Source organism: Nitrosospira multiformis (assembly GCF_900110185.1).
In the GTDB taxonomy this organism is placed as follows: Bacteria; Pseudomonadota; Gammaproteobacteria; order Burkholderiales; family Nitrosomonadaceae; genus Nitrosospira; species Nitrosospira multiformis_A.
The window spans coordinates 343,056-400,726 of record NZ_FOCT01000001.1; the positions used below are offsets into that span (position 1 = coordinate 343,056).

Here is a 57,671-nt window from a genome sequence, read left to right on the forward strand (position 1 = left end):
TCCAGAGGCGACTTAGTACATATTCAACTGCTCCGGACTCATTATTTGAGCGTATCGCGAGAGCGGCTCACCCGCACTTCTACATTGTGAGGCGCCCTGTCATCGGCAAGGCTGAGGGTCAGTTCGCGCTGCTCGGTACCGTCGGCGATAACCACCTCCTTATCCGGATCGATGGCTACCTGATTAACAATGATCGGATAGACGGTTTCTCCATAGCGGTATTTCACAGTAAAACTGGCCCAGTCTTCCGGGAGGCAGGGATTGAAATGAAGTTTCGCCCCTTCCCTTGTAAGACCCAGCATTGTTTCCAGCATCAGGCGGTACAACCAGCCGGCAGAACCCGTGTACCACGACCATCCACCCCGACCCGTATGGGGAAGCACCGCATAAACATCGGCTGAGACGACATAGGGCTCGGTCTTGTAGACCGATACAGCCTCCGGGGACCGCCCGTGATTTACAGGATTGATCATGGAAAGCAGTTCCCATGCCCGCCTATGATCGCGCAGGACTGCAAAGGCCATTGTTGCCCATATCGCCGCATGCGTATATTGCCCCCCGTTCTCCCGTACGCCCGGCACATAACCCTTGATATAACCCGGATCGAGGTCGGAGTGATCGAAAGGAGGATCGAGAAGCTGAATCAGGCGAGCATCCCGCCGGACCAGTTGTTCATCTACCGCTTGCATCGCCTTCCGCTGCCGCTCGGAGGAGCCCCCGCGGGATAAAACCGACCAGCTTTGCGCGATCGAGTCGATGCGGCATTCGGTATTGCTGGAAGAACCCAGTGGAGAACCATCGTCGAAATAGGCGCGGAGATACCACCTTCCATCCCAGCCATGCTGTTCGATATTCTTGCCCAGCTTGTCTGCTTCCTTCTTGCATCGTTCGGCAAAGGCCGCATCACCGTGCCCGGCAGCGAGACCGGAAAATTGAATGAGAATGTCATACAGGAAAAATCCGAGCCAGATACTTTCGCCCCGGCCATGGAAACCGACGAGATTCATCCCATCGTTCCAGTCCCCTGTACCCATCAAAGGAAGCCCATGTTCCCCAAACCGCAACCCATGCATGATGGCGCGAACGCAGTGGTCATACAGGCTGGATATCTGCGTGGAATGAGCAGGCAAATCATAGTATGATTCCTCGTCTGGAGCGACAGGGCGGCCTTCAAGAAAGGACACTGTCTCGTTCAGTACTCCGGTATCCCCGGTCGCAACAACATAGTGACAAGCGACCAGCGGCAGCCAGAGGTAATCATCCGAGCAGCGGCTTCTGATCCCGCGTCCTACCGGAGGATGCCACCAGTGCTGAACATCCCCTTCGATAAACTGGCGGGCTGCAGCTCGCAACAAGTGTTCGCGTACCAGAGCGGGTTCGACGTGAACCAGAGCCATCACATCCTGCAATTGATCGCGGAATCCAAAAGCACCCCCGGATTGGTAGTATCCGCTGCGCCCCCAGAGACGGCAGGCAATTACCTGATACAGCAGCCAGCCATTGACCATCACGTTGACGGATGGATCGGGGGTTTCCACTTGCACACCCCCGAGCGTCCGATCCCAGTAGCCGCGCACCTTTTCAAGTTCAGCATGTGCAACTTGTAGTCCGCGCATCCTCTGGACGGTTTCCAGCGCATCTTCACGGTGAAGTCCCGCACCCAGGCGAAAAACAACCTCGCGCGTCGCGCCCGCGGGCAAATCAAAAGGAACACGGATAGCGCCACAGGGGTCCAGTCCTGCTCCTACCCGGCCCGAAAGATCCTGAGCAATCATACCTGCGGGATTTCGCATTCTTCCATTGCGACCGATGAATTCCGTCCGGTCACCCGTCACACTTTGCGTTCTGTCATCGACATCGAAAAACGCTACCCGGCTTGAAAACTCGTTATTGTAGGGATTGCGCGCAAGCAGCACCCCGCTTGCGGGATCGATCTCCGTGACCACATGCATTCGCGTCTTCTCGGGAAGATCCCCCAGCACCCACTCCACGTATCCTGTTGCGGAAAGTCTCCGGAGCCTTCCGGAATCATTGCGAATCCGCAATACAACGAACTTGACCGGAACGTTGCGAGCAACATAAATCCAGAGTTCGGAAAAAACACCCTTTCCTGCATGTTCGAATACGCTGTAGCCGAATCCGTGGCGGCTAACGTAGGAAGCGGCTCCAGGACTCGGAAGGGGAGCAGGCGACCAGAAATCCCCGCTTTCTTCGTCCCGTAGATAGTAGGCCTCTCCGCTGGAATCGCAGACCGGGTCGTTATGCCACGGAGTCAGCCGGTATTCATGGGCATTCTCACACCAGGTATAAACGTTTCCGCTTTCGGAGATAACCGTACCGAATTGCGAATTCGCCACAATATTTGACCAGGGAACCGGTGTTCTCCGACCCTGCCCAACAGTAATGACGTATTCACGCGCGTCGGAAGCAAAACCACCAAAACCGTTATCAAACAATAGATTCCGTTCCGGTAATACCCCAGTTTCTTCGGAGTTGGAGCGCCGCACGGGTTTCAGGGGGTGTGGCGGCAGCGGAAGATCGGCCGGAAGGCGGCTCGTCAACTGTTCGACCAGTTTCCCATTCGTGTCGAGAATAATCACGCGCGCCACCGCCTGCATCAGGATCCGGTCTTCCGGAGCAATCTGCTCCCCACGCCGGATGAAAATACCGCCCGGCCGATCAAGCACATGGGCTTCCGCGCTGCCGGCCAGAAGCCCCATGATGTGATCATGCAGTTGCTGGCGGTAACTTGAGTGATCCTCGTTCCAGATGACCAGATCGACTGCCACCCCTTTCACGCGCCAGTAAGCATGAGCCTGCACCAGCTGGCGTACCAAGTCGATATTGGCCATATCGTTGATCTGCAGCAACACAATAGGCAGGTCGCCGGAAATAGCATAACCCCATAAACCCGATTGGCCCTGCCGGTTCTTGCTCAGCAGCGCCTCGTCGGCGCGCAGATAAGGACTTGCATACAGGATGGAGCCCGCCATTCGCCCAAACAGCTGTGCATCGGTTTCAGTTGCATTGAGTTGGCGCAGGACAACGAGGCTATGAGTCCAGGCGAGATCGAAAACACGATTTTTCAGATGCTGGTCCTGGTATTTTTCTACCAGATGCATGACGGCATGACGTGAATCTCCCGCACCCGTGACAATATCCACGATTGCCGACTCCCCCGGCTCGAGCATCATCCGCTTGCGTATGGCAACGATGGGGTCGAGCACCGAACCCGAACTGCCGGACAGTGGTCCCGCTTCCACCATCGCCATCGGCGCAGATACATCGTTTCCCCGTCCGATGAATGCCATGCGATTGGTCTCATAAGAAGCCGCTTCAGGAGTGATCCCATCCACTGTCATCAAATGGAACATCCATGGTACCGGGTCGCTTTGGGAGCGAGGACGCCTGCTGCATAAAATGGCGTGGCGGTCCGTCAATATTTCCGTTTGCACGAAGAGATTGCCGAAGGCTGGCGCCTGAGCATCGGCAATCGTGGGCGCCAGCACGACCTCGGCATAAGACGTGATCTCGATTTCCCGCCGCGTCCATGCGCGATTGGTGACGCGAATCCGCCGGAGTTCGATATCATCCTCGGGCGATACGGTAATCTCGGTATGGGTATCGAAATCCAGATCCCGCCGGCGGAACTCGACCCTTCCTTCAGAAAAAACCACTCCGTAACGCTTTGGCTCTTTCAGCACGGGTTGATAGGTATTCGACCAGAACTCACCGCTTGCAACGTCGCGCAAATAACAAAAATTCCCCCAGTAGTCACAGGTTCCATCTTCCCGCCAGCGCGTAATGGCCAGATCCTTCCAGCGGCTGCTTCCCGCTCCGCTGTTGGTCACCATGACATGATACCGGCCATTGGAGAGAAGCTGCACCTCCGGAATGGGCGTGTTGGCGGTTGAAAGCAGCCGGATCGGCATTTCCGGAAGTTCCTTGATAACCCGCACATCCGGGAGCTCGGCGATGGGAGAACGTATGATAGTGGCTTTGGGAATTCTCTCCTGCAGCAGGAGCATGGTTGCCTGGAATATGGGCTCGGAATCGAACCGCCGCTGCATGGGCCGGTCAAGCAGCAGGTATGCAAGCGAAAGAAAACTCATTCCCTGATGGTGAGCCATGAATGAGCGCACGATCGCGGACGTCTCGCCCCGGCGCAGTCGCGAAGGCGTGTAATCCAGCGCTTCGTAAAAGCCGAATTTTCCCATCATGCCCAGGGCGGTCAGCTCCTCCAGATTACGGCAAGCAGCTTCCGGTGCAACTATCAATGCCAGAGCGGATGCATAAGGTGCAATGACCAGGTCTTCTCCCAGGCCGCGTTTGAGGCCCAGGCCAGGCACCCCGAATGCCCGATACTGATAATTGAACTGAACGTCTACAGCGTTGTAACCGGATTCCGAAATACCCCAAGGCACGCCCCGCTCCCGTCCATAGGCAATCTGTCTGTTGACAGCCGCCTTGCAGGTCTGGTCAAGAAGCGTGTTCTCAAAGGTGGGCATTACCAGCAACGGCATGAGGTATTCGAACATCGAGCCGCTCCAGGAGAGCAGAGCAGTCTCCCCATCATGAGCTGTAAGCATTCGTCCCAGCGCAAACCAGCTTTCCTGCGGCAACTGGCCCTGTGCAATCGCGACAAAATTGGTAAACCGCACCTCCGAGGCCAGCAGGTCATAGTAGCTGGCGTCCCGTCGCTGCTCACCCACGTTGTACCCGATCGCAAGCTGCCGCTGCGCGGGGTTGAACAGGAAGCCGTACTCCATTTTCGCCATTTCTCCCGCCTGAAAGACCAGGCGTTCGAGAACAGCCAGATGCTCACCCGCTGCCTCGCCACCCTGGTTTGCAAGTTGTCGCAAAGAGGGGATCTCCGCGGGCGTATCTCGGTCCTCCAGTGCGGCAGACGGTATGAGGTTGGCAAGTTCAGTTAGGGCGAGCTCACATTGCCGATTTAATGCCCTCGCCCACTCAAGCGCTTCTTGTCCGGTTGAAGCACGTCGTGCTTTCTCGATCTCTTGCACGATTTCCCTGGAAAGTGCAACCAGTCGATCGAGTTCGGCATGCAGGCTGAAAGGTGCGTGCGGAGAGTTCTCCCTTACGAGCGTCAGCGCCTTCCCGAATTGTGATAAAGGAGCGCTGGCAGCCTCGGAACCAGGAGTTTTCTCGAGAATCTGCAGAGTATCGGCAAGTGCCGGAAATAACTCTTCGTGGACGACCGGCATATCCGCTATTGCCATTAACGCGACACGCAATGTCAATAGATGGCCTGCAAGATTACCGCTGTCCACGCTCGATACGTACCGCGTCAAGGGAGTTTTTGTCTGCGTGTCGTACCAATTGTAAAAATGGCCGGCATGCCGTTCCAGGGTTTCCATCGATTCGAGAGTATTTCTGGTCCTCTCGATGAGTTGCAACGGGCCAATATAACCGAAGTCATAGGCAGTCACATTTGCAAGCAGCGCCAATCCCATGTTGGTTGGCGATGTTCTGTGTGCGACAGTCGGTACGGGGTGCTCCTGAAAATTATCAGGCGGGAGCCAGTTATTCTCAGGACCCACGAAAGTCTCGAAGAAATACCACGTACGGCGCGAAGTCTGACGTAAAAAGTGGATTTGTCCCTTGCTTAACTCGGTGCTGCGCAGCGGAAGAGGCTGACTTATCCACCAGGCAATAAATGGCGCTACCGCCCACAAAAGCAGTATGGGCAAGGCCGGAATCAGCGCCACGGGAGCAACTACTATCATTCCCGCGCCTGCTGCTACCGCGGTCGCTGGCGCTATCCACATCGACCTGAAGGAAGTACCGAGGCCGCCCCATCTATTCGTCGAATCACATTCGCGTTCGGCAAGATGGGAAGGAGTCCATTCAAGAAGCCGGCGGTGCGTGAGGAGGAGTCGCACATGAGTGCGCAGTATCGCGTCGAGGCTGAAATAAGCCTCGTACGGGAGACAGACCAGCCCGAACAGGTTTTGTGCGAAATGCCGCCCACCAGTGCGTAGCGTAGTGACGATGTGAGAGCGCAGAGGCGCGTCGGTCTGTCTTTTCAGCAGATCGGAGGTCATGGTAATGGCGCTCGGAATAATGACCGTGCTGATTACAACCAGTGTCCAGAACCACGCGTTGTCGAGCACCAGCCAACCCACCAGCAGAAGCAGCAGCAGGGCTACAGGCACAAGACTGCGCCGGAGGTTATCCATCAGCTTCCATCTCGACAGGATGGATAACGGGTTTGGCTGATTACTTCCGTCGGGACCGGGAACCCGGGTGAGCAACCAGCTCGCCAATTGCCAGTCGCCCCGTATCCAGCGGTGGCGACGGCTTACATCCGCGCTGTAACGGGATGGAAATTGCTCATACAACTGTACATCGCTCAACAGGCCGGCGCGAGCGTAGCAGCCTTCCAGGAGATCATGGCTTAAAATCCTGTTGTCGGGAAAACGTCGGCAGACCGATTGCTCGAACGCATCCACGTCGTAGATCCCTTTTCCGATAAAGGAGCCTTCGTGGAATAAATCCTGGTATACGTCCGAAACGACCCGGGTATAGGGATCGATGCCTGCTTCACCGCCAAATAGCCATGCATACCGGGATCGGTTGGTGCTCGATAATGTCACCGCCACCCGGGGCTGCAGAATGCCATAGCCTTCCGTTACCACAGCGTTCCTACTGGTCCTCTTGAGGCGTGGCCGATTCAGGGGGTGGGCCATCGCTCCGACAAACTGATGGACGATCTCCCGCGGCAATTGGGTATCGGTATCGAGGGTGATGACGTACTTGATACTGACAAGCAAATCCGTATTACCCACTACCGCGGAAAATGCCTCCCGCCCCTCGCCACGCAGAAGCGCATTCAAGTCCGCCAGTTTTCCGCGCTTGCGCTCATGACCCATCCACACCCCTTCTTGCGGGTTCCAGCGGCGAGGGCGATGGAACAAAAAAAACCGCGTTTCCTGTTTCTGCGCTGGCGCTTCCGGAGCGCCATTCATGCCACCGATCGTGTTACCTGCAATATGGCCCGCATACTTTCGATTGAGCTCCTCGATCCCCGTGCGGGCGGTTCTCAATAAGGAATCATCTTCGGGAAGCGTTTCCTGATTCGCATCCATGAAGTCGGTGAGCAAGCCGAAATAGACATTCTCGTCCTGATTTGCCAAAAACCGGACTTCAAGCGCCTCCACCAAGGCTGCCACTTCCGATTCCCGCGACAGCATGGTTGGAACCACGACCAGCGTTTGAAATGTGGAGGGAATGCCGCTGGAGAAATCCATGCGCGGCAGCAGATGAGGTTTCACCAGAAAAGGACTTGCCCAGTTGACCAGGGCGACAGCCAACTGACTCATCGCAAACAGCGCGAGCATGCCAACAAGACCTAACAGCCATCCCCTTGCACCATCCTCGAGCGCTTCGACCAGCAGGGCACTCGTCAGACCCAGCGTGACTAATGCGATGCTACTGAGATACCAGAAAAGCGGGTATTTGCGGGTGGTACGCCAGAATTGCTCATGCAGCGACCAGCGGGCCTTTATCGCTTTCTCAAGATCAGCGAGACCATCGCCCGTCAGGTAAAATCCGACATGCTCCTTAACGTTCTCCTCGGCAGTACTTGTCGTTGGCTTACGCGCCAGGCGAAGCGCTGCTCGGGCCACATCCACTTCCGACAGAGGGCTTGCCTTGGCCAACCGCTCCACCACATGCCGGTAGTGGTCGCGGCTGGCGAAATCCATCTCCGCATAGGTTCCACTTGGGTCTTCCCGGAGAGTCTGTTCCACAACGCTGGTGGTTTCGACGAATTCGCGCCAGTCTATGGCGCCTAGACTCCGCAAACTGTTGATACTGTTTGAGATGGAAACCTGATCGGCAGCTTGTTGCTGATTTCCCAGTTGCACCAGTTGGTCGATCGTCTGGTTTGATTCGGCCAGTCGCTGCTCGATCCAGGTCAATGGGAGCACCAGGGCCGGTCCCTGGCCCTGCAATCGGCGTACCAGTTCGGAAATGAACGGGGTTGTCATGGGGGGATTCGATCGCGCCATATCTGCAATGACGAGAACGAGACTTTTCGGATCTTTTGCCGCCACCTGGATGATTTCATCGGCCCAGGTATCGGCGAGGTTGCGGTCTGCTCGGCCCGCTGCCACGTGCACGCCGACACGGCGGAGATTTTCGATCAGCGATAGCCGCAGCATGATCGGTATCGCCCATAGTTCGCCCAGTTGCAGATTGACGACCGACTGGTACGCGCTTACGAAGCGCCTGAGGCTCTCTGTATCCACCCTGCCGTCCCCGTGCGATATAGCTTGCAATGCTATATCGTATACACGGGGGAGATTGGCGGATGTGCCCTTGGCAAGGAGGGGTAATTCGCGGCTATAGCTTTTGGGAAGGTGACGCTTGGCAAGGCGGATCTGTTCCTCGATGAGGTAAAAGTTGTCGTAGAGCCACTCCCCTGCCGGAGTAAGCAGCTTATCCGCCATGACTGCCTCGGTCAGCACACGGCAGATATTGAATAACGTTGCCTCATTCTCATCCAGCCTGGCCAGTAACTGATCAGTGCCGCGCGCTGACGATAACTCGTGTGAAGCCGCCAGTATGCCACCGTAAAGCTCCATCTGATCCGCGCCGAACAGTTCGGACCGCAGGGGAAGTTCTTCACTCAGTGGAATACGTGGCTTTCCAATATTGCGAAGCCGTGCGGTAACCGACTTCAAAAGCTCAGAAACAGGGGTGCCTTTGGCGTTCAATTCGGATATTCTCCAGGCTGTGTCCGGTCAGCAGCGAAATTAAAATCGCCCCCCTTCGAATAGAAAGGCTGCGCCACATGACATTCTGCTCCCGTCCTTTCTTTGGATACCGGAAGTTCATGCCCCAGACCTTCTGGAGTTGACAGCTCTTTCCGGAACCCGCACGGTTAAAAGAAAAGCGAAAGAGCGATTCTGGAAGTATTGTTTGGCACCTTCTTTATAGGGTGTCTTCACTAGGGCCTGTTATCTGGCTGGGGCGGTCCCGCATGAAATTTTTACCGGGATTTCAGGGAACATCGTTACAATTTTCCAGTCCCACGTCCTCTTGTCTTGCAATTCTCTCCGGATATCGGGTCGATGTATAAAGAAACCGGCTTGAACGATGCAAACGTCTTTTCGACGCAGATCACAGCCGTCTTTGCAGGCATTTTTCAGGCAGGAAAATGATAAACGGATAGCTCATCCGTAGTATGTACGCTAGCGCACAATACGGCAGCCGGTAAGATGGAATACTGCAAAACCTCGCCGCGCACATCGGGGTCTCCTGGAAAGAAATGCTATCATAGATCTGGACGGGTACCTTGCAGCCAGGAAACCTGTGAAATCCTTTTAATACATTTGCATTTCTTTCAGCATGCCCAGGCCACACCCGACTTCATGAGACCTTCTCTCTTCTACTAGCGGATGCAAAATCCCCCCCCACAGTTCAACCAAAACCACCTTCTAGCCGCTCTGCCCCCGGCAGAACTTGAACGTCTGAAATCCCATCTGGAACTGGTTCATATGCCGCTTGGCGACGTGCTGTGCGAATCAGGAGGACGCCTTTCCTACGTCTATTTTCCTACGTCGGCCATCATTTCCCTGCACTATATTCTGGAAAATGGTTCATCGTCAGAAGTTGCTGGCGTAGGGAATGAGGGTATGCTGGGCATTTCGTTGTTCATGGGCGGCGAGAACACGCCTACCTGGGCAACGGTTCAGACGGCTGGCTACTGTTACCGTCTGAAGGGTCCTCTCCTGCTGCAGGAGTTCAATCAGGGAGGCCCGCTGCAGCGCGTATTGCTGCGCTATACCCAGGCGCTCATAACACAGATCTCCCAGACCGCCGTATGCAATCGACATCACACGATCGAGCAGCAATTGTGCCGCTGGTTGTTGCTGACGCTCGATCGACTGAACTCCCAGGAACTGGTCATGACTCAGGAGCTCATCGCCAGTATGCTGGGCGTGCGCCGGGAGGGCATTACCGAGGCCGCCGGGAAGTTGCAGCAAGCCGAAATCATTCGCTACCGTCGAGGACATATTACCGTCCTCAACCGGGCGGGGCTGCAGGGACACGTCTGCGAGTGCTATGACGTCGTCAAGAAGGAGTTTGAGCGCCTGTTTCGCGACGTACGGAAGTCCTAACCGTCGGCCTTTTCGTCTCCCTTCGCCTCTGAGTTCTGCCTCCCCCATCGCATTTATCGCCACTTATCTCATTATTTCCGGGCGATGGTTAATCCGCACTCGATTACAAGCACTCGTTGCAGCCCTCTCAGTGTGCGCTGACGTACCGAACCGTTGTATGGGCAGAAGTATCATGACCATTTTCTTCTGCTTCGGGTCAGAAACCCGCCTTGACCATGAGAGTGCGTACCAAGCAAATATTATCCGTCTCCGGCGTTGCATTGCTGCTGCTTGTCATAGCATTCGTCCTATGGTTCGATTGGAATATGCTGAAACCATATATCGAACGGCAGGTTACGGAGAAGACGGGCCGTGAATTTACAATTCGCGGCGATCTCGATGTAAACCTTTCGCTCAATCCCCTCATCAGCGTTGAGGGACTTTCGCTTGCCAATGCCGAGTGGGGGACCGAACAACCCATGGTTGCCGTGGATAAGGTTGCTGTGCGGATCAGTCTATGGGACCTCCTGTCTGGGGACATCGTGCTGCCCGAGCTATCCATCACGCGGCCCCGGGTACTCCTGGAAAAAAGCATGGATGGAAAGCGAAATTGGGACCTGAAAAAAGAAGAAAAAAAGAAGATGGAACTGCCTCAAATTGGCCAATTCACCTTGGATCAGGGAAAAGTCCTCTTCCGTGATCCGAAGACCAAGACAGATATAACAGCCGATGTATTCACGGATCCAGCGGTGGAATCCAGAGAATTGCCCCTTCATGTGGCAGCGGAAGGTAAATTTACCGACCTGAAATTCACAGCGCGAGCGCAAGGCGGCAAGATAATGTCGCTTGCGGATAAGGCTGTTCCCTATCCGATCAAAGCAAGTGCCGAGGTCGGAACAACGCGCGCCAGTGCGGACGGAACTATCAAAGGGCTCGCCGAGATGGCGGAAGTGGACTTGAAGCTGGATTTACACGGAGAGGATTTATCTGCACTCTACCCTGTAACCGGCATCGTTATTTTTCCCTCCCCACCGTACCATATTTCCGGAAGGGTGTTGCACCACGATACCGAGTGGTCCATGAAGGGATTTTCTGGAAATGTAGGCAACAGCGATCTTGGCGGCGATATCGTATTCGACACGGGAGGCGAACGGCCGCTCCTTCGCGGCGACGTGGTATCCAAAGTACTCGACCTGAGCGATTTGCAAGGTTTTATTGGGGCTCGACGCGGCCCGCAACCGCAGGACACCCCAGCGGAAAAACAGAAAAAGAAAGCTTCGGCAAAGGCCCAGAAAGGTCGAATTCTGCCGGATAAGGAGTTTGGAGTAGAAGGTCTTCAGGCGATGGATGCCGACGTAAAATTCAGGGGTGAATCAATCCGCAACAAGGAGTTGCCGGTGGAGCATCTCGTAAGCCATCTGAAAGTAGACAATGGGCTTCTGACCCTCGACCCCGTCAACTTTGCAGTGGCGGGTGGAAATATCATTTCGCATATCACAATCAACACGCGCCCGGAGGTGCCCAAGGGAGAAATCAGGGTTGCCGTCAAGCGTCTGCAATTACCGAAGCTCTTTCCCAAGATGGAAATCACAAAGAGTAGCGCGGGCCTGATCGGCGGGGCAATGGACATTAAAAGCCACGGCAAGTCTGTTGGTGGATTGCTGGCGTCGGCTAACGGCGACTTTGGACTGATCATGTCCGGCGGCCAGATCAGCAATATGTTGCTTGAGGTGATTGGACTTGATGCGGGCGAGATCATCAAGTTCCTCTTTGCCGGGGACAAAAACGTCCCCGTCCGGTGCGGGGTAATCGACTTTGACATCAAGAAAGGCCTCATGAGGAGCGAAGCTTTCGTCATCGACACGACCGATACCAAAATTGTCGGCGAAGGCCAGATAAGCTTGGTGGAAGAAACCATCAAAATGAAAGTGTCACCCCAGCCCAAAGATGTCAGTATCCTGACCCTTCGCACCCCTGTTCATATAGGGGGCACCTTCAAGGATCCCACAGTTCTCCCCGACAAGATGCTAGCCATACGTGCAGGAGCGGCCGTCGTACTGGGAGTTCTTGCGACACCTTTAGCAGCACTCATCCCGACCATTGAAACCGGACTGGCCGAGGATGCCAATTGTAGGGCGTTGATCGCTTCAGTGGAAACGGCAGTGAAGCGCGCAGCGGGGACCAAAGAGAAGAAAGGCGAGGATCGCCCCAAGGCGTCCAGATCGAAGTAATACGAAGGAATATTCTGAGAGATGACTGCCTCCCCTGCTTACCTTACTCGCTCTTCGCTCAGGGAGTCTTTCGGGTTTTAGTGGGAAGCGAACGGAGTAAAAATCACAACTGTAGAAAATGACTATTTTCTGCAGAATGACAAGTATGGTAAGAAAAGCGTCAATAGCCTGGCTTGTCTGCTATTCATCCGCTAATTACCCGAAAAGAACTGCAAGTCGGAGAACAATTGTGTGGGCCAAAGCACCTAGGTGCGGACTTAAACCAAATTAGTGAGAAAGCCATGACCAATGATACTGAGAAATACGAGGAAAAAGGCAGTGACATTCCAAAGCAGCATCAACCACGCCAGCCCGGGCTGGAAACGGAGATGACACCTCAACCCGACTCGACAATGGAGGAATACCACGGAAGCGGCAAACTGGAGTCAAAAGTTGCGATCATTACCGGGGGCGATAGTGGCATTGGACGATCTATCGCCATTGCTTTCGCAAAGGAAGGGGCGGATATTACAATCGTATATCTCGACGAGCATGAAGATGCTCAACGCACTAAAGAAGAAGTCGAGAAATGTGGAAGAAAATGCATTTTAATAGCGGGCGACGTGGGAGACGAAAAATTCTGCGCCGAGGTAGTGGAAAAAACGATTTCCACATTTCATCATGTCGAAATACTTGTGAATAACTCGGCCGAGCAGCATGTTCAGGAAAGTATTCTCGATATCGATAGCGCGCAGCTTGAAAAAACCTTCCGCACGAACATATTTTCAATGTTCCATATGGTAAAAGCGGTGCTCCCGCATCTGAAAAAAGGAGGGCGCATCATCAACACCACCTCTGTCACCGCCTACAAGGGAAGTCCCCACTTGGTTGATTACTCCGCAACCAAAGGCGCAATTGTTGGGTTTACCCGATCCCTGTCTCTCCAGCTGATCGAGCAGGGAATACACGTAAATGCGGTTGCCCCCGGTCCAATATGGACTCCGCTGATACCTGCCACTTTTCCTCCGGATAAAGTCGGCGATTTTGGAAAGAATGTCCCGATGAAACGCCCTGGACAACCTGATGAAGTTGCTCCTTGTTATGTCTTTCTGGCCTCTCAGGATTGCTCTTACATGTCGGGGCAGGTGCTGCATCCCAATGGCGGCAATATAGTAAACAGCTAGAGAATAACTGCGAAACGTGGGAAGTTACTCCTGATATGATAGGCGTCGCAGGAATAGTACTATTCAACAGGATATATAAATTCCATCTCGAAATGGGAGGGAGGAGCCGAGATGTTCAATTTAGGGTCGATGTTCAACCTGGGCCCCTCCGAGCCAGTAGTGGGCAAGGCGAGCATTCTTCTTGAATGTCCAGCCAGACAGGCATTCAAATTTATCGGTGAAAATCTCTTTTTGAACTACCCCAGGTGGTCACCGGAGGTGAAAGAACTCGAGCAAATCACCGATGGTCCGGTCTGCCTTGGAACCATGGCACGGCAGGTGCGTGTTGACCAGGGACATCGTTCGGAATCGAAGTTCAGGATTACGATTTATGAGCCAGATCGCCGCGTCGCATTCGCGGGCATCTCGGACCCCTTTCGCTGCATCTACGAGTTGCTGGACGAGCAAAATTCAGGCTCAACCAAGCTTTCTTTTAAGTTCGAATTGCTCGAAATCCAGATGATAATGCGGCCTTTTGAACCAATGATCAGGACAGCGGTGCAGGCTGGGGCGGAACGAACGGTACAAAATATAAAGCGCCTGGTGGAAAGCGAACCAGGCGCACTGAGCTGACAAGTGTATTTCCATCATTCCCGCTAAACGATCCACGTAAATGATCCCAAGTTCTGAGGAACCTGCAATGGCCCAAGATTCCATGAACACACCCGCGGAGCAGATAGAAGACGACCGACCCCTCTGGGATGTCGTGCTTGGAGTCTATGGCTACCCTGCATTACTGCTGGCGCACAAGCTGAAAATCTTTCCCCTGCTCGCCGATAAGCCGTTATCGCTCACCGCTATCTGTGGCAAGTTGAATATCAAAGCGCGGCCCACGGAAGCCATTTTAACCACTGCAACCGCAGCCGGTTTCTTATCCTTTCAGGACGGGCGCTATTACCTCACGCCACTTGCGAGGCACTATTTGCTGGAGACAAGCCCGAACTATTTCGGCTATTTATGGGATCTGATGATAGACGACGATCAAGTACACTCATTTGCCAGCCTGAAAAAAGCAATCCTCTCAGACAGTCCCCAGGTCTACGGAGGAGCAGGTATATATCAATCTCCTGAGGAACAGGCTGAGCAGGTGCGGAAGTTTACCCGTGGCATGTACAGTTTCAGTATTACTTCGGCCTTCTATTGGCCAGGTATCCTTGATCTGTCCAACTACCGGACAATGCTTGATATCGGAGGCAGTTCAGGTGCTCATTCGATTGGAGCCGTATCAAAATGGCCGCAGTTGCAGGCCGTCGTTTTCGATTTCCCGCTCGTCTGCGAGATCGCCCAGGAATTCATCGCCCGCCATGGCCTGCAGGACCGTATTCGAACACAGGAAGGAAACATGTGGAGCGACACTCTGCCTGCCGCAGATCTTCACTTTTATTCCACGGTCTACAACGATTGGCCTCCGGAAAAATGTAATTTCCTCACCGCTAAAAGCTTCAACAGTCTTCCTTCCGGAGGCCGTATCATCATCCATGGCATGCTTTACAACGATGAAAAAACTGGACCATTCGCGGCCGCTGCCTTCAGCATGCTGATGATGGGATGGACGGAAGGCAGATCATATTCTGGAAGGGAGCTTTCAACCATGCTGGCGGAAGCGGGATTCCAGGACATCGAAGTGCATCCAGCCTTCGGTTACTACAGCCTGGTTACAGGAGTGAAGTCCTGAGATCTGTCCTGACAGCGCCCTTCATGCCTTTGATGAAGGGCTGAATCCCAGCTTTTTCATGGCAGGAACTATCGATTGATTCGTCTCTGCGTAGTCGGCCCAGGGCTCATTACCCTTATCCAGGCGTTCATGAATATTGGAGGCGGACCAGCGAGTACTGCTTTTCAGCGAGGATAGTTCTTCCCACGCCAACGGTACAGAAACGCCCAATCCAGGTCGTGCGCGTACTGACCAGGCGGATACAGTGGTGGCTCCGAACCCATTGCGCAGGTAATCGATGAAGATCTTTCCCACCCGGTTGCGCGGGCCGCTTTTTGCAGTGAAACGTGTCGGAATGATTTTAGCCAGATGCTGTACGATGGCCTGAGAGAAACCTTTCACCGTATCCCAATCGCGCAGCCTCCTGATCGGCACAATGATATGCAAACCTTTGCCCCCACTCGTTTTCAGGAAAGATTTCAACCCCAGTTCCCTGAGAAAGACATTGAGGAGCTGCGCCGACTCCTGGATGAGCGCCCATTCGACTCCGCTGCCCGGGTCCAGGTCGAAAGTGATTCTGTCAGGCTTGCCAATGACATTCTTGGTGGCGTTCCACGTATGGAACTCGATCACGTTCATCTGTGCTGCGGAAAGGAGGCCTTCAGCAGTTGAAACTTCGAGCAGCGGAGGATGGTCAGGGTCGAGCGAGGGATCAAGCTGCTCGACCCCCGGCATGTTCTCTTTCTCCCAATGCTTCTGAAAAAAGAGTTCGCCTGATACCCCCTCGGGAGCGCGCACGAGCGAGACCGGCCGCCGTGCGAGGTGGGGCAGCATCAAAGGCGCTACCAGTGAGTAGTAGCGTATGAGATCGATCTTCGTAAATCCGGTGGAGGGGTCGATTACCCGGTCCGGGTTCGTCACTTTCAGGGATTTTGGAATGGCGCTTGCAGGCGCCGACTCCGCAGCAGGATGCACGGGCTTCTCGCGAACGATGACATCCGCCTTTTTGTCCGATCTCAAACCGTGGAATACCGAGTGGCGAATGTGGCCCCCTCGCGTCCATTCCCTGAAGGAGACTTCTGCGATAAGCCGGGGTTCGACCCAATGCGCGTTTTTATCGATGCCACTCGCTTTCACAAAAGGGCTATCCGTCGAAGCAATTCTATCCAACTTTGCCCTTAGGTCCTGCAGTGTCTTATCGCTGAATCCCGCGCCCACATTTCCCGCATATCTGAGTTTTCGATCTTCATCATAAAAGCCGAGCAGCAAAGATCCGATACCCTTCCGCGTACCTTTGGGATCGGTATATCCGCCGATAACGAATTCCTGGCGGTTTTTACATTTAAGCTTTATCCAGTCCTGAGAGCGGCGCGAGACATAAACCGAGGTTTTACGTTTACCGATCACCCCTTCCAGTCCAAGCCGGCAAGCGGAATCGAGAATTTTTGCTGGAGAGGCATCGAAAACGTCGCTGAAGCGTATTTCATCGGGGGAGTGTGCCTCAACCAGTTTTTGCAGTAACGTGCGGCGTTCGACAAGGGAAGCGTGTCGCAAATCATACCCATCATAGAAGGGCACATCGAAGAGATAATAAATGATGTGCTCCGTATGCGCGCTGTCGAAGGCATTCTGCAACGACTGGAAATCGGGAATGCCATTTGCATCCAGCACCGCAATTTCCCCATCGAGCCACGCCGACTTCAATCTCATCTTCCCTATTGCTTTTACCAGATGCGGGAGCTTACGGGACCAATCATTTCCGTTTCGCGTTATGAGGCGAACTTCTCCTCCCTCTATTCTGCTCAACATCCGGTACCCGTCAAACTTGATTTCGTAAATCCACTCTTCCGGATCCAAAGGGGGTTCGTCCACAAGTGTGGCGAGCTCCGGCCTCAATGTGTGCGGAAGATCGGCCTTGCGCGCATTGTCCGGCAAGGCCGTTTTAGCTCCCTTTCGTGATATCGAACTACTTTTGGGTGATCCGCTTGCCGACGTTGCGGGAGCCTTGGAAGGCTCTGACAGGTCGAGTTCGGCCACACTGTCCGGCATTTCGTCCACCACGCTATACTCCCGCGATGAACGCACATATTCATCCTTTTCTTTTATCAGCAGCCAGGGTTCCTGCTTTTTGTTTTCCTCCTTTCTCATGCGCACCAGGGTCCAATGCCCTTTCAGCTTGAGCCCGCGCAGCTCGAATTTCAGCTTGCCGTCACGATACCCCTTGTGCGGATCTTCGAGAGGAAGCCAGGTTCCCTTATCCCAAATAATGACTTTACCGGCCCCATACTGACCTGAGGGTATCTCGCCCTCAAAACTGTTATAGGAAATGGGATGATCTTCGACGTGAACCGCCATGCGTTTGTCGGTAGGGTCGAAACTGGGGCCTTTGGGAACAGCCCAGCTCTTCATCGTTCCTTCCAGTTCCAGCCGGAAGTCGTAGTGCAGACGCGTTGCCCAATGCTTCTGGACAACAAACGACAAAGCCTTGGCAGTGCTCTTGATAGCTGCCTTGCCGCTGGCAGCGCCGCTCGGCTCAGGTGTTATCGAGAAATCACGTTTAGCACGGTAAGTTTTAAGCGGGTCATCATTTCTCATTCTATGGAATGCGCCCTATACCGCCCGGCGCTTGTGCGCGCCGCGGGCAGGTGCAGATGAGGCAGTCGTCGATTTGGCGGGCTTTCTGACAGGTCGCCGGTCACGGTCTTCGTTGTCTGTGCGTTTCTTCAGGCTGCGCTGGAGCAATTCAGTGAGATCGAGTATTTGCGCACCACCGCCACGCTGTAACTCGACTTCTTCCGGCTCTACTACGGTTTGTATATCACCCGTTTCAACTTTCTCGTTCACGAGTTTCATGATTTCGTCCTTAAACGAATCATGGAATTCATCCGGGTCCCATTTGCCGCTCATGTCCATCACTAACTGCTCAGCCATTTTCAATTCTTTATCGGTAATGCCGGCCTCCTTGGCACCCTCGGCCGGAAAACTCAGATTTTCCGAGCTGCGGATTTCATCTCCCCAGCGCAATAGATTAAGAACCAATGCGCGGCCGAACGGAATAAGAGCGGCAAGATGCTGCTTTGTTTGAATGATCACTCGGGCAATGCCGACGCGCTCGGTCCTGGACAGGGTCTCGCGCAAAAGCGCATAAACTTTTTCGCCTTTATTGGCGGGTGTGACATAGTAGGGACGCTCCAGATAGATGAAGGGTATATCAGTTGCCGGCACGAACATTTCAATCGCGATCGTCTGCGTGGTCTTGGGATAAGCGGCGGCGATCTCCTCCTGGCTCAAAATCACGTAATGACCATCCTCGTACTCGATTCCCTTGACGATATCTTCCTTATCGATCTCCTTCCCGGTCCTCTTGTTGATGCGTTTATACCCGACAGGATCCATACTGCGCTTGTCCAGCCAGTCGAAATTCAAACCCTGCTCTGTCGTTGCGGTATGAAGGGCCACGGGGATATGCACCAGCCCAAAACTGATGGCACCCTTCCATAAAGCCCGGGTTGAAGCAGACGCAACCATGATTGATCGGAGAAATGAATCCCTTTTCAGCGGTAAATATCGAAATACAAATCATGCTCTTCCCTCCTCCGCTTGTATGTGCGATTGCGCACCCTGGAAAATACAAGCCTTTTCCACTCTGCCACTCTGATTTGTGTTCTTTCGAACGGAACTGCAGGTCTATGGATGAGATGATCGATTCAAGGTGAAACTGGACACGAAGCCTGATCGCAGGGGCAAAAAGATGTGCCGAACAGCCTACGCGAAGCCGTGCATGCCTTTAACGCTTTTTATGCATTGAACTTAACATAATACGTAATATCGACATAATCTCGGCTGGAGCACAGCTTGTTTTCAGGAGAAGGGAGGAATATGGATTACTTCAATTTACTACAGTGGCCTGCCATGGTGATCAATATTCTTTCGGTCTGGCTTCTGACCTACCAGGCCAAGCGGATGCGTCACACCGGTTTTCTGTTTTCCCTCCTCAGCAATGTATTATGGGTAATCTGGGGGTGGCACGTCGAAGCATTCGCGGTTCTCGGTCTCCAGTTGGCCCTGGCAACAATCAATATCCGCGGAGCTCGAAAGACCGACTAAATAATCCGGAACAAGCGCACAGGCACATCCTGTTCGCAATTCCGCCCGATCCGTTGCTTCAGAATACATAACTCGCTTTCACTGTCTGTCCTTTTCCCTGCAATGGCCCTCCATCACGCCCAGCTTTGCGCGGCTGAATTTCCCCATGGAATTCCTCGTTAATGGAAGGGTTTTTCAAGACCGTGTCCGCAATTTAGGTTATGATAACTCCGTAGTCTGCAGACCCAACTTATGCGAACTCTCTTTGCCTATTGCATGCTTTCCCCGAGGCGTACTGCGTACGTCCTGGTTGCGCTTCTGGCGGCAGGCATTGCAGAAGGCTTAAGCCTCACTGCCCTCCTTCCACTCCTTTCGATTGCTGTCGGCGATTCCGCCAGTTCGGACATGGGTCGGCACATCGCCGAAGTTCTCCAGAACATCGGGATTTCTCCCACCATAGGCACCATGCTGCTGATCATCGTGGGAGGAATGATCCTCAAAAGCCTCATATTATTGATGGCGAACAGGCAGGTCGGTTATGCAGTGGCCCATGTGGCCACCGTCCTCCGCCTCGAACTGATCGATGCGCTGCTTGCCAGCCGCTGGCAGTATTACCTGCGCCAGCCAATGGGTTCGCTTGCCAATTCCGTCGCCACTGAAGCATACCGGGCAGCCAATGGCTTTGAGCACAGCGTCACTGTACTCGCACTGGCCGTACAGGTTGTCGTCTATGGGACCGTGGCCATGTTTGTTTCATGGGAGGCTACCCTTACTTCCATTCTGGTGGGCATCATCATGATGCAGGTGCTGCACCAGTTGATTCGTGCGACACGCAAGGCGGGAACCAGGCAGACCCATCTGCTGCGAAACCTGCTGACGTATCTTTCGGATGTGCTCGTTTCGGTAAAATCGCTCAAGGCCATGGCGAGAGACAATGTAGCCGAAGCGATCCTGCGCGACCAGACCCAGCAACTGGAAAAGGCTACCCGGCGGGAAATCATCGCGCGTGAAGCCCTGATGGCTCTGCAGGAGCCTATCCTCGCCACACTGATGGCAATCGGCCTTTATCTGGCTCTGGAAATATGGGGACTTTCGTTGCCCTCGGTGATGGTGATGGTTTTTCTTCTGACCCGGCTTCTCAGTCTGCTCAACAAGACGCAGAGGAAATACCAGAATCTGATGGCGCAGGAAAGCGCCTACTGGGCCTTGCGTACCGCTGTCGCAGAAGCGCGTGCCGCAGCGGAAAGAACATCAGGCACCCGCGAACCGACGCTTGAAAAGGGCATCAGCCTCCGCCACGTCAATTTCGATTACGACACCCGGCCGATTTTTCAGGACCTGAATCTCGAAATCCCGGTCAGGTCGTTCACCACCATAGCCGGCCCGTCGGGGGTCGGCAAAAGCACCATGCTGGATCTCCTGTGCGGCCTGGTGGACCCCAAATCCGGCGAAATCCTCGTGGATGGCGTGCCCATGCGAGACATCAATCCACGTGCTTGGCGCCGCATGATCGGATATGTCGCCCAGGAGAACGTCCTGCTACATGACAGTATTCTCAACAATATTCTCGTCGGCGCACCCGAACTGAGTGAAGCGGATGCGGAAAGAGCACTGCGCCAGGCTGGCGCCTGGGAGTTCGTCAGTGGATTGCCGGATGGTCTCTATACCATTGTCGGCGAGCGTGGCGGCCTGTTATCCGGGGGACAGCGCCAACGCATTGCCATTGCCCGGGCACTGGCTCACCGCCCGCTCTTTCTGGTACTGGATGAACCGACGAGTGCGCTCGATCCGGAAAGTGAACGGCTTGTCTGTGAAACCCTGCGAAACCTCACACAGGAACTCACGGTTGTTGCTGTCTCCCACCAGCCAGCGCTGATCAGCGCAGCGGATGTAATTTTTGCGCTTTCCCAAGGAAAAGCGGAACGGGTGCAGCCGGCGGAGGCAGCTCGTTACGCACCCGCGGAGCGGGAACCTTCCTCCTTGTCTCACAGGGAAGTGGTTTTCGTTTCCCGTTAAGAGGTCAACGAGTGCCTGCCTGAGCCTTCGTCTCCGCTCTCCCTGATCCCGAGTCGTCGAAGGATCGAAGGCGCAAGCAGTATTCAGGACAAGCTCCTCCAGCATTCTCAGGACAAGTGTATCGGCGATTCAGCAAAGAGGAGGTGATCAATCCTATTTCGCGAACACGAAGCAGGTTTCACCCCAATTCCTGGTGGTTTTGAATCTGACTTTCAAACCTGCCTGCTCCATCAGCGCTACCGCTTCCTGCTGCTCCTCGACTGTTCCCAGCTCGACGATGACGGATCTCAGTGCCGGATTCCTGAGCACATTCCCCGCACCCCGGATGATGGCCATCTCGATGCCATCCACATCGATCTTAATGTAGTTGGGATAAGGAAATCCCCATTTTGAGCATAAGTTGTCGAGTGTCACCCCGAACATGCCCTGAATATGCGCGGCGGGTTTTTTCATATTCTTCAAATCTTCTTTTCCGAACTGGGAGCGATTTCCACCGCCTATGAATTTGGGAATATAAAGTTTCGAAAAGCCTTCCTCTCCGGAAACAGCCACGCAATAGGAGGTAATATTTTTCTCGAGCTTGTTGAGGTAAATGTTTTTATTCAACAAATAATAATTGGCGCACTGGGGCTCGAACGAATATACATGGATGTCCTTCCCGTATTTCTTTGCTGGATACAGGGAATACTGACCGATATTCGCTCCCAGATCGAAGAAACAGGAACCCGGTTCAAAACCGTCAAGCCAGTCCAGGGTATCGGGTTCTTTTATTGAATACGTTTTTGCCCGCTGGAGCGTCCGAAAATTGTCCACCGCGATACGTATGGATTGACCTTTGACATTGACTTTAGTGTAGCCGCCCTTCAACCCGTAGAGCGCTACAGCGCATCCGGATAATACATCCATGAAAAATGAAGACATCTATGCTGACCGTAACTTTATGAGTAGAGGTAAAAACAGAAAACAGTGGAAGGGCGAAGGATATCCGGTTTATAGTCCCGGAGCCCAGATATTTTTGCTGCAAACTCCCGAGTGCGGATCATCAACAGGGTGAGCGGCGCCGTCTACAGGTTGCTCAATCGTCACTTCAGCGGAAGCGGGAAATCCACATGCGAGGGTTCTGATTCCTTCTTTCGAGGCTTCAAGGGAATGACAAAGGGAAATCACCGTCAGGCAGAATCGTGTCTTATCCGCGGGGCAACATCCAGTCGTTGAGAATTTCTGTCTCGTAGGAAGAACCCGCCTCCGCGAGGACCGCTGAAACTTCCCCCAGGCTCACACCTCTTCTTGTCAGCATGCTTTTTTTGAGGAACGGGAATCCAAACTCGGTAATAAGCGGCTTCCACAGGTGAAAGGTCGATTCGACCCATTGCAGCGGCCTTTGATGATAATCAGTTGGAGCAAGAACCTGTCCCAGACTGTAGAGCGCTGCAAGACGAAAGCGCCGACTGAGGAAGCGGGAAAAACCGACTTCATATCTGCGAACGATGGCCAGCTTGAATTCCAGAACCTCGATTTCCGCAAAGAAGCGAAGAAATTCATCGGAGGACACGGCTTTTTTCTTGCAGTAGAGGAAATAGGACTGCAGGTGGGGATAAAAACGAAAAGAATCCGTCATTCCCACGATATCAGCCTCGCTGCCTTCGAGTCTGGCGATGATATTATCGATGCTGAAAAGCGGACCGAGAACGCTGTCGTTGGCTAACAGAAGACCACTGTGCTCGCGATATTCGGGATATTTTTCCAGAGCTGTTTTCCACCCATAGAAATCGTATCCTTTGTTCTCACGGTTTATTATTGCGATACAGCATCGAGACAGTTTTTCCAGATCGCTTCCAGAAATCATGCTGCTTGAGCTGATGAATACGATATCGAAACCGGCTAGCATCAGAGCATTGAGGTAGTAATACACGTTCTCCCTGACAACGCTATCTTTGTCGAAGCTGCAAAAAAGGCAAACGGGACGATCATAACGGGGAGATATGGCCTTTTCATACAACCTCACCAGCGGCCTTTCATCTGCCTTCTCTCTTTTAAGCAGGTAGAAGGATAAATCACGCGCATACTTCAAGTCTTTGACCACGCCCTTCACCGCCCATTTTATGGGTAAAGCGCGGTTGGGTTTGTGACGCAATTCAGACAGCTCCTCAGGCAGGATTTTCATGACCACCTGTGCCCCAGCATGACAGTCAACGTATTCAGGATATCAGCTTCGCTCGTTTTTTTGTCATCACGAATTTGCAGCATACAGGGAAAGCGCAGCGCAACACCTGCTTCATGCCGTGTCGATGGTGTACGAATCAATCTTTGATTTCCACCAGATAGCAGGTTCTTGATGCGACTCATGCCATATTGCGCGTTTATCCCCTTGAATGTACAGAACCGCCCTGGATGAACCGGAACCTAAAAAAGAAAAAAAGCAATAGCAGCCTATTGCTTCTGATACAGCCCCACGAGTTCCGATTGCGCGATGACATGTCCCTGCATCTCCTGCTCGATGATTGCCTTGGTGGGATGTTTCAGATCCGGAAGCATGATATCCAGTGCGTAGAGTTTATGAAAGTATCGATGCTTACCGATAGGGGGGCAGGGTCCGCCATACCCTGTACGCTGCCAGTCATTGAGCCCGCCGAGCGTTCCAATGGGAAGATCGGCTTCCGCCACTCCCTCAGGTAAACCTTGAGCCGCAGGAGGAATGTTATATAACACCCAGTGTACCCAGGTCAGCTTGGGAGCGGCGGGATCGGGCGCATCCGGATCATCCACAATCAAAACCAGGCTTTTCGCATTTTCCGGTATGTTGTCCCAGAACAGCTCGGGTGAAGTATCATGTCCCTGACAGGTATGACGAATAGGAATCTCTCCGTGATTCGCAAAGGATGAAGATGTTATTGTCATAGACATGCGAGACGCCTCCTTCTTTGGTTTTCTTTCCTTCTGGCTCAAGAGAATGTCCGGCTCAGCCGCTACAGAGATCGAAGCTGCCAGCATAGTCGTCATTACGCCTGGGAGCAGGCAGACAAGCATAATTTTCGGTAGGTCGCAGCGGCGCTGAAAAGCAAAATGCCACCTTATCATGATATGGAAATGAATCTTCTCTTTTCAACATTCAGCTTGGGGAGACGAACGGTCAGCACGCCGTTCTTGTAGTCCGCTTCCGCTTTGTCTTCATTCACCTCGACCGGTAACGGCAAGGTTCGTTGAAAAACGCCGTAAGCACGTTCCATGACATGATACTTACTATCATTTGTATCGCGCTCAAAGCGTTTTTCCCCTCTTAGAGAAAGCATCTTGCCCTCTATGCTGATCTCAAAGTCTTTTTTTTCCATCCCAGGCACTTCTATCCGTACCACGATTTCCCCGTCCGTTTCTTCCATATCCCCTGCCAGAATACTCCAGCGAGGAAAAGCTGGCGTGCTGGCAGCGGACTCCTGCCCTTTGTCTTCCTCACCCTTGCGGTGTACAAAGTGCGTAAGAGCATCGCTGCCATGGTGGACGAGTTCACGCCAGCCGTCTGAAATGTGATCCCATGTCCGACTGAGTCTCCGGCTGATATTTTCACCTGCATTCTTCACGGAATCCATCATGATCGTGCTCCTTCCGATTATGGGAAAAGCCAGCAATGACCGGCTGGGCGAAAACTCCCTTCACGTATTTCCAGTCGCCCCTTGATCCCGTTGGTCTTTTAATGCCGTTGTCTTGCTTCCCTCTGCCGCTGATAATTTGTCAGCCGGGAAATAGCCAGCAGTTCTTCCGATAGCAGTTCCAGCAAGTCGTCGAGCGTAAGAATGCCCACCAGGACGCCATTCTCGCCCACTACCGGCAAGCGCCGCACCGTCTTGCTGCGCATGTATTGAATTGCCTCGAATACCCCCACGCTTTCTTTCACGGTGACGAGTTCCTGCTCCATGATGTCGCCCACGGTGATGACAGCAGCATTCAACTCGGTTGCCATGATTTCCACCACGAGGTCGCGATCGGTGACAATTCCGACGGGAATATTGAGGCCATCCCGCTCTTCGACAACGACCACATCGCCCACATGGTGCTGACGCATGAGTTTGGCTGCCTCCCCAATCGTCTCATCCCGCTTCACGATTACAGTATCACGATTACAAATTTCACCCACAGGCATCCTGCCCTCCACTGTGATCACACTCTCATTGTAGGGACGGTGAGGTATGTTGCAATTGGGAACACGTATCGGGTTTGTACCAAAACGCTACATCCAAAGTTTTTTCTAACGTGCCCAGTGCACGCGCAACAAATACTCTTCCGGGTTATAGTGAAATTCCAGATCGCCCTGATACGCGTCGTGTATGGCTTCGCCGATGCCTCTCGCCAGATGGATATCAGTGGTCGTCACCAGGGTTCCTCCGTCTTTTTCTTCAACGGCCATGATGCGATTGAACGGATGCTCGACCTTTTCACGCTTTTCCACATTGTGAACGATGTGCATGATTTCACTGTGATGCGCGGCATAGAACTCGCCACTCAATGTAACGAAGCCAGCAGGGAAATCATCCCGGATACGCTGGCAGGCAGCACACATTTCCTGGTAAGCGCCCGGGGGCGCTTCGCTCCATTGCCAGCGCCCTTCATGGAATACGGCCCCGCAACTGGGACACACAGTGGGTTCCGGCAGTTTGTGCCGCGCCCTGTAAGGATCGTGGATACGCTCCTTGAAGAGCTTGTCATGCCGGGAAATCTGGCGAAAGCCGACAAATGGAGGGTGCGTCATGGTGGAGTTCCTGTTATGTGGAGCGGAACGATCAGTCTGATGACCCGAAGAGCACTGCCCGGATTATTTCACCTCGATACGTTTCGCGGTTTTTCCCTCCTTCTTCGGCAACGTCAGTTCCAATGTGCCGTTTTCATATTTTGCCTCGGCCTTGGCCTCATCCACTTCGCTTCCCAGAGTGAAACTCCTGTAGCTCGATCCCTGATGGCATTCCCGGCAAATCACCCTCTCGCCTTCTTTTTCCTCTTTTTCCTGCTTTGTTTCGCAGCTGATGGAAACGCGGTTGCCCTCTACCTGAACCTTGACATCCTCCTTTTTTACTCCAGGTATGTCTGCACGAACCGTATAGGCGTTGTCATTTTCGGTAAGATCGATCTTGATCTGAGGGGTGGTTTCCATATCCATTGAGAATGGACGCATTCCCCAATTCTTGAACCAGTCATCCAGATTGTAAAACGGGTCATAGCGCATGATGTCGCCAGTAAGAGGCGAGCGACGAGCAATGTTTGCCATGGTTTTCTCCTTTAGAATGTGAATTAAATGAACGACCTTTTCTACCCTTGTTGCCTCATTCCCTGCCAGCATTACGCATTACATGCCTTGAATCCTTTGCCTGAATCTCTGCATCTCCTGCTGTCAAAAATTCCTGCCCGAATAAGGCATTCCATCCGATTCCGTATCCGGGTCCGACCAGTCCTGTGTTTCCCCATAGCCATAGCGGATGCCGCCGCCGCGCCGCTCGACCTGGTAATAACTCGAGGTAGAAATCACTTGATGACCTTTCCTCCGTTCCTGCCTGTATAGTCCATAAGATCCGGTTACTGCCGGACTGTCGGTAATCGCTTTTTCTGTATTCTCGACCGGGTTTCCGATCCCGCTCTCGTTGATCCTTGCGTTGCCTCTGTCAGATGATGTGCTCAAGATTTTCCCTCTAGAACTGTTGATCGGCTGCGCCACTGCACCGCTGTGACTGTGCTACTGTGATTAAAAGGCTTAGCTCTTTCTAACGGCTAGACCTTCCGATTTTTAACATCTGGTCGAGGAATCGCTCTGTACGTTGTCTAACATTCGGGTGACAAACTCTGGATAAGCTGTCCGCCACGGGTAACAAGACCTGCTTATCCAGGGTAGTCATAAGGCTTCCAGAGATTAACCTGTATTCCCGTTGCTGCTACCTTTTACCCTTGCAGATTCCCGGGCAGTCGGCGCCGCCCCGTGTGGGATCGCAATCATCCCTGGGATCATCCACACAGGCCTGGCCTTCAGGGCAGGGGATCCCGGCTATCCCGCCGCAGGCTTGGGACTCGGACTTCTTGCACTCCCCTTCATGTTCGACGGAAACACCGGCAGCTGCTGCGGTGCATGAGTTGCTGTAAGTCTTGCCATCACATCCACAAACAGGCTTGAAGATTTGCGGACAAATGGTGGGCTTGGTCTTGCATTGACCTTGCGCGTCCGGCATCTTGCATTTGGCCCCAAAGTCGCAATACTGGTTTGCATCGGGACAACGTGTTCCAGCGATACCCCCGCAAACAGCTCCGCCTCCTCCGCCTTCAATAGGTTTGCACTGATCGGTGAGCTCCACATTGAGGAACGTTCCTGCCCTAGGACGAATATCACGCAGACGCTTGATGAATGCTTTGAACTCTCCCGGCTTCGAGCTGAAGCCTGCTTCCGCGCAGGCGTTCAATCCCCCCTCTATCGGAATAGGCCCCCCTGCTCTTGGACTATAAACAGCGAAAGTGTCCACTGTTTCTTCGCTGATAGCCTTTCCCACCGTCTTTCGTACGGCTTTCAGCGCGCTGCTGTCCAGCGCCCCTCCGGTACTGCCGAGATTGATGTTCACGGCACGGTTTGCAGCATCTCCACCGGCTCCCCTATCTTCACCTTGCTGCGCAAAAACCGGGAGTGCGCCAAATATGGCTGCTCCGACCAGAAACACAACATAACTCAATTTCTTCATCGCTTCCTCCATCAACAGGTAGTGTGGTTACATCATTTGCCCTTTCCCTTTTGATGATGTCTACGTTTTGTATTTTTTTTCCAGATCACGGTCAACTCGATAAGAGCGGCGATAGTGTCACCCTCGGATATGATTCCTCCGTCGGCGCGCCATCACACCCATCAAACCCAGTCCGGTAAGAAACAAAGCATATTGCTCCGGCTCTGGCACTGCGGTTACTGTTAATGTCACATCGTGCTCGTGGTAACTCACGCCAAAAGTTACGCCCGAACCAAATTCATGCGTGTCGACCTCGGTGAATGTCGAATTTGCCAAGCGCTCATCGAAAGTAGCTACCACAAAGCTGTCACCCACAACAGGCGCGTAGCCTAGATTCCCTATGCCGATTACTCCACCGAATGTTACATCGTCGGTAACCGTTAACTGGTCAAAACTGCTCAGACTGGCAAGCTCGAAGTTGATTACACCGCCTGAGCCTTGAGTGAGATCGCCGTCGATCGTGAGATGACCGATGCCATCGCCAGGATTGATTGCACCGCTATTGGATAAACCAGACGTCGGTGTGATAACTGTACCGTTGCCTTGTATAATCTCCGTGTTAACGAAACAATCCGCACCTCCACAAGAAGACTGGAAGCTTGCTCCCGCGCTGATATTTATCGTTCCAGCGTTATTCATGGCGTGGGCTACATTAAACACACCCGCCTGCACATTCACCGTTCCCGTGTTATTGAACCCCACGCCCCCGCCAATGTTGGTAAGCGTATTGGTCTGCTTGTTGTAAGTCCCGCTGTTGTTGAATGTCCCAGTGCCCGCCATCTGATCATTAAAGGCATTGGTGTCCGTATAGGTCCCGGTGTTGTTGAAGGTGCCGTTGTTGAAGAAGATATCGTTGGCCCCGTTGCCTGTATTGCCGCTCCAGGTAGTGTTGCCAGCATTCACTGTGCGCCCGCCTGAAATAACCTTGGCGCCGTTGCCGCTTAGCTCCAGCGTGCTGTTAAAGGTCGTGGTGGCCCCACCCGTAATGGAACCCCCCGTCCAGGTAGCAGCACCACCAATGGGTGTGCTGGTACCCGCCAATGCTCCGCCTGAAAGCAGAAATTTCGAAGTGTGGCTGCCTCCATTGAGATTAGCCGTGCCTCCACTTATCTCAAACGTGCCGCCACCGCTGGTTGTTACACCGTTCAGGTTGTGGGTGCCAAAGTTGAGATCAAGGGTTGCACCATCGGCAATGGCAAAACTGCCGCTGTGAGTGCCGCTCCCTTGCAGGCGCAAGGTCCCCGCATTGACATTCACCGTTCCCGTGTTATTGAACCCCACGCCCCCGCCAATGTTGGTAAGCGTATTGGTCTGCTTGTTGTAAGTCCCGCTGTTGTTGAATGTCCCAGTGCCCGCCATCTGATCATTAAAGGCATTGGTGTCCGTATAGGTCCCGGTGTTGTTGAAGGTGCCGTTGTTGAAGAAGATATCGTTGGCCCCGTTGCCTGTATTGCCGCTCCAGGTAGTGTTGCCAGCATTCACTGTGCGCCCGCCTGAAATAACCTTGGCGCCGTTGCCGCTTAGCTCCAGCGTGCTGTTAAAGGTCGTGGTGGCCCCACCCGTAATGGAACCCCCCGTCCAGGTACTCAAACCGCTGAGCATAAGGTTGCCTGTACCTCCAAGGGCGCCTCCTGATAAATCAACACTCGTTATCGATGTGTTGAATGACAGAGTGGAGATCCCGCTGTCGATAATTGCCTTATCACCGCTGCCCGGCACACCCGTGGGCGACCAGTTCGTATCGACTCCAAACTCTCCTGTGCCACCAAACCATGTGCGATCAACAGCAAAAGCGGGTTGAATAACGCCGGATGCAGCCATCGCTGCTGCGATCGGCAGTATCTGAAAAACGTTGCGGCTCACGGATTCAATTTTTATACCCTGATGATTGTTCTTCGTATTTTTCATTTTATGCCTCCTCCGAGTTCATTTGATTTTTGTCTGTTCACGGCTTCTTTTTATCTACAAGGCAACATTTTTAAAATAGACCGCATTTTTCAAAAAGCAAGGAAATCGAGGCATTGAGTGTGAATTCATATATCGAAGATAGCGAAGGCGGATTTTCGGGTAGCTGAAATCAGAGCAGATGATCAGATACTGTTTGGCAACAATTCTCGAACAGGAGAAAAACTCGGTTAATCTCGGTTATAGGGGTGGAGAAACCTAAATTTGAGGCATGATTACGCCTTTCACCTACTGGCATTGATGCTGTCTCTCAGACAGAATTGTTCGACAATGGAATGCAGAAAAGGGAAAGGGTTGAGGGCTTCTGGTATGGTTCAGGTATAAGGCCGAAAGCTTGACCGAAAGGTAAGGAGCGCGATCCAGTCCGTAGACGGAAGACCGGCAAAGGAGTATTTTCAACTTTGAGGAGTAGAAAATGCGAGGAGATGGCTTGCTCAGCTCCCCATGCAAGCGGTTCGCTTGAACGATTGGAGTGCAGTGCGCTTCGCTTCCTGCACGGCCACCTTAAGGAATCAGGAATCGAGAAACACGGTCCCCTACAAGCCTGAAGGATAAGTCTCATCCAATTCGCCCGCCCGGCGGTGGACGAATGCGGGTAACGGTTGTAGCGCTTCCGTCTTGTCGAGATGAATCATGAAATCGAATTGCTGCGGGAGACAGGCATAGAAGTAATGACTCATCCTCTCGGTTTCAGGTCGGTAGATCACTCCGATGGCCCGTTGCAGCCGCTCCTCCCGCAGGAACTCCATGGCTTCGCCATCGGTGGTGAGATCGAAAAAGAAACGTTTCTTGGCGAGTTGCGAAAAAATTTCTTCGTAACTGCCTGCAAGCGGTTCGCGGACGGTTTTCGTTTCGGCAGGTCCGTCCCAATCAGTTGCCGCGGTCACGCTGCCTCGGCTCGTCGAAAATCCGATGCGGAATGACTTATCCCGATATTTCTCGGTTACGAGCTGGCCGATGTTGAATTCGCCGCGCCGCCCCATCTCGGTGGCCGCCGCATTGCCCAGATGAGAATTGTGGGCCCAGACAATGATGCGCGCTTCCCGCTTCAGTTGGTCTTCCAGATGGCTGGCGAGCTTCTCGAGCGTCTCAAACATATGCCGGTCTCTCAGGTTCCAGGTATTGGGCCTTCCCCTGAACATGGCGCGATAATACTTCTCCGCATTTTTTACCAGCTCGGCATTCTGCTGCGCCGAAAAATATTCATTTCCGGCAAACACGCCATCCTTTTCAACGTAAAGCCGTCCTTTTCGCTGAAGCTGCATGAGCTGTGCGATCACTTCCTGCTCGCACGAGTCCCACCGGCCGGACGCAATGGCATAACCATACGCCTGCGGATTTTCGATGAATTGGCCAAAGCAACCGTAGCGCGCGCGGGCAGCGAGAGCTTCTTCCGGGTCGACCTTATCCAGATATGCCAGCACTGCCCGCATCGAGGTTGTCATACTGTATAAATCGAGTCCATAAAACCCCACCGGTTCCTGTTGCTCGCGCTTGTGTCTCCCCGTCTCCTGGTTATAGTTGCGCAACCATGTGATGAAAGCGAATACTTCGGTATTCCTCCACATCCACGTGGGAAACCGTTCGAAATTGGACAAGGCTGCATCCGCATCCTTGTCTTCCGATCGGTCGGCAACAAAACGGTTGACCCGATAAGCATCCGGCCAGTCCGCCTCGACTGCAACAGCATCGAATCCGTCCTCGACAATGAGGTGTTGAGTAATTTCAGCCCGCAGGCGATAAAATTCGGCTGTACCGTGACTCGCTTCACCGATCAGGACAAATTTTTTTCCCTGCACATGCTCGCGTACTGCGCGTATCAACTCATGACCAGCACTGTATTCTGCAACAGTATGCGCGTCCTGCTCCAGCACATCGATCAAATGGTAATCAAAATCGATATTAGCCATAATGAAATCCTCCTTGACCCTCAGGCGACCGAATCCTGTAATTCCCTCAGTCTCCTTTAAGTTCCTCCTTGAGTCTCCCCTTAAGTCACTCTCTTTGGAGTTTCGGTTGTTCGCCGAGAGGTTGTTTCCTGCTCCAGGAGCGCCAGCACCTCCTCATCCGGAGTCTGCATGAAATTGTCATACCATTGCCCTACCCCGAAAAAAGGTTCGGGCGTATACAGGCACACGAGATCGTCCGCCTCCTGGCGGATTTTTCGACATGCCGATGTTGTGCCGACGGGTACAGCCACAACGATTCTTGCAGCGCCGGCTTCGCGTAAAGAAACAATGGCAGCGCGCACGGTCGCACCCGTAGCTAGACCGTCATCGACGAGAATGATTGTTTTCCCCTGAATGTCCGGGGCAGGCATGCCTCTACGATAAAGCTTATTGCGCCGCTCCAGCTCAGTCCGCTCCCTGGCTATGACAGCATCGATGGAACCCTCATCGATATTCAGAAGTTTGATGATTTCCTTGTTGAGGACAAGAGTGTCTGTCCCCGCCATTGCTCCCATCGCCAGTTCCTCCTGGCCCGGCACACCCAGTTTCCGTACAAGCCATATATCTAGCGGTACGGCCAGCGCCCGCGCAATCTCGTAAGCAACCGGTACCCCGCCGCGTGGAAGCGCCAGAACAAGGACGTCGGTTCTTCCAGCGTAGATCGACAACGCTTCCCCCAGCATCCTCCCTGCTTCGGCTCTGTCTGCAAAGTGATATACGGTGCCCGGCATGGCTTTATTGCCGATCTAGCAATGGTTCTGAAACCATTCTGCGGCAAGACCGGCAGCTGCCTCCAGCGTTCCCGGTTCTTCAAACAGATGAGTGGCGTTCGGCACGATTTCCAGTTTCGATTCGGTATTGAGGCGGGCAAGCGCTTCCTTGTTCAGCTCCAGAACCTGCGGATCGTTTTCCCCCACGATGAGAAGTACAGGCGCTACAACCTCCGGTAAATAAGCACCCGCGAGATCGGGACGTCCACCTCGTGAAACCACGGCCATGATATTTTCCGGACGCTGCGCCGCTGCAATCAGCGCTGCCCCAGCGCCGGTGCTCGCTCCAAACCAGCCTATTTTCAAATCTGTCGTCTGCGACTCCTGCTGGAGCCAGGCAGCGATATCGATCAACCTGTCCGCGAGCATCGGAATATCGAACCGCAGATGCCGCGTGCGCATGTCAGTAACTTCCTCCTCTTCAGTCAGGAGATCAGCAAGGAGAGTGGCGAAGTTATATGCGTTCAACATTTCCGCTACATAGCGATTGCGAATGCTGTGCCGGCTGCTGCCGCTGCCATGAGCGAAGGCAATAATGGCCCGCGGGTGGGGCGGCATCGTCAGATCAGCATTCAGCACCACACCGCTCGCCGGGATGCGAACAGCCCGGGCTTCAGAAACGTCATCATACAAGGAGTTCATAGCACACATCCCTAGTGATTAAACGCGGATACCCATTAACAAAAGCAAAAGGAGCAATGCGACAAAACGATCTGGTTATTCAGATAGTATTTACGACGTTGGCTTCCTTTTCCGTTCGTTGCCCAACATAGTGAGTTTCCCGATATTTCACCAAACCAGCTGAGAAGTATAGAAAGCGGTAGCAACAAAGAAAGTACGGAAATATTTGTGGCAGCAGCTATGATTTGGAGTAACCGATATTCGCCGCACAATCAACGGAAAGGGAAGCGACTCGAATGAAAACGGTCTATCGCATTTATCCGGCAGTAGGAATCGCGCGCATAGGAAACAGCGAGAGCGCGTATTTTTTGGGTCCCGAATCTCCCGGAATCGTTCCCCCTGGTCCCTACCGCGACAATTCCGGAAAAATAAAGCCGCAGGCAGTCCGATTCAGGATTTATAAATTCATCCGGGATGATTTCGGCAAAGAAATCATCGACAGCGAAATCGTTGCGAATGAAAAAACAACGATTAGATGGAACGTTCACCTCGTCAATAGCAAAGCAGCAGGGGGAAATTTTCCTCCTGGCGGTCCTGGAGGTTCGCCACGGAATCCAGGATATGATCGCGCGGGACTCATTGTCGATGCGGGATTACAGTCAATATCGGGAAAGAGCAAACCCACTGTTCCATTGAGTGGAGAAATAGATTTCATAAGGAATGGCAACGTCGAAGGCAGTGCAAAGATCGAGTTTGGGCGCATGCTCACGGACGAAAATGGGCGGCTGGTCGTTGTCGGCGGTCCAGGCAAGTCAGGCTCTCCCCTGGGCAGGGGGTTGAACAGCTTTGCCAACAACGATGGCTGGTACGATGGTGTTTCCGACGGTCCGGTGAATGCCGTGGTGGAGGTCGAGGGAGAAGCGCCCGTTACTGCCGAAGAAGGCGCGTGGGTTGTCGTCGCTCCCCCTTCCTACGCGCCCGGCATTGAAAACGTAACCACCTGGTACGATCAGGCCGTCAACGTCGCCTCCAGAAACTTCGCTCCCCTCCTCATAAAAAATGTGCCATCGTTCACCCGCCACATTTACCCCATTCTGAAGCGCGTGGTGATGATTCACTGGGTAGTCGAGGAGAGAAACCGGCATCACGGGGGCACCGGCAATTTTCTGAATCCGGCTCGATTGAGCAAACTCGCGGACAAGACCGAGAATGGAAGGTCCGCGCGCGAGACGGTCTTAAGCTGGCTGACGAAACCCAACACTCATGTTGATCCCAATACCCCGCCGCGCCAGACGCCACCCAGCATGCCTAAAGTGAACAGCGGATTGGATCCGGATAACCCTGAGCGAGGAGAATACACCGCGCTCACGGAATATCAGTATGCGCTCATGGAAAAATGGGCACAGGGCGATTTCGAAGCGGACTGGACGGGCGAACCGACACCGGTCGCTTTCGACGAATTGCCATTGAATCAGCAGCCGGACGCTTTAACCCGCGCTGCCCTGGAAGGATGCATCGGGGCGCCGTTCTTTCCCGGGATCGAAGTCACGTACGTGATCGCGCAAGCAGGAACTTACCAGGCGCCTTTTCGAATCAGGCAGACACTTCCTCCGGGTTTTCTGACGGAACGCATGGCGTTACCCTGGCAGGCGGATTTTCTGGCTTGCGGAGAGCTGTGGTGGCCAGCCCAACGCCCTGTCGATGTCCTCACCGCCTCCGGGCTGCGACCATTTTCCCGCGGCATAGAGGACTATGTTGACATGGTCCGGTGGTGGACCGAACTGGGCTTTATCGTGAAGAAAGGCGACCAATATGTCGAGGATGAGCGCAGACCCATCGCGGGTCAGACCTGACCCGGCCAGGAAGGGAAAAAGGAGGACCGCCAGTAGAACCTGTAGCGTTTAGTCCAGTCCTTCCTTTTCTCAAACCTGCGCTTGCTTGAAGACGGATGGATCGAGCTGATATCGCTGCAGCAGCTTGTAGAACTCCGTGCGATTGCGCTTGGCGAGGCGTGCTGCCTGGGTAACGTTTCCTCCCGTGATTTTAAGTACGCGCACCAGATAATCCCGTTCAAAACTTCTGCGCGCATCCTCGAAAGACACGAGTTGCTCTTCTTCCCGGTGCATCGCATCGTAGACCAGCACCGGCGAAATAAGGGGTGCAGTACTCAATGCAACGCATCTCTCGACGACATTCATGAGTTGGCGCACATTGCCGGGCCAGGATGCGGCAACCAGTGTTTCCATTGCCTCGGGAGAAAAACCGTTGATATTTTTCTGGTATTTCTCTGAAAACGTGCTGAGGAAGTAATTTATCAGTAAAGGAATATCTTCGCGCCTCTGCGCCAGAACCGGGATGGTAAGTGATACCACGTCCAGTCTGTAATACAGATCTTCCCGAAATGTTCCAGCAGCGATTTCTGTTTTCAAATCACGGTGAGTGGCCGAAATAATACGCACATCCACCGGGATCGATTGCGCCGACCCAACCGGGCGCACCTGCCTTTCCTGCAGTACACGCAACAGCTTGACCTGAAGCAAAACCGGCATATCGCCGATTTCATCAAGGAAGAGAGTGCCCCCCTCAGCCAGCTGGAATAAACCCTTATGATCCCTGACAGCCCCGGTAAATGCCCCTTTGACATGCCCGAACAGCTCGGATTCCAGCAACTGTTCCGGAATGGCCGCGCAATTGATGGCCACAAACGGATGATCGGAGCGTTTGGATGCATCATGTATGGCATGCGCGAACAGCTCCTTGCCCACTCCGCTTTCTCCATAGATCAGCACGCTGGCATCACCTTCCGCAACCAGTCCCGCCCGGGTAAGAAGATCCTCCATGACAGCGCTCTGGGTGATGATATTCTTGCGCCACGGTGCTTGCGACAGTTCTTTCTGCGATACGGCGCCCGGAACGAACTTGAGCGCCTGACTGATATTGGCCAGCAACGTCTTGCTGTCAAAAGGTTTGGCAAGATAGCCGAATACCCCTCGCTGGACAGCCGTGACGGCATCGGGAATCGTCCCGTGCGCCGTGAGTATGATCACCGGCAAGGTCGGCAAGGAGCGATGGATTTGTTCAAACAATGCCATGCCGTCCATACCGCTCATCTGCATATCGCTGATGACCAGTTGGGGACGGGACACATCCAGATAGTTCAGGGCCGCCTCTGCGCTTGGGACAGCGTCCACTTTGTATCCCGCCGCTGTAAGGCGCATGGTCAGCAACTCAAGCAGATCGGTGTCGTCGTCAACGATCAGAATTTTGGGTTTTGCATCGGACATGATTTTTTACGTTTCTTTACAATTCCTTAAGCAGATTCTTTTCCATGCTTTTTATGGCATCGATCTGACTCTGCAGGGTTTCTACACGCTTCTGCTCATCTTTCAATTTCTGCGAAAGTTCCTCGATGCTGTGACTCAGTCGTTGTTGCTCCGCAAGCAAGCCGGCCAGCAGGTTTTTGAAACTCTGCAAATTATTTGCCGATTTCGAGTCCTTCGGCCATTCGTTGAGCAGATGCATTGCAGAGGTAACGTCTCGAAATGACGTATTCGGCAGGATGAGAAGCAATACCAGACGGGCGCGGTTGGTATCGCTTTTGTTCCGCATGAAGCTCTGTTTCGCCTTGTCGTATACCCGGCTCACCTCCGCCGGCGACTGCTTGCGGATGGAATCATAAAACTCCATCATATCATCCATCTGCCCCGTCATAACCAGTTCGGTCGGCGGTGGTTCGACAGCCCGCGGGCTTTCAACGCTTTCAATGGCTACGCACGCGGTCAGAAACATCAACGCCGCTATCGGCGGAACCAGCCCTAGTTCTCGTATGCACACCATGCTCCTCATGCCGATCCCTCAGGCACATCGTGAACGGGGAGAGTGAGCCGGAAGTGGGCGCCGCGGTCAGCCAGCGGTACAAGCTCGATGTTCCCGCCATGCGCAAGCGCGTACTCCCGGGCGATCGACAATCCCAAGCCCGTTCCCCTCACGTGGCTGTCGAGCACTCTCCGCCCCTGATAGAACGGTTCGAATACTTTCTCCCGATCGGCATCATCCACTCCGGGTCCAGGGTCCACTATATCCAGTTGTGCAATCCCTGCTGTCTCACTTGTCCAGATGCGGATGCATCCTCCCCTGGGTGAGAATTTCACGGCGTTCGATAAAAGATTGTCCACAATCACTTTGACTTTTTGCGGTTCACACTCCAGCATCACTTCCGGACAAGACAAATCCATTCGCAGACCTTTGTTCATAATGATGAGATTCTGATCGTGCAATACCGCATCCAGAATCTTCTTCAAACCCACCTCCTGTTTCACCAGTGCGGCTTTCTCGGTCTGGAGGGCGCTATAACTCAGCAAATCCTCGATGCGCCGCTGCAACTGCAGGCTATTGCTGTGAAGAATACTGGCAACACGCTGCTGCTCTTCCGTCAGCTTGCCAGCCACGCCTTCTACGAGCAAATCCGCCCCTTCCCGCATGGCTGTCAGCGGGGTCTTGAGTTCGTGAGAAACATGCTGCAGAAACCGCGTCTTCTGTTCTTCGAGCTTTAGCAGGCGCTGCCTCATCCAGTCCAGTCTTTCGCCAAAATAAACCAGGTCCTGGGGACCATCCACTCGAATCGCCTTATGCAGCTTCCCCTGCCCCATGCTGCGAATGGCCTCTTCAATCTGGCGGATCGGACGGGCGATCCGGAAGGAAAAAAAGAAGGCGAGCAATATGGCAAATGGAATCAGTGCAAGCAGTTGCCAGCCAACGGTAAAGCGCGCGGATCCTGCCATATCCTGCATTTCATCCACCTCGCGCTCTATGAGCGCGTACCCGAGTGAGAAAAAGAAGCGTGCGGAATCCCGCAGATGACCGAAGTTGCCGATCAGTTTACGCAACTCTTCCGGGGATTGCTTGACGGCCGAAACTTCCTCGAAAATGGCGGCTTCCTCTGATTTCAATTGCACCAGCAATCGTCTCTGCTCGTCGCTGAGGGAGAGCCCGGCAAGGCCCGCAGCGATTTTCTCGAATCCGGCATGCCCGCGGAAATAACCCTCCAGCAGGGCAGTATCACCCAGAATGTGAGTCTGGCGCACTGCCCGCTCCATATTCGCAATTTCATCCGCAAGAGCGCGGCTACTGTGCGCAATCTCCGCCGCCTGATATACCGCCTTCCGGCTCTGATTTGCCAACCGGTCAATGGAAAAAGCGCTATTGATGAGCGCGACGATCAGTGGCAAGCCGACCAGAGCAAAGCCCAGCAGAATGAGTTTGACGAAGGATTTGGGCTTACGCCGCAGTCTTACCCACGAACCGCTTACGCTATCCTGTCTTCCGGCTTCCACGGGGGCAATCATTTCTCTTCTTTGGTTCCTTTGAGGAATCGAAGCAATTTTATTTGCATGCCACATACTGATTCTGCCACTCAGGCTTGGAAACCCCCTTGTGGTAGTTCAAACGATCGGAAGTGCCGGGATTCGGCAGCGCTAATGCAGGATGCTTACTGGTTCTATCCAGTACGTCGGAGTATGCGGCCTTTTCTGATTTCTATTTTTTCGTCCGGGACGAATTCGCTGTGGCACTGGAGGCGCCGGGAGCAAGATAAGGTTTGCAATAATGCTTGGAAGGAAACTCCTTGTTCCGCCGTGAATTCATGACAACGTCACCACCATTTCTTACACATTCCATGATCGATTTATCCAGGCTCGCGTAATGCTCGTCCGGGTCGGTATTTGCGGAAACCAGCGGCACTTTTTCCCTGATCTTGCGACAGGCGTCCGGTTCGTCCTGCATCGCCGGAGCATTTTTTGAAGGTGGCAACGGACACAACCGGCAGGGATTTCCAGGGCAAAGGCATCCGGAACATTCGGCTTCCGCAGCAATGGCGGCGGTAGTTCCTGCCAGGGCAGCGGGAATAAGGCAGGCAATTATCCTTAACGCTTTGATTAACCTGAAATTCATTATCGCTTTCCGTACATGGTTAGCATATCACAAATTGATTCGCGAGTTTCCCCGGCTCCAGGGCACATCCCTTTCATGGGCGCAAACCGTGTCAACGGATGCCGGCTTTGAAAAGGATATGTTACAACAACTTCGTTACATTCTCCGGCGGACGGCATAGCACCGCCTGATTGCCTCTTACAACGATGGGACGCTGAATCAGATCCGGGTTCTCAACCATGATTTTCATCAATTCCTCATCGGATAACTGCCCTGCCCGGTGCCGCTCAACAAGCTTGAGGTCGTGTGCGAGCGATTCCTCGCGACGCAATACATCCATTATCGGAATACCAAGCTTGTCAATCAGTTCGCGCAGCCGTTCAACGGTCAGCCGTGCGTCATAATAGTTGACTGCATCGAACTCTTCCCCGCTTTCTTTCAGCAGAGCGAGCGTAGCCCGGCATTTGCTGCATGTCGGTTTCTGATAAATGGTAATCTTGTCGGTCATTGAATTCTCCTTCCTATATTCCGAACTCCGATCCGGATTCGGTAATTCGCCGGCGAAACGATGAAAATGCATTCAAGTCAAACCTAAGTCAAACCTTGCCGCTTTATCCGTTCGTGTCCTGGATGCTCGGCATCCCTGTCGGTTTTGGGGAAGTTGGCCAGCACATGCCGGACCATGCTGAACGCAAGTTCGTGTTCCCCGAGAAACACCATTCCTCCGCTTTCCTTTCTCAGCAGCGCTGCCTCTTCTTCGTTATGTGTACGCACAATAATCCCGATCGGTGGGTTAAGTATACGTGCAGTTTCGATCATTCGGCGAGCGCGCAGTGTATCGGGAACCGCGATCACCAGCATCGCAGCCCGCGCGATGTGCGCCTGGATAAGCACCGCGGGCTCCGCGGCATCTCCCGCGACGGCGTGAATGCCGCGTTTGCGCAACCCTTCGACGGTCTCCCGATTCTGCTCGGCCACAACCAGGGGAACTCCCTCTTTCTTGAGTGTTTCACCGATGTGTCCGCCTACGCGCCCATATCCCACCAGCACGACATGGTTCGTAACATAACTTGATGTGACAGTGGTCGGCAACTCCGCCAGGGGATCGTCCGAACGTTCAAGGATGCGCGCCACTCCGGAACGGGAACGTATCCATGCCTGCGCCGGTTCAACCAGCTTGAATATCAGCGGATTCAATGTGATCGAGATGAAGGCTGCTGCGAGTATGAGACTCTGCGCTTCAACCGGCAGGAGTCCGAGCGACACTCCCAGACCGGCAAGGATAAAAGAGAATTCCCCGATCTGCGCCAGGCTGGCTGATACAGTAAGCGCAGTATTCAAGGGATAACGGAAGGCGAGTACCAGCAGGAAGGCAGCGAGCGATTTGACAATGATGATGATGGCGAGTGTGGCGACAAGGTGAAGAGGCTGCTCTATCAGTACATCGGGATCGAGCAGCATTCCCACGGAGACAAAAAACAAAACCGAGAACGCATCCCGAAGGGGCAGCGATTCATGAGCGGCACGATGACTGAGATCCGATTCCCTCATGACCATGCCGGCAAAGAACGCGCCCAGCGCGAACGAAACGCCGAAGAGCGTGGCCGAACCATAGGCGATGCCTATCGCAACAGCGATCACGCTCAGGATGAAGAGTTCGTTGGAGTTGGTGCTGGCAACATACCAAAGCAATCTGGGAAAAACGCGCCTTCCCACGACAAGCATCAGCGCAATGAAAATAGCCACCTTGCCAAAAGTAAACAGTACCGAGATCAGCAAACTTAGGCTCGATACATCCGTAGTGGCACCACTCGCGTCGCTGTGCAACCAGTCCGCAAGCGGGGGCAGCAATACAAGAACAAGAACCATCGCCACATCTTCAACGATCAGCCATCCCACTGCAATCGAACCATTGACTGATTTGAGCAAGCCCCGCTGCTCCAGGGCTCTCAGCAATACAACGGTGCTCGCGGTCGAAAGCGACACGCCATATACGATACTGATGGCCGGATTCCAGCCCCAGGAAAGAGCAACAGCGGCACCGAAGGCCGTAGCGACGCTAATCTGAACGAGAGCACCAGGCAAAGCGATACGACGCACCGCCAACAGATCCTTGAGCGAGAAATGCAATCCCACTCCGAACATCAGTAAAATGACGCCGATTTCCGCCAGTTGACCTGAAAGCTCCATATCGGCGACGAACCCCGGTGTGTTGGCGCTCATGATGACGCCTGCGGTCAGATAGCCCACCAGGACGGGCAACTTCAGCCGGTTAGCGATCACTCCCATCAGCAGGGCAAGGCCGAAGCTGACAGCAATGGTAGTAATCAGGGTAAAGCTGTGAGGCATGGGATTTGCCGGAGGTAGTAAGGAAACCATGATAAACCCCTTTTTCTGATGGGTTTATCGGGAATTTGCCTGGACAGGGTCCAAAACTGATACAGGAACGCGATCAGTGGTATGAATGCGGCGTGCGCCGACATGGAAAACGACTTTTTGTTTTATTAATTATTGTGAACGCGTGAAAATGCCAGACCCCAAGTAGTGAAGTCTGTCAGGGGCTCGGTTGACCTTAGTCTCTGGGGCGGACCGCGCTTGACCGGCCAGAAGTCCCAACCTGGCAAGCATCATGGCCAAGATCTCCATCTCCGGTATCGGAGAAACTTCCCCGCCCATATCATTCATGGCTTCATGATCCATTCCGCAAAATATTTGCCCAGGTCAGGGGTAATGGCAAAGTCTGGCTTGCCAGGAACAACGGGGCGAACAGTATGACGAGAAATGTCGAGTGGGTAAATTTCATCTTGCTCTCCCGATATTCCCAAAGTTAGGATTTTGATCAGGCATTCCCCAGCGCCTGCAAGGGATCGACATATCGCATATCAAATTCCTGCGCAATAGCGGGATAAGTAACCGATCCGCGATGCGTGTTCATTCCGAATTTCAATGCCGGATTTTTTCTGACCGCATCCACACCTTCATCCGCCAGCTGCACGACATAGATCGCCGTCTGAATACTAAGCGCGAAGGTACTGGTACGAGGAACGGCGCTCGGCATGTTCGCGACACAATAATGCACTACCCCGTCGATCTCATAGGTTGGATTGCTATGGGTAGTAGGCCGGCTTGTTTCAATGCATCCCCCCTGATCCACTGCCACATCGACGATAACCAATCCTCTTCGCATTTTCGGCAACATATCCGCCGTTACCAGCCAGGGGGTTCGTCCCCCGGGGATCAAAACCGCACCGATGACAAGATCGGCGTTGTAGACCGCTTCCTCGATATTGTATTCATCGCTGAAACGCGTCTGCAATTGCCCGCGATATATGTCATCCAGGTATTTCAGACGGTCGTGGCTCACATCCAGCACGGTGACCTGAGCGCCACATCCCGCAGCCACGCGGGCAGCGTTCGTTCCCACAATGCCCGCACCGAGAATGGCGACGTTGGCCGCAGCCACACCAGGGACACCGCCCATCAACACGCCTCGTCCCCCTTGTGTTTTTTGCAGATAGGTCGCGCCGATTTGAGTAGCCATGCGTCCCGCCACCTCGCTCATGGGTGCCAGCAGTGGCAATTTCCCATCTGCGGTTTGCACCGTTTCGTAAGCCACAGCCGTAACGCCGCTCGCGAGCAAAGCCTCGACAAGAGGGCGGTCCGAGGCCAGATGAAGATAAGTGAAAAGGATCATGTCCCGATGCAGGTAACCGTATTCCGCAGGAATCGGTTCCTTGACCTTGACCACGAGCTGCGCTGCCCACGCATCTTCCGCCCGGGGGACAATCGTAGCCCCTGCCAAGCGATATTCATCGTCCGAAAGAAAACTGCCTTCTCCCGCTCCGCTTTGCACTAGCACGCGGTGACCACGGCGCGTCAATGCCTTGACGTTGCTTGGAGTCATGCCGACTCTGTTTTCATGGTCTTTCGTTTCTTTGGGCAATCCGATCAGCATGGGCATATATAACTGGGGTAACTGGGAAATGAGGAAAACGTTTTTTTGTGTATGACTGAATCTGGAAAAGTTAGCAGGGACAGCGCGCAAATGTTGCCGGGAAGCCGCCTCTCATCTTCCTTTCAAGTATACAACCGACGTGAAATCACTCGAAAAAAATATTTGACCGGCGCCGCAACCGGTAAGAACTAGCCCGGATATTTCACCGGATCACGGGTTAATGGCGAGATGTTTTGGGAATAGATTCGCGTATTCCGCGCCAAGCCAATAGCCGCCCTACTGGCACGAAGCGGGGGCGCAAAGATGCCGCAAAATACCGTCAGTGCCCGTGAAGGCCGATGATATAAATCAGATTTCAGCCTTGGTTGATCAGATATCGTGTTCATACCGCTTTCTACAATTGTCAGGCCGGTTGAGTGGAATATCCGGGCTGGGGGGATCGAGCAATTGTTTGCGCAAGTGCTGAAGCACAACTTCACGGGTATCGATTCCACCTTTGAGTGCCGTCGGATAATCCAGCGTGAGAGTGGAATGCGCTTTCCCCGGCACCGTAACAGAGTGAAAGCGCGGAACAGGTGACTCTGCCGCAGGTTGAAGCGAGGCTTCCAGTCGCTTGAATCGGCTCGCGGGACAAAGCGCATCGCCCTCGAAACGAAGTCCAAGTAACGACATCGTATCCCTGCGGCCGGATGCGAAGGATAGCGCTTCGGGTTCGACATCCAGCCCTTCGGGCCGACAGAGCGGCAAACTCGGCTGTGCGGCGACGGGCGCGAGGAGTGATGCTTCGAGCATCATGGCCAAAACAAATCCGCCCGTGTAACACATGCCAATGGCGCCCACACCGGGCCCGCCGCACTCCATATGTATTTTTCGGCACAAAGTCCGAAGCGGTAGGGTGATGGTGCTCGATTTACCGGCCGCAAGTGTGTTGAATTCCTTCCGTATGCATACGAAAGGCGCTTTCAGCAGGCCCAGCGTCACAGACTGGAGGGGCCTACCGAACAGAAGTGGCATGACGACGTGAAATCCCCGATCTGCCAGCCATTCCGCAAATTCGACGGTCTCCGAAGTAAGGCCCGGCAGTTCGTGCAGGAGGATGACGCCATACCCTCCACCTTTCCGGAAAATCGGGAATGTATGACCGTCCGCAGTAAACAGTTCTTCCGAAAAACCCTTGATTGCGCTCACTGCGTCATTACCTCCGGCATCATCATCCGATGCTGCTGGCGATGTTCGACGTTACAGGGCCTTGACCATGTCTTCGACGACCTTCTTGGCATCCCCGAATATCATCATGGTCTTGTCCATGTAGAAGAGATCGTTGTCCAGGCCGGCATAACCCGCAGCCATGCTGCGTTTGACCACCATTACCGTACGCGCTTTATACGCATCCAAAATGGGCATGCCGTAGATCGGACTACCCGGCACATTTGCAGCCGGATTCACCACGTCGTTTGCGCCAAGCACAAGCACCACGTCGGTATTGGAAAAATCGCTGTTGATCTCATCCATCTCCAGCACCTGTTCATACGGTATCTCGGCTTCGGCCAGCAGCACGTTCATGTGCCCCGGCATGCGCCCTGCAACAGGATGAATGGCAAAACGTACATTCACGCCTTTCTTGTGCAGCATTTCCGCCAGCTCCTTCACCGCATGCTGCGCCCTGGCCACGGCCAGCCCGTAGCCCGGCACGATGATGACACTGTCAGCATTTCCCATGATGAAAGCGGCATCGTCCGCGCTGCCGCTGCGATAGGTCTTTTGCGTCCCATCCCCTGCCACGGCGGCTCCTCCCTCACTCCCGAACCCGCCCAGTATGACGGAGAGGAATGGGCGGTTCATCGCCTTGCACATGATATAGGACAGGATTGCGCCCGAACTGCCCACCAGAGATCCCGCGATAATCAGCATGGGATTGCCAAGTGAGAACCCGATACCGGCCGCGGCCCACCCGGAGTAGGAATTGAGCATGGAAATGACCACGGGCATGTCAGCGCCGCCAATCGGAATGATGATGAGAAAGCCGAGCACAAACGCAATCGCGGTCATGGTGGCGAAGGCAGTCCAGTTCGTGGTGGCGCTGAAGAAAAACCACAGGCCGAATCCAATCATGATAATCGCCATGGCCAGGTTGACCCTATGCTGACCGCCGAAAGTGATGGGTGCGCCACTCATCCGGCCTGACAATTTCAGGAAGGCTATCACCGAACCCGACCAGGTCATGGCGCCAATGAATGTGCCGAGAAACAGTTCCAGCTTGCTGCCCATCGGCAATGTCTCGGGCAAACCAAAGGAAGCGGGATTATTGACTGCGGCGATGGCGATGAATACCGCCGCCAGACCGACGAGGGAGTGCATGAACGCGACCAGTTCCGGCATCGCGGTCATCTGCACACGCCGCGCCACAACGGCGCCAATGGCGCCTCCCAGCGCGATACAGACAATGATCAACGCCCAGTTCTTGGTGATGGTAAGCGTGGTAATGACCGCGATTACCATTCCGACGATCCCGAACAAATTCCCGCGTCGGGCGGAGAGCGGCGAGCTTAAACCTTTTAGCGCCAGGATGAAGAAAACCGAGGCGATAAGATACGCGAGAGCGACCGTATTTGCCGACATTGACTAGCTTCCTTTTTTATCTTTTTTTCTGAACATTTCCAGCATCCGCTGGGTAACAAGAAATCCCCCGAATACGTTGATCGCGGCCAGCGTTACCGCGGCAGCCCCCAGCCATACGCCCCAGTCGGTTTCCGCCGGCCCAGCGGCTAGCATGGCGCCGACGAGAATAATGCCGGAAATTGCGTTGGTCACCGACATCAATGGCGTGTGTAGGGCCGGAGTCACATTCCAGACCACGTGATAACCCACGAACACGGCCAGCACGAATACGGTGAGATTAATAATGGTTGGGTCAATTTCACCAATCATGATCGCTCCTTCTAATCTGTTAACTTTTTACCAGGACACGAACCAGGAGAGGAAAAGCAGCGGTTAAAGCACAGGCGCTGCTTTTCAATCCGGAGGCGTGTTCCTTCAGGTTTTCCCGATGACTTCCCCGTTGACGCACACCAAGGTTCCGGCGATGATTTCGTCTTCACGATTTATGTTGAGTTCGCCCGTCTTTGCATCGAGCATCAGGTTGAGGAAATTCATCAGGTTGCGCGCATACAGGGCGCTAGAATCCGCCGCTACCAGTCCGGGCAGATTGGCAATGCCGACAAGATGCACGCCATGTTTCACGACGACCTTGTTCAATTCAGACAAGGGACAGTTGCCACCGGCTTCAACCGCCAAGTCGACAATAACAGAACCCGGTTTCATCGCCTGCACCGTTTCTTCCCGGATCAGCACGGGGGCCGGACGACCGGGAATCAGCGCCGTTGTAATGATGATGTCGGCCGCAGCGGCGCGCTGGTGCACCAGTTCGCCCTGACGGCGTTTGTAATCCTCCGACATTTCCCGCGCGTATCCACCCGCGGTTTCCGCTTGCGCCTTTTCCTCATCGCTGAGCGCAACCTCGACAAACTTGGCGCCCAGGCTTTCCACCTGTTCCTTGGCTGCCGGGCGCACATCGAATGCTTCGATTACCGCCCCCAGCCGTTTGGCGGTCGCAATGGCCTGCAATCCCGCCACTCCTGCGCCCAGAACCAATACTCTCGCCGCCTTTACCGTACCGGCAGCTGTCATCAGCATGGGAAAAAATTTCTGGTAGATATTGGCTGCCATGAGCACCGCCTTATATCCGGCGATGTTGGCCTGTGACGACAGCACATCCATGCTCTGGGCACGCGAAATGCGCGGCAGTTTCTCCATCGAAAAAGCGGTTATGCCGTGAGCGGCGAGCGCCTCGATACCCTCGGCCTGATGCGGAGAAAGCAGTCCAACCAATACGGCATCCTTGCGCATCAACGCGAGTTCAGACGCTTCGGGCGCGCGCACCTTGAGCACGATCTGAGATTGGCCATACAGCTCGCCTGGGTCGGCCACGATACTTGCGCCGGCAGCCTGGTATTCCTCGTCCGGTATGCTCGCGCCCGCACCTGCGCCCGACTGCACCAGAACGACATGCAAACCTTTGGCGGTAAATTTCTTGACCGTCTCCGGCGTGGCGGCAACCCGGGTCTCTCCCCCACGGGTCTCTGCCGGTATTCCTATATGCATGAATATCTCCCTTTATCTTTCTTGTATGCGCCACGCTCGGTGGCGAGGTGAAAAGCCCCTTGCACCTATCGCGGAGCCCTATTCCAACAAAAACCCCGAATTATAAATGAACCTGGGCACAATGCAGTGCTCGATCAAATGAAAACCGATTCTTTTCTCCAACTTTCCGATAACCATTCCTGCAGAGGGGATCAGCGCGGGCATGAAATGATTCCGATTGTAAAAATTCACGGAAGTGCAGAAGCGTAGGTGGGAGCTCTGCCCGACAACGTTTTCATTGTCCGTCAGAGCCGACCTACACTTGTGCTGGTTTGGAAAAGGCCCGGATTCCCGTTTTCTGGAAAGACGATGTTTCCTATTTAATGACGGGCTCCGCAGAAACTTCGAGTTCCGGCTGGCTCGTCTCTTTCAGGCAATGACTGATCCAGCGGGTGGTCAATTTCTCCTGCACGCTGTTCTGGCGCAAACGCGACGCCAATCCGCCGAAATCGACCTGATCGAGTGGTTGATCCTGGTTGAAGCACGAAAACACATATGTAATTTCTCCGGTCTTCGGGTCCTTATGGGGTTGCAGGCATTGAGCGCAGATTTCTTTCATCATGCACTGCATAGGCGAGTTGATGGAGCCGATCGCGAAATGATCCGTTTTCAGGTAGGGTTTCAATCTGGTATGGCGGGCCGCGCCTACAGCCGCCATCATCCTGTCGGAACCAATGGCAATGATGCGATCGGCATCCGCCAGACGGATTTTCTGCGGTCCCAGCGCCCCGCTTCCATAAGCGGCCATTGCCTCGACGATGTTTCCCACAAAACTATAATCGCCCGGCCTGGAAGGCGCGAAACCCGGTGCTTCATCGCAGCACCAAATCACCACGTCGGCCGCAGCCTCGATTTCGGCCACCTTGTAACGGTCGATCAGCTTCTTGTACCCAGCAAAATACAGGATTTTCGATCCCGCAGCCCGTGCCGCAGCGCCGATGGAGAACAGCACGGCGTTTCCGAGCCCCCCGCCCACCAATGCCACGGTCTCATCTGGCAGAATTTCTGTAGGCGTGCCGGTCGGGCCCATCAGAACGACAGGATCTCCCGGATTAAGTCTTGCACATAAATCCGCGGACCCGCCCATCTCAAGTGCAATGAGCGAAACCAGCCCGCGGGAAACATCTACCGAGGCGCCGGTAAGCGCAATGCCTTCCATCGCAAGTTTGGTATCGCCTGCGGTTGTGGCAAGCGTTGCAAAATTCTGAAAGCGATAGAATTGCCCCGGATGAAAGCGTTCCACTGCCATCGGCGCGTGCACGACGACCTCCACGATATTGGGCGTGAGGCGTTCGACTTTGTGCACGGTTGCGCGCAGCCTGCCATTGATCTCTGCAAAAAACAGCCAGGCGGGCTTTGTGGAAGCGGGTGCCAGGCGTTCAAGCACGTGGCTGACCACGGGATAACCCTGCTTGGCGCTGGACATCGCTTTCACCACATTCCCCGAATAGGACGGATGCAGGTCGCCGAAGAAACTGATGAAACGCCCATCCTCGTTACGGCTCAGCAGTACGGTGGGATGCTCAGGCTTGGGATTCCCGCGTGCCGGACTAGCCGGATCGCCGTTTTCATCGCAGGCGGCAAAATAGCGTCCATGCAGCTTGAAATGTTTATCGTCCTCCCGCGCAAGCACCGTATTGGGCTGCGTTCCCGCCGCGACCAGAACAGCGCGGGCAGGCAATACGGCTTGCCCGGTTTTCTGCCAGGAGCCGGTTTCGTCAAGCGCCTGTACCGCAAAATGCACAGCCTTTGCATGCTCCCATCTATCGGTATCCACACGGACGGGAGTGAGCCCTTCGGCAAACCATATACCCTCCTCCATGGCTTTTTCGACTTCTTCATGGTTGAGCGTGTAGGAAGGGCTGTCGATGAGGCGTTTTCGATAAGCGATCGTCGCGCCTCCCCAGGATTGCAGCAACTCAAGTATTCGCGGGGCGCGTTCTTCCCGTTCCGCTTCCTTGCGCTCTGCCCGAATGGCGCGGGCATGACTGAGAAACTCCTCGGCAATTTCTCGTTCTTCCTCATCCCAGGCTCCACGAATCGCTGCTTCGCCCTGGACGGCAACAAGAATTTCATAGCGGCGGAGGAACTTGTCCACTTGTACGGGATAGTATGCCAATGCTTCGGTCGCGGTATCGATGGCCGTCAACCCCCCGCCGATGACCACCACCGGCAGGCGCAGCTGCATATTGGCAACAGAGTTGCTCTGAGCCGCCCCGGTCAACTGCAATGCCATCAGGAAATCGGACGCAGCGCGAACTCCCCGGGCCAGACCATTGGGCAAATCGAGCACGGTAGGACGTCCTGCTCCTGCAGCGAGCGCTACATGATCGAATCCCATGGCGAATGCATCGTCCGCAGTGAGTGTTCCGCCGAAGCGGACACCGCCAAAAAGCGCAAACTCTTCCCGCCGCTCCAGAAGCAGGCGGATCAGCTTGAGAAAGTTCTTGTCCCAGCGGACGGTGATGCCGTATTCCGCAACACCGCCAAAACCACCAGGCATGCGCTCATCCAGATTCTCTGCGAGCTCATCCGTATTGCGGACGGCCCTGAACGGAACGTGCTCCCCCTGCTTGTTCACGCCGGAGAGTTCCGGTTCCAGGGGTTCGATCTTGAGACCATCGATTCCAATCACGGTATGACCGTCATTCATCAAATGATGCGCCAGGGTATATCCCGCTGGCCCCATGCCCACGACCAGCACCTTGCGTCCCGTCGGTGCCTTCGGCACAGGTCGGCGCAGATTGAGCGGGTTCCAGCGCGTCAGGAGGCTATATATCTCGAATCCCCAGGGCAGTTCCAGGACATCCTTGAGGGTGCGCGTCTCGGCCTGCGGGATATCGACCGGTTCCTGCTTTTGATAAATGCAGGATTTCATGCAGTCATTGCAGATACGATGACCCGTGCCGGCACACATGGGATTGTCGATGACAATCATCGCAAGGCCGCCTATTGCCACGCCCTGCGTCTTGAGTTTGTGAAATTCCGAAATGCGCTCTTCCAGAGGACATCCTGTCAGCAGCACACCAAGCTGGCTTTTCTTGAAGGTAACAGGCTCATCGGGTGTTTTTTGTTTTTCTTTCATCCCTTTGGAACAGGAATCCTTCCCCTGTTCATGGCACCAGATGCAATAATTCGCCTCATCCAGGGCTCCCACCAGGTCGGTTCCCCGGTCGGTGAGGGAAAATCCTTCCCGGCGGCGTATATGGTGAAGCTTGTGAATCGTATAACCTGCCGACGTGTCCGTTTCCGTCGACAGCAGATGCAGGAAATCGAGCTTGGCCGGGGCCTTGAACAATACGCCAGTTGCATTGCGCTCCCGTCCGTTAGGAGTCTTCAACGCCCACGCGGCATACAGCAAGGCATCCTTGAGGCGATCTTCATTCGCGCTCTCGTCCAGCAGCCACTCCATCACTTTTGTTGCAAAAACCAGCTCTGAGAAAGGAGTGCCGAATTCGGCTGCCAGTTTTGCTTCCAGTGCAACGCCATCCACTGCGGCAGCATCAGCCTCACTGACCTTGTTCATGGCGCGCCGCTGCACGAACAGCCTCTTGCAGGAATAAAGGGGTGCGAGCTGATGATGACGTGCAGCAAGCGCTCCGGCTTCTTTCTCTATGCCGAATAGCTTGGCAATGAAATCCTCCATCCAGGGCGCGACTTCAATCAGCAGTGCAGCTTCTTCCTTGCGATCGAGATGATCGGGTTGAATTCGCGCATGCTCCAGACGAACACGTAGTCCCGGCTCTCCTTCATCTAGAAAACCCAGGAATGCCTGGTCCAGTCTCACCAGCCCTTCCCGACGATACAGGTCGGCAAAAGCCATGCCAAATCCCAGCGCCGGAGATGGAACGTCAGATACCTGTGCCGGGTGAAGCGCCGATTGTAAACTTGTCATGATAAAGTCATTCAAAAATTATAAGTGAAATCAAAAGAGGCAAAAATCATCAGCTATCAAATCAGCTATCAAAACTGATTACGTACGAAAAGTTTTATACCCCTTTTCAGTTTGTGCTTTTTCCCGCTTTAAAAATACAAAAGCGGCAAGGTCCTGTTCCCCTTATCCGCCCTTATCTCCCCATACGCCTTGTTGAGCTTTCCGGACTGCGTGTTGCTGCCAGTCCTGCAGCATTAAAACGCCGCTACTACCTGACAGCCTCTCGGGCTTACCGACTCTAACCTTTTGAAGGACAAATCATCCCTGCGGCCACGGTATTGTTCGTAACCTCATCAATCACGATGAAGCTGCCGGTCGCATGGTTACGCTGGTAAGCATCCCATACCAGAGGTTGATGGACCTTGAGCGATACCCGCGCAATGTCATTCATTTTGAGAATATCGGCGGCTTCATGTTTCAGGGTATTGATATCCAGCCGATACTCTATGCGGGATATGACGGCTTTTACCAACCGTGTAGAGTGCTTGATCAGGTATTTGCGTCGGGGATCGAGGCTCTGCTCAGACAACCAGCACAGCATCGCATCAAATTCTTTTGTAACCTGGGGAAGCTGGGAAATTTTTACCAGCATGTCTCCCCTTGATATATCCAGATGATCTTCAATCGTCAGCGTTACCGACTGGGGCGCAACCGCATCCTCGACATTTCCTTCATAGGTAACAATCTCCTTGATGCGCGAAGTCAAGCCGGAAGGCAGAACCTGCACCTCGTCACCCACACTGATGGAACCGGATTCGATACGACCCATGTAGCCCCGGAAGTCATGCCATTCCTCCGTTTGCGGGCGGCACACCAATTGCACGGGAAAGCGAAAATCTTCAAGGTTGATGTCATGGTCAACCGGAACCTTTTCCAGTAAATCCATCAATGTCATGCCTTCGTACCAGCCGAGGTTGTTGCCGCGCTCGACCACCATATCGCCGTTCAGCGCAGACATCGGAATATAGGCGATGTTTTTCAGATTGAGTCCGGCAACGAAACGGTGAAACTCCTGGCAGATTCGTTCAAATACGTCCTGGGAGTAATCCACCAGATCCATCTTGTTGACCGCCACCACCAGATGAGGAATACCGACGAGGCTGGCGAGATAGGCATGACGACGGGATTGTGTGAGCACACCCTTGCGCGCGTCGATCAGGATAATGGCAAGATTGGCGGTGGAAGCGCCGGTCACCATGTTGCGGGTATATTGCTCATGGCCCGGCGTGTCAGCAATGATGAACTTGCGCTTGGGCGTGGCGAAGTAACGATAGGCCACATCGATGGTAATGCCTTGTTCGCGCTCTGCCTGGAGGCCATCGGTGAGCAGCGACAGATCGACAGCTTCCATCCCGCGCTTGCGCGAAGTATGGGTAATCGCGCTCAACTGGTCTTCAAAAATCGATTTTGAGTCATGCAGCAAGCGACCAATCAGCGTGCTTTTGCCGTCATCTACGCTACCTGCGGTAATGAAACGCAACAACTCCGAATGATCGAAAGAAATATTTTCAATAGCTGACATTTAACACTCGTCTTGAAATTCTGCTTTCCCGTTACTTTATAAACTGAAACAAAGATGAAACAAGATCGGAGATTACCTGCTTTCAGAAGCTGTCATCTTAAAAAAGGAAAACCGGAGTCGCTCGGGAGATGGCAACGCCTCTCAGAAATATCCTTCTCTCTTGCGCAACTCCATGGAAGCCTCCGATGTCTGGTCGTCCATGCGCGTTGCACCCCGCTCAGTAATTCGCGTAACCGCCGTCTCTGCAATGATTTCCCCGATACCGACCGCTGTCGACTCCACCGGACAGGTGCAGCTCATGTCACCCACCGTCCGGAAGCGCACCATGAGATTTTCAACCTTTTCCCCTTCCTTCGGCTGAACCAGGTGGGATATCGGCAAAAGACCACTGCCGCGCCGGATGACATCACGCCTGTGGGCGAAATAGATATGCGGCACCTCCAGCCCCTCGCGTGAAATGTATTCCCACACATCGAGTTCCGTCCAGTTGCTGATGGGAAATACGCGGATATTTTCTCCCGGATGAACCCTTGCATTGTAAAGATCCCATAATTCCGGGCGCTGATTCTTCGGATCCCATTGGCCGAATTCATCCCGGAAGGAGAATATGCGTTCCTTTGCCCGAGCTTTCTCCTCGTCGCGCCGGGCGCCGCCAATACAGGCATCGAAACCGTGTTCGGCAATGGCATCCAGCAGCGTCACGGATTGAAAGGGATTACGGCTTTGATTTTCAGAGCGCAACACCACCCTTCCCTGCTTGATCGAGTCTTCCATGCTGGCAACAATTAAGCGCTCACCGAGCTGCTTGACACGACGGTCACGAAACTCGATCACTTCCGGAAAATTATGGCCGGTATCGACATGCATCAAAGGAAACGGGAAACGTCCTGGACGGAAAGCCTTTTCCGCCAGACGCAGAAGAACAATCGAGTCCTTGCCACCGGAAAAGAGTAGAGCTGGATTGGCACACTCGGCCGCGACCTCGCGCATGATATGGATTGCTTCGCTTTCCAGTGCTTCAAGGTGGCTAAGTTGTCGCGCGACACGCCGCTTGATGACCATCGGTTCATTCTTCATCACAAGACCTGCAACCGGTCCTGCAACAGGTGCAAATTCATCCATTTGATTCAAAATAACGTCCATCAAACAATCCCCATTCAGTTCAGGAGGTGCTCCACGCAATTCCCTTGTCTCTACTATCCCTGCTGTGCTCGCTGATGTCTTTTATTCCCGCTCTCTGAGACCCCGCATTCAGTCTGAAACAGCCAGATCCTTTACTGCCGCGCCTGAACCGGCAGTGGTGGCGCTGGCGATATTATGGGCGCCGCGTTTTTTGCCAGAGTGCAGGCCACATTCCTTGATTTCCGGATCCTCCCACCACCAGCGGCCGGCACGAACATCCTCACCGGGAGTAATGGCGCGAGTGCAAGGAGCGCATCCGATGCTCGTGTAACCTTTGTCGTGCAGAGCGTTGTATGGCACATCGAACTGCTTGAGATACGCCCACACGTCAGTCTGGCTCCAGTCCAGCAAGGGGCTGAATTTTTGCAGGCCGTTCTCGGCATCGAACTCCGATTCGACCAAACCCTTCCGGGTGGGCGCCTGATCCCGGCGCAAGCCGGTAATCCATGCCCGCTTATCCCTCAAGGCCCGTTTCAATGGTTCGACCTTGCGGATGTGGCAGCACTTCTTGCGCAAATCCACGCTGTCGTAAAACGCATTGGGGCCGTTCTGCGCCACGTACGCTTCCACTGCGGCGGCATCCGGAAAATAGACTGGAATCTGGATGCCGTACCGCTCGGTAACCTGCTGCATGAGGTCATAGGTCTCCTGCGGAAGCCGTCCGGTATCCAATGTGAACATTTCGATATCCGGATAATGCCGCGCAATGAGATCGGTCAGCACCATATCCTCAGCGCCGAAACTGTTTGCGAAAGTGGCAGGCAAATAATCTTTCTGCACCCTCTCGAGCAGTGTTCGTACCTCTGCAATTTTTTGATCCAGGCTCATGTCCTCAACCAATTATTCCCGGCCAATCATTCATCGAGTTAATCAGACAGTCGCCGATGAAGGTACCCGTCCCAACGCGGATTTCGCGGGAAGCGGCCTCGGCAGCGCACCCTCCAGATCGAGCCCACGGTCGAAATCCAGGCAGAACTGCGCGACCTCCATCGTCCACGTATCCAATTCGGCAAACCACTCAGTCAGGCGAGCGTCATTCAACTCTTCCGCGGGGCTCGCGAAATCTTCTGCAAATTTGGCCAACTGCCGGGACAGCCGCGGCTTGGTGGGCAGCAAACGTCGGAACTCCTCCGCTAAACCCGACAGGTCATCGCGCTTCTCGCCGCCAATCAGTTCCAGCGTGCCTTGTGCGAGCAAGCGCGCAATCTCTGCGGCGCACCCAACAGAATCGGCAAATTTCAGTTGAAACTTGAGCGCATCCCGATAATTGCGCTCATGCGCGGCTTCGAAAAAGCTCGTGCCAGTCCTTGTCTGCACTATGCCGGCACACTCACCCCCGCCCAATTGCAACACCTTGAAATCAGCCTTCTGGCCATGATCGCGTAGAACAGATTCCACTTGTTCGGGCTTGACCTCCACCAGATCCGCCAGCAGATCATTGAAATAGGCTTTATCCTTCCGATGCGCCCAGGAAAAGAATGGCTCATCCGCCTCACGTGTGGCTGAAAAAGCCGATTGCACCCGTTTCACCGCCTCCTCGATACGCGCTGTCGGTATCGATGGACCTTTGAACGCCAGCGCGCCGCGCGCCATCCCATTACCGCCGAAGTGCATCTGGTAATGCGGCACGAGTTTGCCATGCATGCGCTTGCCTTCACCGTAGATGCCGATATCTCCTGCTTCCGGCTGCGCGCAGCCATTATGACATCCTGATACCCGTATCTTCAGGTCATGCTCGCCCCCGCTCAGTTTGGGCCCCACGATCGTACTGGAAGTAATCCCCAAACGGCACGTCGATGTTCCCGGACAGGCCACCACATCATCGCCCGCCTTCGGCACTCCCAGTCCCAATGCAGCAAGGGCAGCGCGCAGGGGTTCGATTTTGGCTTCGGGCACGTCTGACAGGAACATGTTCTGATCCTGGCTGGTGCGGATATCGGGCAACTCGAAGGTGTCACAAATATCGGCGAGGCCGCGCAATTGGCTTGCGTTCAGGTTGCCCATCGGCACGCTGATGGGGAATACATAGTAGCCTGCCTGTTTCTGCGGGAAAATACGGCGCGGGGCACCAATGCCTGGCGCTTCCCCCTCCTTGCCGGGGCTCCATTCGCCTTTCGGGTAATCAATGTTTGCGAGTGCCGATTTGGTACGCACCAGCTCTTCGCGATATTTTTCGACAAACCCTTCAGGACCGAACTTGTCCACCAGAAACTTGATTCGCGATTTCGCGCGTTTGGTACGATCCGAATAGCGGTTGTGCAGTTGAATCACTGCTTCCATCACCGCCAGCAGGTCCTTCTCCTCGATGAATTCTTCTACAACGATAGCTTCATGAGGCTTGTGTCCGAGACCACCGCCCGCAACCACCTTGAAGCCGAAGCGGTCGCCATTGCGTACCGCGATGACCCCGAGATCATGCATCATCCCCTGCGCACAATCGGCCTCGCAGGCTGACAAGCTGATCTTGAACTTGCGCGGCATCTGCTGCGTCAGGGGATTGCGCAGCATATGCCGCACCGTTCCCTCCAGGTGATGGGTGACGTCGGTATGCTGGCGAGGACACACCCCGGAAAGCGGGCAAGTCGTTATATTCCGTATCGTATTGCCGCAGGCCTCGCGGGTGGTCAACCCCCCTTCCGCCAAGTGGCGCAAGGTAGCCGGTGTCTGCTCCAGCGGCACGTAATGCATCTGGATATCCTGGCGCGTGGTGATATGGACCACATCGTGCCGGGAGAATTTCTCCAGGGCGGAGGCGATCGTTCTCAGTTTCGGAGCGGATACCCGTCCGCCGGGCAGCTTGATACGCACCATGTTGACCCCTTCCTGCCGCTGGCCGTAAATCCCCATTTGAAGGCGGCCGGCAGTAAAGCGCGTAACATCCATTTTCAGATCGCGGTACTCCTGTACCGACTGATCGTACAAAGCTATTTCCCCGTCATTTGCGAGGTTATCCAGATAACCCATTTATGTCCTCCACTATTCCACTGTGTATGCCATATCCCATCACCTCTCCCCGCTTCGCCCACGCATGCGAGGAGCAGGAAACCGCGCATGATGCATCGAAAACGCGATAATAGCAATGAACATATATATCGTGAAAGAATATTATGTTAGATTAACATAACCAAACATTATTTAGATCACGAGTCATGAAATTGCAGCAATTACGTTATCTATGCGAAGTCGCCAACCAGGGCTTGAACTTATCCAAGGCGGCGGAAATTCTCCATACATCCCAGCCCGGCATCAGCAAGCAGATCCGCCTGCTGGAAAACGAACTGGGGGTGGATATTTTTGTACGGAACGGCAAGCGGGTGGTTGAAACCACGCCGCCCGGCCGGGCGATTCTTGAAATTGCCGAAAGAATGTTAAGAGACGCAAAAAACCTGAAGCAGGTGGGGCAGGAATTTGCCAATGAAGCCAGCGGCTCTCTGACGATCGCGACGACCCATACACAAGCGCGGTATGCACTGCCTTCCGCAATTCAGCATTTTACCGCACGCTACCCCAAGGTGCGACTGGTTTTACGCCAGGGCAATCCGACACAGATCGCTGAACTGGTCACGTCCGGGGTGGCCGATATAGC

The 57,671-nt window shown here is 54.0% G+C and carries 42 protein-coding genes (1 of these 42 only partly in view); 9 read left to right on the plus strand and 33 right to left on the minus strand.

All coding sequences use genetic code 11. The annotated features are described in order from the left end of the window. Positions 1–41: 41 nt before the first annotated feature. Entirely contained in the window at positions 42–8,741 is an 8,700-nt protein-coding gene (locus BMY01_RS01715; RefSeq protein ID WP_074743843.1) for a glycoside hydrolase family 94 protein, read from the minus strand. 684 nt (positions 8,742–9,425) lie between these two features. Between BMY01_RS01715 and BMY01_RS01720 the strand changes: the two genes are divergently transcribed. The 5 genes from BMY01_RS01720 to BMY01_RS01740 all read left to right on the plus strand — a co-directional run bounded on the left by BMY01_RS01720 (position 9,426) and on the right by BMY01_RS01740 (position 15,235). After that, the gene (locus tag BMY01_RS01720; protein WP_074743844.1) at positions 9,426–10,148 is read left to right on the plus strand and encodes a Crp/Fnr family transcriptional regulator; all 723 of its coding nucleotides are present in this window, start codon (positions 9,426–9,428) and stop codon (positions 10,146–10,148) included. A 215-nt stretch (positions 10,149–10,363) separates the two neighbouring features. Next, on the plus strand, positions 10,364–12,358 hold the full coding sequence (locus tag BMY01_RS01725; RefSeq protein ID WP_074743845.1) for an AsmA family protein: 1,995 nt from the start codon (positions 10,364–10,366) through the stop codon (positions 12,356–12,358). Between the two features lie 281 nt (positions 12,359–12,639). Continuing rightward, positions 12,640–13,521, plus strand: a complete 882-nt coding sequence (locus BMY01_RS01730) for an SDR family oxidoreductase (RefSeq protein WP_074743846.1) — start codon at positions 12,640–12,642, stop codon at positions 13,519–13,521. A gap of 111 nt (positions 13,522–13,632) precedes the next feature. Then, positions 13,633–14,133: an SRPBCC family protein gene (locus BMY01_RS01735; protein ID WP_074743847.1), complete on the plus strand. Its 501-nt coding sequence runs from the start codon at positions 13,633–13,635 to the stop codon at positions 14,131–14,133. 67 nt (positions 14,134–14,200) lie between these two features. Continuing rightward, entirely contained in the window at positions 14,201–15,235 is a 1,035-nt protein-coding gene (locus BMY01_RS01740) for a methyltransferase (protein WP_074743848.1), read from the plus strand. A gap of 21 nt (positions 15,236–15,256) precedes the next feature. Here BMY01_RS01740 and ligD read toward each other — a convergent pair whose 3' ends face one another. Continuing rightward, positions 15,257–17,809, minus strand: a complete 2,553-nt coding sequence (gene ligD / locus BMY01_RS01745) for a DNA ligase D (protein WP_074743849.1) — start codon at positions 17,807–17,809, stop codon at positions 15,257–15,259. A 15-nt stretch (positions 17,810–17,824) separates the two neighbouring features. Beyond that, a complete protein-coding gene (locus BMY01_RS01750) occupies positions 17,825–18,742 on the minus strand; it encodes a non-homologous end joining protein Ku (RefSeq protein WP_074743850.1) in 918 nt (305 codons plus the stop codon). A gap of 351 nt (positions 18,743–19,093) precedes the next feature. Between BMY01_RS01750 and BMY01_RS01755 the strand changes: the two genes are divergently transcribed. Both BMY01_RS01755 and BMY01_RS01760 read left to right on the plus strand, forming a co-directional pair. Beyond that, positions 19,094–19,321, plus strand: a complete 228-nt coding sequence (locus BMY01_RS01755) for a hypothetical protein (protein WP_074708629.1) — start codon at positions 19,094–19,096, stop codon at positions 19,319–19,321. A gap of 231 nt (positions 19,322–19,552) precedes the next feature. After that, complete coding sequence (locus BMY01_RS01760) at positions 19,553–21,316, plus strand: ABC transporter ATP-binding protein (RefSeq protein WP_074743851.1); 1,764 nt, start codon at positions 19,553–19,555, stop codon at positions 21,314–21,316. Positions 21,317–21,469: 153 nt separating this feature from the next. On the opposite strand, the gene BMY01_RS01765 is transcribed toward BMY01_RS01760, so the two are convergent. The 14 genes from BMY01_RS01765 to BMY01_RS01830 all read right to left on the minus strand — a co-directional run bounded on the left by BMY01_RS01765 (position 21,470) and on the right by BMY01_RS01830 (position 33,385). Continuing rightward, the gene (locus BMY01_RS01765) at positions 21,470–22,237 is read right to left on the minus strand and encodes an FkbM family methyltransferase (RefSeq protein WP_074743852.1); all 768 of its coding nucleotides are present in this window, start codon (positions 22,235–22,237) and stop codon (positions 21,470–21,472) included. 265 nt (positions 22,238–22,502) lie between these two features. After that, on the minus strand, positions 22,503–23,480 hold the full coding sequence (locus BMY01_RS01770) for a rhamnan synthesis F family protein (RefSeq protein WP_074743853.1): 978 nt from the start codon (positions 23,478–23,480) through the stop codon (positions 22,503–22,505). Continuing rightward, positions 23,477–23,662: a hypothetical protein gene (locus BMY01_RS01775; RefSeq protein WP_074743854.1), complete on the minus strand. Its 186-nt coding sequence runs from the start codon at positions 23,660–23,662 to the stop codon at positions 23,477–23,479. Before BMY01_RS01775 ends, BMY01_RS01770 begins: the two co-directional genes overlap by 4 nt. An 84-nt stretch (positions 23,663–23,746) precedes the next feature. After that, a complete protein-coding gene (locus tag BMY01_RS01780; protein ID WP_074743968.1) occupies positions 23,747–24,220 on the minus strand; it encodes a YbhB/YbcL family Raf kinase inhibitor-like protein in 474 nt (157 codons plus the stop codon). 170 nt (positions 24,221–24,390) lie between these two features. Further along, positions 24,391–24,903: an Hsp20/alpha crystallin family protein gene (locus BMY01_RS01785; protein ID WP_074743855.1), complete on the minus strand. Its 513-nt coding sequence runs from the start codon at positions 24,901–24,903 to the stop codon at positions 24,391–24,393. 98 nt (positions 24,904–25,001) lie between these two features. Then, entirely contained in the window at positions 25,002–25,451 is a 450-nt protein-coding gene (locus BMY01_RS01790) for a CBS domain-containing protein (protein WP_074743856.1), read from the minus strand. Positions 25,452–25,556: 105 nt separating this feature from the next. Continuing rightward, positions 25,557–26,057 (minus strand): BCAM0308 family protein, encoded by a 501-nt coding sequence (locus tag BMY01_RS01795; protein ID WP_074743857.1) that lies wholly within the window; start codon positions 26,055–26,057, stop codon positions 25,557–25,559. A gap of 63 nt (positions 26,058–26,120) precedes the next feature. Continuing rightward, on the minus strand, positions 26,121–26,570 hold the full coding sequence (locus BMY01_RS01800; protein ID WP_074743858.1) for an Hsp20/alpha crystallin family protein: 450 nt from the start codon (positions 26,568–26,570) through the stop codon (positions 26,121–26,123). 123 nt (positions 26,571–26,693) lie between these two features. Further along, on the minus strand, positions 26,694–26,978 hold the full coding sequence (locus tag BMY01_RS01805; protein WP_074743859.1) for a hypothetical protein: 285 nt from the start codon (positions 26,976–26,978) through the stop codon (positions 26,694–26,696). Positions 26,979–27,228: 250 nt separating this feature from the next. Next, positions 27,229–28,020: a Kazal-type serine protease inhibitor family protein gene (locus tag BMY01_RS01810; protein ID WP_074743969.1), complete on the minus strand. Its 792-nt coding sequence runs from the start codon at positions 28,018–28,020 to the stop codon at positions 27,229–27,231. Between the two features lie 117 nt (positions 28,021–28,137). Then, the gene (locus tag BMY01_RS01815; protein WP_074743860.1) at positions 28,138–29,967 is read right to left on the minus strand and encodes a PEP-CTERM sorting domain-containing protein; all 1,830 of its coding nucleotides are present in this window, start codon (positions 29,965–29,967) and stop codon (positions 28,138–28,140) included. Positions 29,968–30,560: 593 nt separating this feature from the next. Next, the gene (locus tag BMY01_RS01820) at positions 30,561–31,934 is read right to left on the minus strand and encodes an erythromycin esterase family protein (protein WP_074743861.1); all 1,374 of its coding nucleotides are present in this window, start codon (positions 31,932–31,934) and stop codon (positions 30,561–30,563) included. A gap of 80 nt (positions 31,935–32,014) precedes the next feature. Further along, positions 32,015–32,704 (minus strand): phosphoribosyltransferase, encoded by a 690-nt coding sequence (locus tag BMY01_RS01825; protein WP_074743862.1) that lies wholly within the window; start codon positions 32,702–32,704, stop codon positions 32,015–32,017. Positions 32,705–32,719: 15 nt separating this feature from the next. Continuing rightward, positions 32,720–33,385 (minus strand): dienelactone hydrolase family protein, encoded by a 666-nt coding sequence (locus BMY01_RS01830; RefSeq protein WP_081353629.1) that lies wholly within the window; start codon positions 33,383–33,385, stop codon positions 32,720–32,722. Between the two features lie 275 nt (positions 33,386–33,660). Between BMY01_RS01830 and BMY01_RS01835 the strand changes: the two genes are divergently transcribed. Further along, positions 33,661–35,217, plus strand: coding sequence for a LodA/GoxA family CTQ-dependent oxidase (locus tag BMY01_RS01835; RefSeq protein ID WP_074743864.1), 1,557 nt, complete (start codon positions 33,661–33,663; stop codon positions 35,215–35,217). A gap of 69 nt (positions 35,218–35,286) precedes the next feature. Here the strand turns inward: BMY01_RS01835 and BMY01_RS01840 are convergent, their stop codons facing one another. From BMY01_RS01840 to BMY01_RS01920, 16 genes are all read right to left on the minus strand, one after another. Beyond that, complete coding sequence (locus BMY01_RS01840; protein ID WP_074743865.1) at positions 35,287–36,648, minus strand: sigma 54-interacting transcriptional regulator; 1,362 nt, start codon at positions 36,646–36,648, stop codon at positions 35,287–35,289. A 16-nt stretch (positions 36,649–36,664) separates the two neighbouring features. Then, entirely contained in the window at positions 36,665–37,201 is a 537-nt protein-coding gene (locus BMY01_RS01845; RefSeq protein ID WP_254772554.1) for a dihydrolipoamide acyltransferase, read from the minus strand. A gap of 5 nt (positions 37,202–37,206) precedes the next feature. Next, the gene (locus tag BMY01_RS01850; RefSeq protein WP_074743970.1) at positions 37,207–38,709 is read right to left on the minus strand and encodes a sensor histidine kinase; all 1,503 of its coding nucleotides are present in this window, start codon (positions 38,707–38,709) and stop codon (positions 37,207–37,209) included. Positions 38,710–38,899: 190 nt separating this feature from the next. Continuing rightward, positions 38,900–39,313 carry a hypothetical protein gene (locus BMY01_RS01855; protein WP_074743867.1) on the minus strand — a complete coding sequence of 138 codons (414 nt, stop codon included), beginning with the start codon at positions 39,311–39,313 and terminating at the stop codon, positions 38,900–38,902. 121 nt (positions 39,314–39,434) lie between these two features. After that, entirely contained in the window at positions 39,435–39,800 is a 366-nt protein-coding gene (locus tag BMY01_RS01860; RefSeq protein WP_074743971.1) for an arsenate reductase family protein, read from the minus strand. Between the two features lie 83 nt (positions 39,801–39,883). After that, on the minus strand, positions 39,884–41,641 hold the full coding sequence (gene ybaL / locus BMY01_RS01865) for a cation:proton antiporter domain-containing protein (RefSeq protein ID WP_074743868.1): 1,758 nt from the start codon (positions 41,639–41,641) through the stop codon (positions 39,884–39,886). 490 nt (positions 41,642–42,131) lie between these two features. Beyond that, positions 42,132–43,253: an alanine dehydrogenase gene (gene ald / locus BMY01_RS01875; protein ID WP_368086221.1), complete on the minus strand. Its 1,122-nt coding sequence runs from the start codon at positions 43,251–43,253 to the stop codon at positions 42,132–42,134. Between the two features lie 363 nt (positions 43,254–43,616). Continuing rightward, positions 43,617–44,435, minus strand: a complete 819-nt coding sequence (locus BMY01_RS01880; protein ID WP_074743870.1) for a dienelactone hydrolase family protein — start codon at positions 44,433–44,435, stop codon at positions 43,617–43,619. 51 nt (positions 44,436–44,486) lie between these two features. Next, positions 44,487–45,866: an NAD(P)(+) transhydrogenase (Re/Si-specific) subunit beta gene (locus tag BMY01_RS01885; RefSeq protein ID WP_074743871.1), complete on the minus strand. Its 1,380-nt coding sequence runs from the start codon at positions 45,864–45,866 to the stop codon at positions 44,487–44,489. Positions 45,867–45,869: 3 nt separating this feature from the next. Next, positions 45,870–46,175 carry an NAD(P) transhydrogenase subunit alpha part 2 gene (locus tag BMY01_RS01890; protein ID WP_011380496.1) on the minus strand — a complete coding sequence of 102 codons (306 nt, stop codon included), beginning with the start codon at positions 46,173–46,175 and terminating at the stop codon, positions 45,870–45,872. Between the two features lie 105 nt (positions 46,176–46,280). Then, on the minus strand, positions 46,281–47,408 hold the full coding sequence (locus tag BMY01_RS01895) for a Re/Si-specific NAD(P)(+) transhydrogenase subunit alpha (protein WP_074743872.1): 1,128 nt from the start codon (positions 47,406–47,408) through the stop codon (positions 46,281–46,283). 355 nt (positions 47,409–47,763) lie between these two features. Next, complete coding sequence (locus tag BMY01_RS01900; protein ID WP_074743873.1) at positions 47,764–51,342, minus strand: FAD-dependent oxidoreductase; 3,579 nt, start codon at positions 51,340–51,342, stop codon at positions 47,764–47,766. Between the two features lie 277 nt (positions 51,343–51,619). Continuing rightward, positions 51,620–52,903 (minus strand): sulfate adenylyltransferase subunit CysN, encoded by a 1,284-nt coding sequence (gene cysN / locus BMY01_RS01905; protein WP_074743874.1) that lies wholly within the window; start codon positions 52,901–52,903, stop codon positions 51,620–51,622. A gap of 141 nt (positions 52,904–53,044) precedes the next feature. Next, positions 53,045–53,965: a sulfate adenylyltransferase subunit CysD gene (cysD, locus tag BMY01_RS01910; protein WP_074743973.1), complete on the minus strand. Its 921-nt coding sequence runs from the start codon at positions 53,963–53,965 to the stop codon at positions 53,045–53,047. Positions 53,966–54,154: 189 nt separating this feature from the next. Continuing rightward, the gene (locus BMY01_RS01915) at positions 54,155–54,913 is read right to left on the minus strand and encodes a phosphoadenylyl-sulfate reductase (protein WP_074743875.1); all 759 of its coding nucleotides are present in this window, start codon (positions 54,911–54,913) and stop codon (positions 54,155–54,157) included. 42 nt (positions 54,914–54,955) lie between these two features. Continuing rightward, on the minus strand, positions 54,956–57,049 hold the full coding sequence (locus BMY01_RS01920; protein WP_074743876.1) for a nitrite/sulfite reductase: 2,094 nt from the start codon (positions 57,047–57,049) through the stop codon (positions 54,956–54,958). Between the two features lie 185 nt (positions 57,050–57,234). Here BMY01_RS01920 and cysB point away from each other — a divergent pair, with 185 nt between their 5' ends. Then, a protein-coding gene (gene cysB, locus BMY01_RS01925; protein WP_074743877.1) for an HTH-type transcriptional regulator CysB crosses the window boundary here: on the plus strand, positions 57,235–57,671 show its beginning. It continues 490 nt past the right edge of the window; 437 of the gene's 927 nt are visible here — the first part of the coding sequence; the start codon lies at positions 57,235–57,237; its stop codon lies beyond the right edge, outside the window.

Coding starts and splice junctions, on each gene's coding strand:
- BMY01_RS01730 (WP_074743846.1), top strand. CDS start 12,640: ATGACCAATGATACTGAGAAATACGAGGAAAAAGGCAGTGACATTCCA.
- BMY01_RS01890 (WP_011380496.1), bottom strand. CDS start 46,175: ATGATTGGTGAAATTGACCCAACCATTATTAATCTCACCGTATTCGTG.
- BMY01_RS01815 (WP_074743860.1), bottom strand. CDS start 29,967: ATGAAAAATACGAAGAACAATCATCAGGGTATAAAAATTGAATCCGTG.
- BMY01_RS01845 (WP_254772554.1), bottom strand. CDS start 37,201: ATGGTGTGCATACGAGAACTAGGGCTGGTTCCGCCGATAGCGGCGTTG.
- BMY01_RS01750 (WP_074743850.1), bottom strand. CDS start 18,742: ATGGTTGCGTCTGCTTCAACCCGGGCTTTATGGAAGGGTGCCATCAGT.
- BMY01_RS01735 (WP_074743847.1), top strand. CDS start 13,633: ATGTTCAATTTAGGGTCGATGTTCAACCTGGGCCCCTCCGAGCCAGTA.
- BMY01_RS01720 (WP_074743844.1), top strand. CDS start 9,426: ATGCAAAATCCCCCCCCACAGTTCAACCAAAACCACCTTCTAGCCGCT.
- BMY01_RS01795 (WP_074743857.1), bottom strand. CDS start 26,057: ATGACGCACCCTCCATTTGTCGGCTTTCGCCAGATTTCCCGGCATGAC.
- BMY01_RS01800 (WP_074743858.1), bottom strand. CDS start 26,570: ATGGCAAACATTGCTCGTCGCTCGCCTCTTACTGGCGACATCATGCGC.
- cysD (WP_074743973.1), bottom strand. CDS start 53,965: ATGGTCATCAAGCGGCGTGTCGCGCGACAACTTAGCCACCTTGAAGCA.
- BMY01_RS01825 (WP_074743862.1), bottom strand. CDS start 32,704: ATGCCGGGCACCGTATATCACTTTGCAGACAGAGCCGAAGCAGGGAGG.
- BMY01_RS01785 (WP_074743855.1), bottom strand. CDS start 24,903: ATGATGGATTCCGTGAAGAATGCAGGTGAAAATATCAGCCGGAGACTC.
- BMY01_RS01780 (WP_074743968.1), bottom strand. CDS start 24,220: ATGTCTATGACAATAACATCTTCATCCTTTGCGAATCACGGAGAGATT.
- BMY01_RS01850 (WP_074743970.1), bottom strand. CDS start 38,709: ATGATTGCCCCCGTGGAAGCCGGAAGACAGGATAGCGTAAGCGGTTCG.
- BMY01_RS01790 (WP_074743856.1), bottom strand. CDS start 25,451: ATGCCTGTGGGTGAAATTTGTAATCGTGATACTGTAATCGTGAAGCGG.
- BMY01_RS01725 (WP_074743845.1), top strand. CDS start 10,364: ATGAGAGTGCGTACCAAGCAAATATTATCCGTCTCCGGCGTTGCATTG.
- cysN (WP_074743874.1), bottom strand. CDS start 52,903: ATGTCAGCTATTGAAAATATTTCTTTCGATCATTCGGAGTTGTTGCGT.
- BMY01_RS01895 (WP_074743872.1), bottom strand. CDS start 47,408: ATGCATATAGGAATACCGGCAGAGACCCGTGGGGGAGAGACCCGGGTT.
- ybaL (WP_074743868.1), bottom strand. CDS start 41,641: ATGCCTCACAGCTTTACCCTGATTACTACCATTGCTGTCAGCTTCGGC.
- BMY01_RS01885 (WP_074743871.1), bottom strand. CDS start 45,866: ATGTCGGCAAATACGGTCGCTCTCGCGTATCTTATCGCCTCGGTTTTC.
- BMY01_RS01835 (WP_074743864.1), top strand. CDS start 33,661: ATGAAAACGGTCTATCGCATTTATCCGGCAGTAGGAATCGCGCGCATA.
- ald (WP_368086221.1), bottom strand. CDS start 43,253: ATGCCCATGCTGATCGGATTGCCCAAAGAAACGAAAGACCATGAAAAC.
- BMY01_RS01760 (WP_074743851.1), top strand. CDS start 19,553: ATGCGAACTCTCTTTGCCTATTGCATGCTTTCCCCGAGGCGTACTGCG.
- BMY01_RS01855 (WP_074743867.1), bottom strand. CDS start 39,313: ATGAATTTCAGGTTAATCAAAGCGTTAAGGATAATTGCCTGCCTTATT.
- BMY01_RS01740 (WP_074743848.1), top strand. CDS start 14,201: ATGGCCCAAGATTCCATGAACACACCCGCGGAGCAGATAGAAGACGAC.
- BMY01_RS01915 (WP_074743875.1), bottom strand. CDS start 54,913: ATGAGCCTGGATCAAAAAATTGCAGAGGTACGAACACTGCTCGAGAGG.
- BMY01_RS01840 (WP_074743865.1), bottom strand. CDS start 36,648: ATGTCCGATGCAAAACCCAAAATTCTGATCGTTGACGACGACACCGAT.
- BMY01_RS01765 (WP_074743852.1), bottom strand. CDS start 22,237: ATGTCTTCATTTTTCATGGATGTATTATCCGGATGCGCTGTAGCGCTC.
- BMY01_RS01900 (WP_074743873.1), bottom strand. CDS start 51,342: ATGACAAGTTTACAATCGGCGCTTCACCCGGCACAGGTATCTGACGTT.
- BMY01_RS01755 (WP_074708629.1), top strand. CDS start 19,094: ATGGATTACTTCAATTTACTACAGTGGCCTGCCATGGTGATCAATATT.
- ligD (WP_074743849.1), bottom strand. CDS start 17,809: ATGAGAAATGATGACCCGCTTAAAACTTACCGTGCTAAACGTGATTTC.
- BMY01_RS01830 (WP_081353629.1), bottom strand. CDS start 33,385: ATGAACTCCTTGTATGATGACGTTTCTGAAGCCCGGGCTGTTCGCATC.
- BMY01_RS01820 (WP_074743861.1), bottom strand. CDS start 31,934: ATGGCTAATATCGATTTTGATTACCATTTGATCGATGTGCTGGAGCAG.
- BMY01_RS01920 (WP_074743876.1), bottom strand. CDS start 57,049: ATGGGTTATCTGGATAACCTCGCAAATGACGGGGAAATAGCTTTGTAC.
- BMY01_RS01810 (WP_074743969.1), bottom strand. CDS start 28,020: ATGAAGAAATTGAGTTATGTTGTGTTTCTGGTCGGAGCAGCCATATTT.
- BMY01_RS01770 (WP_074743853.1), bottom strand. CDS start 23,480: ATGAAAATCCTGCCTGAGGAGCTGTCTGAATTGCGTCACAAACCCAAC.
- BMY01_RS01775 (WP_074743854.1), bottom strand. CDS start 23,662: ATGAGTCGCATCAAGAACCTGCTATCTGGTGGAAATCAAAGATTGATT.
- BMY01_RS01860 (WP_074743971.1), bottom strand. CDS start 39,800: ATGACCGACAAGATTACCATTTATCAGAAACCGACATGCAGCAAATGC.